Raw genomic sequence first — 57671 nt, forward strand, 5'->3', positions numbered from 1 at the left:
GGAGTGAGGGATGGGGGTGGTGGGCCCTGTCATGTGTCGTTCTCCGGTTGTCATGGGGTCCTGCCGTGTTTCGAGGCCCGGCTCTCTCAGCCGATCAGGTCGAGGGCGGCGTGCCGCGGGCGTACGTCACCGGTGGCCGTCGGGACCACGGCGGAGTGCCTTCCCGGGTCGGTCACGATCAGAACCGTCATCGGGTCGTAGCCCGCCTCGGTGATCACCTTCAGATCGACGTCGGTGAGCAGGTCGCCGGCTTCGACGCGCTGCCCCTGCGTGACCGCGGGGGAGAAGCCCCTGCCCTTGAGCTCGACGGTGTTCAGACCGATGTGCACGAGCACTTCCACACCGCTGTCGCTGCGGATGCCGAACGCGTGCGGCATGACACTCACGAGGGTGCCGCCGATGGGGGCGTAGACCTTGCCCTCGGAGGGGATCACGGCGATACCGGACCCCATCGCTCCGGAGGCGAACACCTTGTCGGGGACCTCGGAGAGCGGTACGACCTTCCCTGCGACCGGTGCCGTGAGCGTGGCCACCGTGTCGTCCCCGTCCCCGTCGCCGTTCCCATCGCCTTCGCCGGAGCCACTGTCCACGGCGGCCGCCTTCGGAGTCGCGGGCAGGTCCTTGAAGCCCAGGACGAAGGTCAGGGCGAATCCGATGGCCGTGGCGACGCCGCAGCCGACGAGTTGGAGGGCGAAGTTGCCGACCCCCAGCGTCGCGGCGATAGTGAGCGCACCGGGCAGGACGAAGCCGTCTGCTCCGGAGCCGCCGGCCGCCGCGATCGCGCCGCCCACAGCGCCGCCGATGGACGCGTAGACGAAGGGGCGCTTGAGCCGCAGGGTGACACCGTAGATCGCCGGCTCGGTGATGCCCGCGACGAAGGCGGAGAGGCTGGCCGGACCGGCCACTGCCTTGAGATCCTGGTTGCGCGTCTTCAGGAAGACCGCGAAGGTGGCGGCACCCTGGGCGAGGATCGCGGGGAACAGCGCGCCGATCAGCAGCGAGTGACCGTTCGTCGCCAGTTCCTGCGCCAGGATCGGCACGAAGGCCCAGTGCAGACCGAAGATCACGAGGATCTGCCACACACCGCCGAAGACGCCGCCCGCCGCCCAGGGGGCAAGGCCCCAAAGGTTCTCTATCCCGGACGCGAGGGTGTCGCCGACCACACTCGAAGCCGGCCCGATGGCCAGGAAGACCACAGGTACGACGATCGTGAGGGTGAACAGGGGAACCGCGAAGTTGCGCACCACGGTCGGCATCACCCGCTCCAGCAGGCGCTCGACGTGCGACTGGAAGTACACCGCCAGGATGGTCGGGATGACGGCGGACAGATAGTTCGCCATGACCACCGGGATGCCCAGGAAGGTCAGATGCCCGCCCGCCTGGTCGAACGCCTGAAGTGTCAGGGACGTGCCGTCCTTGCCCGGGATGACGGCGATGGTGGCGGAGTAGATGAGTGCGCCGGCGATCGCGACCGCGGTGAACTGGTTCGCCTTGAACCGCTTGGCGGCGGTCATGGCCAGCAGCACGGGCAGGAACTGGAACACGGCGTCGGCCGCCGCGAACCAGATGGCGTACGTCGACGAGGAGCGGAAGCCGGGGCTGATCTCCACCGCCACCGCGAGGAACGCCTTGAGCAGACCCACGGCCGCCAGGGTCCACAGGAACGGGGTGAAGATGCTGGTGACCAGGTCCATCGCACGAGGGAGGAAGCCTCCGGCGGAGCCGCCGCCGCTGTGTTCCTCGACGCCGTGTGCCACGACCGCCTTGTAGACCTCGCCGACGGTATTGCCGATGACGACCTGGAACTGGCCGCCCGCCTCGACCACGGCGATGACACCGCGCGTCGATTCGACGGCTTCCTTATCCACCTTAGATCGGTCATCGAGGACGAAACGCAGCCGCGTCGCACAGTGGGCGACGGATCTGACGTTCTCCTTGCCACCGATGCCCCGCAGGACTTCCTCGGCGGTCACTTCGTACTTGCTCTGTGTTGCCACGGCTCCTCCTCGAGCCCCGCTGTCACCGGACCGGGCGAGACGGTTCGTGAAAACAAAAAGACCCAAGCCGGGATCCTAATGCCGTTTCCGAGTGCGCCGGAAAAACCGACGGAACAGCGGAAACAGCGGATCTCAGCTTGGGTCTTGCCTGCGGCCCAGTAACAATCCCAGCTTTGGTAGGGCACCAGGGGGCGCCTTGGGGCAGGACAGTAGACGCCGGACTTTCCTTGTGTCCATAGGTCTGGCAAGACCATTTTGCGCCGGATCAGACGGCAGGCCATGCGGTGGTCGCACCTCGGTCCTCCCGTTGACGTCCCGCTCGTCCTGCCGTTACGGTGCGGTTCACGGATTGTTACCGGTGTGAGCCGGGCAAGACCTGGGACGAGCTGTCGTACGGCAGCCGCGCCCGGGTCTTTTTTTGTGCGCGGACACGCTTGAACGGCAGCGAGGAGTGGCGAATGCGAACGGTCGGAACGCGCTGGGGGATACTCGGCGCCGGCAAGATCGCACGTGTCTTCGCCGCCGATCTCACGGCTGCCGGACTACAGGTGTCAGGTGTCGCGGCACGCGACCCCGACCGTGCGGCGCGGTTCGCGGGGGAGACGGGGATACCCGCCTCCTACGGGTCCTACGAGGAACTCGTCCTGGCCCCGGACGTGGACGCCGTGTATGTCGCCACGCCGCAGCCCTTCCACGCCGACCAGGCGATTCTCGCGATCGAGGCGGGCAGGGCGGTGCTGGTCGAGAAGTCGTTCGCGGACGACGCGCTCTCGGCGCAGCGGATCGTGGACGCCGCCCGCCACCACTCGGTGTTCGCGATGGAAGCGATGTGGACCCGTTTCCTTCCCACGTTCGCCGCACTCCGCGACGAGCTGGCCCGCGGGGCGGTCGGGGAACTCAGGGGCGTGGTCACCCACCACTTCCAGAAGCTGGACGACTCTCCGGCCGGTCGGCACTACGACCCTGCGCTCGGCGGCGGCGCGGTCGCGGACCTCGGGGTGTACGGGGTCTCGCTCGCCTTCCATCTCCTGGGCGCGCCCCACGAGATCGTCGCCGAGGGCCGTGCGACACCGTCCGGCGTCGACACGAGTGCGTCGGTCCTGATGCGGCACGGCCACGGCCGTACCTCCACCACCCTCACGGCCATGGACACCCCCGGCCCGAACGGCGCCGCCGTCATCGGCACCGACGGCTGGATCGAGATCGACCCCTACTGGTTCGGTTCCACCGGGTTCACGGTGTACGACGCGGGCCGCCCCGGCAGTCCCGTACGGCGCTTCGAGCCGCCGGTCATGACCGGACGGGGCATGCACTTCCAGGCCCTGGAAGTCGAACGCTGCCTGCGGGAAGGCGAGTTGGAGAGTCCCCTCATGCCACTGTCCGAGAGCGTCTCGGTGATTAAGGCCCTGGACGAGATACGCCGACAGGTGGGCACCACCAAGGTGTCCCGCCCCGAGCCGGTGGGACGGCGGTCATGAGACTCCACCTCGTACGGCACGCCCGTACCGAGTACAACGCCGCCGGCCGCCTTCAGGGCTGGTGCGACTCACCACTGACCGACGACGGCCTGCCGCAACTGCGGGCGACCGCGGCCCACTTGGCCGACGTCGAACTGACGGCAGCCTGGGCGAGCCCTTCCGGACGGACGATGGCCACCGCGCGGGAGATCCTGCGCCACCACGAGGCCGTGCGCCTGCGGGCGGACGACGCACTGCGGGAGTACTCGTTCGGCGAGTGGGAGGCGCGGCCCGAGCCGGAACTGTACGGCCAGGTCGAGCCCCGCCTTCTCTTTGCTGATGTGATCGCCGGAAAGCATCCCGGTCTGGCCGGTGGGGAAGCGGCCGACGCCTACCTCGCACGTGTTGGCGACGCGTTCGCGCGGATCGGGCGCGCACACCCGGAAGGCGACGTCCTCGTCGTGAGCCACGGCGTCACCCTGTTCGTCTACCTGGCACTCATCGGCTATTCCGGTGGAACTCCGCTTGGCAATTGCAGTGTGACGACCGTCGAGATCATCGAGAACCGAGCCACGGCCGTCCAGGTGGGATTCCTGCCGAAGATTTCCGTTCCCTATGCGGACGCTGTGAGCTGAAAGCTCTTTTCGGCACTTGGCACCCATGGATTTTCCCCAATGGCGTCACCACCTCATGTGGCGCCTGTGAAACGCGAGACAAAAGGAGTCAGGAATGCCGGAGCGACACGCCACCGTCATGTGTTCCCAGGGGCTGCACGCCCGGCCCGCGGCCACCTTCGCCCGAGCCGCCGCGGCCGCCGACCACGCCGTCACCATCCGGAAGACGGACGGGAACCCGGTGTCGGCGAAGAGCACCCTCATGCTCATGAGCCTGGGACTAAAGGAGGGCGAAGCCGTCATCCTCGCCTCCGACGACGAGACGGCCGGGCCCTCGCTCGACCACCTCGCCGCCCTGCTGGCCACCGAGCTTGACGAGCGGTGAGACGAGCGTTGAGACGAGCGGACATGAGCATCGTGACCATCCCTCCGACCGTGTCCGGCGTCGGCGTGGGCCGTTCCGCCGCCATCGCCCCGCTCGCGCTGGTCCGTCCCGCGCCTGTCATCCCGTCGGGAGCGCGCAGACTGACCGCAGCGTCGGACATCGCTCAACGGTCGGACACCGCTCAGGCGATCGCTGCCGCGGAGAAGGCGCTGGCCGAGGTGGCCGGTGAGTTCGCCGAGCGGGCCGCCGCCGCACCGGGGGCGCTCGGCGAGGTGCTGCTCGCGACGGCCGGCATGGCGGCCGACCCCGAACTCGCCGACCTGGCTCGCGCCCGCATCGAGAACGGTCAGGGCCCGGCCGCGGCCGTGGACGACGCCGTCGCCGAGGTCATGGCGATGCTCACCGCGGCCGGCGGTCTGTTCGCCGAGCGGTCGACCGACCTGCGAAGCGTGCGCGACCACGCGGTCGCCCGCATCCTCGGACTTCCCGCCCCGGGACTGCCCGAACTCCGGGAAAGGTCCGTGGTCTGCGCCGTAGACCTCTCACCCGCCGACACCGCCGCACTCGACCTGGAGAAAGTGGCCGCCCTCGTCACCGAGTCGGGTGGCCCCACCGGACATACGGCGATCATCGCGCGGCAGCTCGGCATCCCCTGCGTCGTCCGCGCCACCGGGGCCACCGGGATCCCCGAGGGAACCCTCGTCGCCGTCGACGCCGCGAACGGAACCATCACCGCGCACCCGGACCGAGCCCTGGTCGAGACGGTCCGCCACAGAGCGCAGACCGAACGACTCCTCGCCGAGGACACCGCACCGGGCGCGACAGCGGACGGCCACCCCGTGCCCCTGCTCGCCAACGTCGGCACCCCACACGAGATCGAGCAACTCGACCCCGCCACGGTCGAGGGCATCGGCCTGTTCCGCACCGAGGTCCTCTTCCTGGACTCCGCGACCGCACCCTCGCGCGACCGGCAGGCCCCGCAGTACGCCCGCGCCCTGGCGGCGACGAACGGCTCCAAGACGGTGATACGCACCCTCGACGCAGGCGCCGACAAACCCCTCGCGTTCGCCGCGCAGGACGACGAGGACAACCCGGCGCTCGGTGTACGCGGCTACCGGCTGGTCCGTACGCAACCCCAGCTGCTGGAGGAACAACTCGCCGCTCTCGGCGCGACCGTACGGGCACTGGAGCCGGAGCGCCGGCCCGACGTCTGGGTGATGGCGCCGATGATCTCCACACCCGCCGAAGCCCGCACGTTCGCCAGACTGGCCCGAGCCCACGGCATCCGGACCGTCGGGGTGATGATCGAGGTCCCGGCCGCCGCTCTCCAGGCGGCGGCGATCCTCGACGAGGTCGACTTCGTCTCCATCGGCACCAACGACCTCGCCCAGTACACGATGGCCACCGACCGCCTCCGCGGCGAACTCACGGACCTCCTCGACCCCTGGCAGCCCGCGGTGCTCGCCCTGGTCGCGGCGACCGCCCGCGCCGCGACGGCCGTACGCAAGCCGGTCGGAGTGTGCGGCGAGTCGGCGTCGGATCCGCTGATGGCGCTGGCCCTGACCGGCATGGGCGTGACCAGCCTCTCGATGTCCGCCCCGGCACTACCTGCCGTACGCCACGCGTTGCGCCACCACAGCCTCGCGCGATGCGTGTCCATCGCCGAAGCGGTACTCACCGCCCAGAGCGCCGACGAGGCCCGAAACGCCGCCCGCGCCCTCGCGGACGGGGAAGTGGTGGAACGGCTCGGTCTCTGACGTTCCGTGTGAGCGACGTCGTGCAGTCCCGCCGCCCTCACCCCAGAGTGCGGTACAGCGACAGATGCCGGCGTGCCGCCGAGTCCCAGGTGTGCCGGGCGGCGAGGCCACGCCCGGCGGCCCGGCGAGCGGGATCCTCCGTGGCCACGGCGTGGCCGAGCTGCCCGGCCAGCGTCCGCGGGGTGTCGGCGAAAAGCGCGGCGGAGCCGAACACCTCCCGCAGCACGGGCAGATCCCGGACGACCAGCGGTACGCCCGCAGCCAGCGCCTCCATGGCGGCGAGGCCGAAACCCTCCTTCAGGGAGGGAAAGGCGAACACGGCGGCGGCCCCCACCAGGGCCGGGAGCTCGTCGTCGGCCACCGGGCCGAGGACGACCGGTTCGACGCCGAGTTCGGCGGCGCGACGCTCCCAGCGGGTGCGGTAGTCGCGGTAGTCGAACAGGGTCTCGCCGCCCGCGATGACCAGATGCACGTCGTCCGCGTCGAGGAGCGCGTACGCCTCCAGCAGGTCCAGGGAACCCTTGCGGGGCTCGATCCCGCCGACGCTGAGGACGTACCGGCCGAGCCGCGAGCGCCACTTCTCCCGTGCCGCCGGATCGAGGGTCGCGAACCGCTCGTACGCCACTCCGTTGGGGATGACGTCCGCCGTCAGTCCCCAGCCCTCCCTCAGCTCCTCCGCCACCGAGCGCGAGACACAGACGTGCGCGTACGGCTCGACGATCGCCTTCTCGTGGCAGGCCGCGAGCTCGGGGGTGGTGAAGTGGTCGAGGTGGTGGACGGTGCGCACACAGCGGCCGACCGCGTTGGCGCTGATGCAGTCCTGGGCGTGCACGATGTCGTAAGGCGCCGGGTCGAAGGCCTCGTGCAGGGTGGCGATGGAGCGCAGGATGCGCTCGCCGACGCTCTCGCCGGGCGGTCCGTCGGGGAACGGCACGATCCGCAGGCGCACGGCCGGGTCGACGGGGCGGTAGAAGCCCTCGTCGCCGCCCCGGCCCAGGGTCCAGACGGTGACGTCCTCGCCCAGTGCCGCGAGGGCCTCGGCGAGGGCGAGGGTGTGGACGACTCCGCCGCGCGGCTTGGTGGAGTAGCTGAGCAGGGCGATCTTCACGAGGGTCCTTCCCGGTACGCGTGCGGCCGCCGCTCGTCGAGATGGCGCAGGACCCGGCGGGCCCGGTCGATCTCCTCGGCGACGTCGACCTCGGCCACCGCCAGGCCCGCCTTGGCCCAGGTGCGCGCGAGGATGTCGCCGCCCGGGCCGACGACCTTGGCCTGGCCCAGGAAGCGCATCCCGCCCATCGCGCCGGTCTGGTTGGAGGAGGCCAGGACGACCTGGTTCTCGGCCGCCCGCGCCTGGTCGTACAGGTCGAAGAGCTTGGCCTGCCGGTCCTGGGCCATCCGCGGGGCACGGTTGGTGATGCTGGTCGGCCAGGCGGACAGACAGGCCAGGATCTCGGCGCCGTCCAGGGCGAGGGAGCGGGCGGACTCCGGGAACGTCTTGTCGTAGTCGATGAGCATGCCGAGCCGCCCGACCGGGGTGTCGAAGGCGTCGAACCGGTCGCCCGGACGATAGGCGGCCGTCTCCCCGGCCGGCAGATGGACCTTGCGATGGCGGCCGAGCACGCCGTCGCCGCTGACGCAGACGGCGGCGTTGTAGCGGTCGGTGCCCCCGTCCTCGCAGTAGCCGACGCACACCACCATCTCGGCGGCCAGCCGGGCCACCTGGAGGATCAGCGGGTCGTCGGGCTTGAGGGCCGGGGGCAGCGCCTCGGGGTCGGGGTGGCGCAGATCGGCGAGATAGCCGCCGAGGGCGGCGTCGGGCAGCACGAGCAGTCCGGCGCCGGAGGCGCGGGCGTCGTCGATCACCTTGGCGATCCTCGCCAGGTCGAACTCCAGGTCGCGGCCGAAGTGGGCGGCCGCGGCCGCGATCCGGATCGTGCTCATACGCTGGCTGCTCCTGCGGGTGTGTAGGTGTCCGGACGCCGGTCGCGCAGGTGCCCCATCGACCGGCGCGCGGTCTCCAGAGCCTGTACGACGTCGAGTTCGGCGATCGCCAGTCCGGCACCGACGCCCGTGTCGGCGATGATCTCGCCCCCGGGGTCGACGACCTTGGCGCTGCCGACGAAGCGTAGCGACCCGAACGTGCCCGCCTGGTTGGCGGACACCCACACGATCTGGTTCTCCAGCGCCCGGGCCCGGTCGAAGAGGTCGAAGCGGCGCTTCCACCGGTCCTTGGCGAGATCGGTGGCGGCCTGGGTGCGGGCGCCCGGCCAGGCGGAGACGCATACGCCGATCTCGGCGCCGTCCAGTGCCAGGGCGCGTGCCGATTCCGGGAACGCCTTGTCGTAGCAGATCATCATCCCGAGCCGGCCGACCGGTGTGTCGAAGGCGTGGAAGCGGTCGCCGGAGGAGTAGCTGGCGTCCTCGCTCAACGGCTGGTGGACCTTGCGGTGGTTGCCCAGGACGCCGTCGCCGGTGACACAGACGACGCTGTTGTAGCGCGCGTCCCCGGCGGCCTCGCAGTATCCGGCGACGACCGTCATCTCGCCCGCGAGGGCGCCCAGTCGACGGATCTCGGGCCCGTCGAGCGTGAGCGCGGGCGGGCCCTCGTCCAGGGCCGCGTCGTCGTCGAGGCTGAGGAGGTAGCCGCCCAGACAGGCCTCCGGCAGTGCCAGCAGCCCTACGTCCGCCTCCCGCGCCTCCTTGATCAGCCGTTCGACGACGGCGAAGTCCTCTTCGAGGTCCCGGCCGAACTCGGCGGCGACGGCGGCCATGCGTAGCGTGCTCATGCGGGTCCCATCCCGGTCACCGTGGATGTGACCGCTTCCGTGATCTCTCCGTCGGGCCAGCGCAGCCCGACGCCTTCTCCCGTGGTCAGTTCGCCGCAGACGGCGCCTGTGGCCGGTCCGGCCGGCAACGGCGGTGCGCTCGCGGCGTCGGCGGTGAGCATCGCGAAGCCGGGGAAGCACGTCAGCCAGTCGCCGACGGTCGCCTCGGACGGCCGGGGCACGGCGGCCACGTCGAGCACCGCCCGACAGCCGCTCGCCTCGGCGAGCATGCCGAGCGTTCCGGCGATCCCCGCCATCGATACGTCCTTGGCGGCGGCGGGCCGGCCGACGGCCACCGCCCCTGTCATCGCGCGCAGTTCGGCCGTACGGCGGTGGCTCGTCGAATCCCACTGCCGCCCCCGGTATCCGGGCCGCCACTCGCCGCCCAGGTCGGCCGTCAGCCGTACCGCGTGCCCGGGGCGGCCCCCGCCACCCGGCACGGGATGCGAGGTGCGGCCGAGCGCGGTCACCGACAGGGCGGCGGGGACGCCGAGTTGGGTGTGGCCGCCGAGCACCGGAACGTCGTACGCCCGGGCGGCGCGCCCCAGCCCGGCCAGTACCCGCGCGGCGAGCGCGGCGTCCTTCGCGCCGAGCGCGTCCAGCAGCCCGAGCGGTGAAGCGCCCATCGCCGCAAGGTCGTTGATGTTCACCAGGACCGCGCACCAGCCCGCCCACTCGGGGTCGCGCTCGACCATCGACGGCAGGATCGCGTCGCACGCGGCGATCATGTCGGTGGTCGGGACGGGTGCGCCGTCGTCGCCCACATAGCCGAGTCCGCCGAGTCCGTTGAGTCCGTCGAGTCCGTCGAGTCCGTCGAGTTCGTCGAGGACGGTCCGCGCCGTCGGCCGGGCCCCGCCGACCGGGTCCTGCCGTGCGGCGCGGACCGCCCGTTCATGGAGGCCCGCCAGGAGCGGGCCGAGGGCGGCCTTGGTGGCGGTGACCAGGGCCGCGATCCTGCCGATCGGCCACCGCATCAGGGTGTGCGGGGCCCCGGCCACGGTGACCGAGCGTACCGACTGCCAGCCCAGCCGCCGGAACAGCACCTCGTTGCGCTGCTGCACGGTCGCGTCGAAGCGCAGCGCGCCTTCGGCCTCTGCCCGAGCGCAGGCGGCCCGAACCAGTGCCGCGCCCATGCCCTGCGGCCCGCGCGCTTCCGGCGCGACGACCAGCCGGCCGCCCGCCCACCAGCCGACGTCCGGGCCGTCGGCGACCGGCCCGAGCCGCACCCCGCCGACGACGCTTCCGTCCCGGTCCTTGGCCACCAGCACGACCGTGCGGGGATCGGCGTCACGGTCGTCCAGGTCATGACCGGTGAACAACCGCTGCTCCTGGACGAACGCATCCCGGCGCAGCCGCCGGTAGACAGCCAACTCACCAGTCCCGTCAGCCTGTTGGATGTGGAAGGCCGGGCGGCGGGCAAGCGTGTTGCGATCGCCGAGCAACTCCAGGATGTCGAAGCCGTACGGCCCTTCCTGCGCCGACGTAGTGGACCCGTCGAGGAGCACGCGATCACCCGCCCGCGGTCTTCAGCACACTGCACGCCCCGCAGGCCGCGCAGCCCGCCTTCTGGTCCGCGCCGCTCATCCCGGCGGCACGCAGCTTCTCGGCGACCCGCTCGGTGACGTACCGCAGCAGCTCGGCACTCGGAGCCGGGACCCCGTCCCGCGCGGCGAGGGTGCCGCTCATCGGCCGGAAGGGGACGACGAACGGGTACACGCCCCGGTCGATCAACTCCCCGGCACCGTCGATGAGTTCGTCGGGATCCTCACCGAGGCCGACGAGCAGGTACGTGGACACCCGGTTCGGACCGAAGACGCGTACCGCCTCGTCCCAGGCGGCTTCGTACTCCGCCATCGGGACGGACGACTTCCCGGGCATCCAGCGCCTGCGCACCTCGTCGTCGAGGGACTCGACATGGATGCCGATGGCGGTGGCCCCCGCGTCGTGCAGGGCGCGGATCCAGGACAGGTCGCCGGGGGGTTCGCACTGCACCTGGATCGGCAGGCCGGGGACCGCGTCGAGGACGGCCCGCACCGAGCGGACCAGGTTGCGGGCACCCCGGTCGGGGCCGGTGGTGGTGCCCGTGGTCATCACCATCTGCTTGACGCCGTCGAGCCGTACGGCCGCCTCGGCGACCTCGGCCAGCTGCGCCGGCGTCTTGGCGGCGACCGTGGCACCGGAGCGCAGGGACTCCTCGATCGTGCAGAAGCGGCAGCGATCGGACTCGGCGTAGCGGATACAGGTCTGGACGACCGTGGTGGCGAGCACATCGGCGCCGTGCAGGCGGGCGATGTGCTCGTACGGGGTGCCGTCGGCGGTGGTGAGGTCGTAGAACTTCGGGCGGTGTACGGCGGTCAGGGTGAGGCCGGTGTCCTCGTCTCCCAGCCACACCTTGCCGTCGCGTACCGAGTAGGGACTGTCGGGGTTGCGGGGGAGCGCGGCACCGGCACCGTCGACGAGGACGTGCCCGTCGTCGCTGGGCCCCGCGCCGTCCGGGCGTCGCACGGCGGCGTCCAACGCCACGCCCCGCAAGGCGAGTTCGGCGCGGGTCATGATCCGCACATCCACCGTCGTTCCGGTGCCGGTGCTCATGGCGGGCTCCCTACAGCTGGTAGGTGGAGTTGATGATGGCGCCCTTGCGGGCGTAGTGGATCAGCGCGTCCTGGACGTCCAGGGGGTGGGTGGGGATGACGCCCTCGATGAGGTCCTCCTCGCGGGCGCCGTGCAGGGAGAGGCCGAAACGGCAGCAGTAGACCTTGCCGCCCTCGGCGATGAACGTCTTGAGCTGGTTGTTGATGTTGTGCTCGCCGGGGAAGGCGGAGTTGCCGACGGTCGGGAAGCCGCGCGTGGCAAGGCAGTTGAGGGAGCCGGGGCCGTAGAAGTAGATGGCGGTCTCGAAGCCCTTGCGCAGGGCGCGGGTGGCCTGGAGGACGGCGACGAAGGACACCGAGGACTCGTGGGCGATGCCGTGGACGAGGGTGAAGTAGGTCTCGCCGTCCTCGGCCTGGTAGTCGGGGAAGACCTTGGTGGAGCCGTAGATGCTGGAGCCCTCGGGGAGGGAGGGGTGCGGGATCTCGGTGAGGGACTTCTGCTCGACGTCACTGAGTTCGACGGGGGACGCGGACATGGGTGTCTCCTTGTGTGGTGCGGGATGGGGGTGGACGTCAGTCGTAGAGCGCGGCGAAGGTGTCCCGGAAGACGAGGTCGCCGAGTTCGCCACCGCCGGTCGCGGCGGTCATACGGGCGTACTCGCCGGTGAAGTCGCCCCACGGCTGGTCGCTGGCGAAGAGCACCCGGTCGTGGCCGAGGCCGCGGTGCTCGATCTCCCGGGCCAGCCAGTGCGGCAGGAATCCGATGGCCCAGGAGAGGTCGGTGTAGACGCGCTTGCCGGCGGCGATCCAGTCGAAGAACCGGGAGCCGGCGAGCTTGATGTGGCCGCTCATGCCGCCACCGAAGTGCACGAGGTGGACGGCGACCTGGTCGGCGTACCAGTCCACGAGGTGGCCGACCTCGTCGATGTCGGAGGCGGCGCCGGGCGAGGTGTGGACGTGGACGACCAGGCCGTGCCGGGCCGCCGTGGCGAAGATCCGGTCCAGTTGCGGGCGGCAGGCGGGGTCGGTGGGGCGGCCGCCGAGGAGGAAGCTGAGCTTGAGCGCCTTCACTCCGTGCTCGCCGGCCAACTGCAGGGCCCGCTCGGTCCGTTCCGCGTCCTCGGGGCGTGGGGAGACCCACAGTCCGGCACGGATCCGGTCGTCGCTCTGGGCCGCCTCGATGGCCAACTCGTTGAAGGAGAAGGCGATTGCGGGGTCGGGGACGCCGTAGTTCGGGATGACCAGGGCGCGTTCGGTGCCCTCCGCGTCCAGGTCGGCGATCAGCTGCTTGACGGTGGCACGGGCGGTGGTGTCGGGGTTGACGGGCGGGCCGCCGTAGAAGGGGAAGGCGGGCAGGACACCGATGTGACGGTGTGCGTCGTAGACCATGGCTTCGAGAGGTCCTTCAGCCGATCGGGAGCGCGGCGGCGAGTGCGCTGGGCGCGCCGGTGAGGGCGCCGCACACATCGGCGAGGCGGCGGGAGGCGTCGATGTGGTCCGCGAGGAACTCCGCGTCCCGGCCCACGGCCTCGAAGCGGCCCGAGCCCCACGAGTACTGCCAGGGCAGTCCCAGGAAGTACAGGCCGGGGACGTTGGTGGCGCCGCGCCAGTGCATCGGGTAGCCGCGCCCGTCGAAGACCGGGGTCTCGATCCAGCGGTGGTCGCGGCGGAATCCGGTCGACCAGACGACGCAGGTGATGCCCGCCTCGGCGAGGTCCAGTGCGCGCGGTTGCTCGTCCGGTGCCCACACCGGTACGTACCGTGGCTCGCTCGGGGCGTCGATGCCCCGTGCGGTGATGTGGGCGTCGATGGCGTCCTTGATGCCCTCGGCCACGGAGTCCGCGCGGTCCAGGTTCACCTTCAGGTCGTCGGCGAACTCCAGCTGTTCGTCGCTGATCGCGGTGAGCCGCCCGTACAGGCGCATGCCGTCCCCGGCGAAGGCGCGCAGGTCGATGTCGCGGCCGCCGTCCCGCCCGGTGACGTAGTGGTTGACGCGCATGCGCACCGCGCCGGCGTCGTCGAACTCGTCGATGGCCTTCGCGTAGTGGCCCATGTCGTCCAGCCACGCCACACAGTCCCGGCCGCGGTAGAACCGGGCCACACGCGGAGCGCTGCCCACGGCCAGGTGCACCTGCCGGCCGGCCAGATGCAGGTCCTCGGCTATCTGACACCCGGACTGGCCGGTGCCCACCACGAGAACCGCGCCGTCGGGCAGTTGATCCGGGCTGCGATAGCCGGAGGAGTGGAACTGCTCGATGCCCTCGGGCAGGCGCTGGGCCATCGCGGGCACGGACGGTGTGTGGTAGGGGCCGGTGGCGACCACGACCTGATCGGCCGTGAAGTCTCCTGCTGTCGTGGCGAGTTCGTACGTCCCCTGCGGTGCCCGGCGCAGCCGGGTGACCGACACGCCCTCCACCAGGGGAGGTTGGAAGAAGGCGACGTAGTCCTCCAGGTAACGCACGATCTCGTCGCGGACCATGAACCCGTCGGGGTCGTCCCCCTGATAGGGGAAGCCGGGCAACCGGCACTGCCAGTTGGGGGTGACCAGGCAGAAGGAGTCCCAGCGGCGCTCGCGCCACTCGTGGCCGACCCGATGCGCCTCGATCACGGCGTGCTCGACGCCGCGCTGTCGGAGGGCGTGGCTGACGGAGAGACCGGCCTGACCGCCGCCGATCACGGCCACGGGGTAATGCCTTCCGGACAGGCGGGGGTTGGCGTTCACCTTGCGCTCCCGTCCGCGCCGGTCAGGGACTCGACGGTGACCTTGGCCCCGGTGACGGAGGTGTATGTGGCGGCGATCTGCTCGATCTGTGCGAGCTGGTCCGACGCGCCGGTGCAGTAGAAGCCGAACTTCTCCTTGACCCGCTCCCCGGCGATACCCAGGGCCGTGCGGCTGCGCTCCACGAACTCCGAGAGCTCGTATTCACCGCCGGCCGTGAAATAGTCCTCGACCACCGTGGAAGGGGAATAGCAGCGCTGGGTCACACCGTCGGGCCAGCGCACATGGAAATACGTCTCAGGCATGAGATCCTCCAAGGGAGGCACCGAGGCAGGAACTTCTCGTCGCTGCCTTGTGGAACACCACTTCAGCCCTGGCGGATTACCGAGTGAAGTCATCCGGAATAAGGCGGAGTTACCAAGAACTCACCGAAATCCGGGGCCCGGTGAACTGACGCGACAGGCGGAGAGAGTGGTGATTCTCAAGCCTGGTGGGAATTACCGATTACCCCTTTCCCGCTGTTGGACGGTGGGCGGATCGGTGGGCGGATCTGCGAGCGGGGGCCTGTCGATTTCGCTGACGACGTGGCGGAGCCAGGTGTGGGCCGGATCGTCGGCCACAGTGGTGTGCCAGATCGCGCTGACGGTGTACCGGGGCATGGGCAGGGGCGGCTCGACGGCCGTCAGACCCAGGGCATCGGCGTAGACGGTGGCCGCGTGAGTGGGGAGGGTGGCCAGGACCGGGAGTGCGGTGAGCTGGAGGGCGCCACCGGCGAAGTGGGTTGGTCGGTACACGGTGCATCGTGGCAAGGAACGACAGGTCGTGGGGATGACCGTGCCAGGACGGTGACCAGGGGAACGGCCCGGTCCGCGGGGATCCAGGAGGCGGCCTGCTCGTGGCCCTGGCGTGCGCGCACCGTGGTGAGCACGCCGCCGTCCGCTACCTGGGTTCGGCCAGGAACGCCAGCTGTTCGCCGCGCTGGTGGATGCCGCCGCCTTCGTGACCGTTCCACGGCCACACGGTGATCCGCTTCTCGCCTTGCCAGCGGTTGTAGGCCGCGAACACGGTCGAGGGCGGGCAGTCCACGTGCATCAGGCCCACCGAGTACAGGGCCGGGACCGTGGCGCGGGCGGCGAAGTGGACTCCGTCGAAGTAGTCGAGGGTCTCGAAGACCCGTTCCTCGCGCAGGCGTTGGCCCGCGAGGAACTCGACGAACTCCCTGTACACGGGTGCGTCGGTGATGGTCACCGCGCGGCGGATGTGCGACAGGAACGGCACGTCGACCATCGCGCCCGCCAGGTCGTCGCGCAGGCCGGCGACGGCCTGGGTCATCGCGCCCCCCTGGCTGCCGCCCGCGATGACCATGCGGTCGGGGTCGATCCCCTCGATGTTCTTGACGACATCGACCGCTCGGTAGGCGTCGGTGAACACCCGCCGGTAGTAGTAGTGCTCGGGGGCGTCCAGGTCCTGCGTCGCCCAGCCCTTGGCGGTGGGGCCGGTCGTCCCGTACGGGTCGCCGGTGTCGCCCGGGTTCCAGTTGCCGTAGCCCTGCCCGCGGGTGTCCATGACGAAGTGCGCCCGGCCGGCGGCCGGATAGGTGGTGTGCGCCTACGGACAGGACCGCCCGCCGGAGTAACCGATGTACTCGACCACGCACGGCAGCGCCCCGTTGACGCCCTTGGGCTTGATGAGCCACGCCTTGATCGGGTGGCCGCCGAACCCGGCGAAGACGACGTCGTGGGCGGTGGCGTCGTGGGCGGTGGCGTCGTCGAGGGTGGACTTCCAGAACTCGTCGAAGTCGGCCGGTTCCGGCACCTCGGGTCGGTAGTCGCGGAGCTGTTCCAGGGGGAGATCAAAATGAGCCATGGGTGTCTGCATGTCGAATCCGTGCCGGCCCTGAGCGCCGGAGCGCTTCGGCGATGATCTGCACGAGATGGCGGCTGTCGAGGTCGGCGAGGTCGCGGACCTGGGTGCGGCAGGAGAAGCCGTCGGCGAGGATGCGCCGGTCGGGGTGGGCGGAGGCCTTGGCGAGGATGCCGTCCCGGGCGATCTTCGCGGAGACTTCGTAATGGCCCTTCTCCATACCGAAGTTGCCGGCGAGGCCGCAGCATCCGGCGGAGGTCTCGACGTCGCAGCCCATGGTTTCCAGGAGTGCCTGATCGGCGTCGTAGCCCATGACCGCGTAGTGGTGGCAGTGGGGCTGGACCAGGAGTTTGTCGGCCGCTCGCGGTGGCGTCCAGTCGATGGAGGTGAGGAACTCGGCCACGGTCCTGACCGAGCGGGCGAGTTCGGCTGCGCGAGGGTCGTCGGGGAGCAGCTCGACCAGGTCCGAGCGGAGCGTGGCGATGCAGCTGGGTTCGATGCCGACGACCGTCCTGCCGTCCCTGACGTGGGGGAGCAGGAGGTCGAGGGTCCTGCGGAGCTTGGCTTTGGCGGCGGTGAGCTGGCCGGTGGAGATGAGGGTCAGGCCACAGCAGGCCCCGGGGGCGGCGATCTCGACGTCGCAGCCGGCGGCGGAGAGGACGTCCAGGGCGTCCTGGGGGATGTCCGGGCTGATGGCGTCGGAGAAGGAGTCGACCCAGAGCAGGACCTTGGGCCCGCCTGTCCTCACTCCAGCGGTCCCTGACGGCTTGCGTCGGCGGAAGGGCCTTCGGGGCAGCGTCGGCAGCGAACGGCGGTGGTCGGCCCCGATCATCGTCGTCATGGCTCTGCGGAGCAGAGGGACGCGGCCGACGAGGTTGAGGAGCGGGGCCAGCGGCGCGGCCAGCCTGAGCCACTGCGGGAGCCGGCCGAGCGTGTAGTGGCTCAGCGGACGCAGCCGGCCCTTGTACGTCCGGTGCAGGGCCTCGGACTTGAACGTGGCCATGTCGATGCCGGTGGGGCAGTCGTTCGCGCACGCCTTGCAGCTCAGGCACAGGTCGAGGGCGTCGTGGACCTCCGGGGAGCTCCAACCGCCGGTGACGACACCGCCGTTGAGCATCTCCTGGAGGGTACGGGCGCGGCCTCGGGTGGAGTCCTTCTCGTCGCGGGTGGCGGTGTACGAGGGGCACATGAAGCCGCCCTGGCCTCGCAGGTCGGCCCGGCACTTGCCCACGCCGACGCACCGGTGGACGGCATCGGTGATGTTGCCGCCGTCGTGCGCGAAGGCGAAGCCGTCGGTGGCGAGGAGCCGGAGGGCCTGGGGACGGCGGAGGTCGGCGTCCAGTGGCGCCGGTTGGACGACCACCCCGGGGTTCATGAGGTCCTCGGGGTCCAGGAGGGCCTTGAAAGCCTCCATCGCGCGCAGGGCCTCGGGGCTGTACATGGTCGGCAGCAGCTCGGAGCGGGCGCGCCCGTCGCCGTGCTCGCCGGAGAGGGAACCGCCGTGTGCGGCGGCCAGGGCCGCGGCGCGTTCGAGGAACCGGCGCATGAGCGTGCCGTCGGCGTCGAGCGGGAAATCGATGCGGACATGGACGCAGCCGTCACCGAAGTGGCCGTAGGCGAGGCCGGAGACGTTCTCCTCGGCCATGAGGGCTTCGAGTCCGCGCAGATAGTCCCCGAGCTTCTCCGGGGGTACGGCGGAGTCCTCCCAGCCGGGCCACGCCTGCTTGCCGTCGGCGGTGCGCCCGGCCAGGCCGGCGCCGTCGGCGCGGATCTGCCAGAGCCGGGTCGCCTCGGGGCCCGCCGGCAGGACGACGGTGTCGGTGGAGGTGGCGGCCGCGACGAGTTTCCGTGCCGTTCGGACGGCCTCTTCCGAGTCGGCGCCGCCGACCTCCGCGATCAGCCAGCCCCCGCCCGCGGGCAGTTCGGGAACACTGGCGCTGCCGTGCGCCCGCCGTACGACGTCGACGAGCTGTGCGTCCAGGCCTTCCAGGGCGAGCGGGTGGAAGGGCAGCAGGTTCGGTACGTCGTCCGCGGCGGCGGCCATGTCGCGGTAGCCGAGGACGGCCAGCGCGGGCGCCGACGCCCGGGGGACGAGCCTGACCGTGGCTTCGAGGAGGATTCCGCAGCTGCCCTCGGTGCCGGTCAGTGCGGCGGCGAGGTTCCGTCCGTTCTCCGGGAGCAGGTGCTCCAGGGAGTAGCCGGAGATCTGGCGTCCGAAGCGTCCGAACTCGGTACGCAGTACGGCCAGGTTCTCCCCGACGAAGGATTCCAGGCCGGGCACCACCGAGAGCGCGCTGTCCCCCGAACCGACGGTGATGACGTCACCGCCGCCCGTCAGCCAGGTCATGGACACCACGTTGTCGGCCGTGCGTCCGTAGGAGAGGCCGTGCGGACCGCACGCGTTGTTGCCGATCATCCCGCCGATCGTGCACCGGGTCGCGGTGGAGGGATCGGGGCCGAACCGCAGTCCGTGGGGCAGGGCCGCGTCCTGGAGTGTGCTCAGGACCGTCCCGGGCTCGACCACCGCCGAGGACGCGTCGGGGTCGATCGACAGGACGCGGTTCATGAAGCGGGAGAAGTCGATCACGAGGCCGGGTCCCACGGCGTTGCCGGCGCAGGAGGTGCCGCCTCCCCGCACGGTGACGGGAACTCCGTGGGCGCGGGCGATGCCGACAGCGGCGATCACGTCGTCCTTCGATCCAGGTGTGAGTACGGCCTGGGGAACGACCCGGTAGTTCGAGGCGTCGGTCGAATACAGCGCCCTGGTCAGCGAGGACGCGTCGACGAGGTCGCCGAAGCGCCCGCGCAGGGCGTCGAGGAACGCCTCGGGGGAGGTCTTCGGGTCGGCTGCCGTGATCGCGTCCATATCGTGCTGCTCCTGGGGGCCGTCGGGTGGGAGGGCCGTCACGGGAGGACGAGCTCCCTGGGGGTGTCGCCGGCGGCGTCGCGCAGCCGTCCGGGGTCCAGTCCTTCGGCGGTGAGCGCCTGGATGAGCTGTTCAAGGGCCGCCGGCGGCTCCGGGCTGTTCGGCTGTCCGGCGTCGGAGGCGAGGACGAGACGTGGCCCCGCCGCCTCGGCGACGGCGGCCAGGCGGGCGGCCGTCATCCCGGGCTGGTGGAAGAGCTGGTAGGCGGTGATCTCGACGTGGGCGCCCCGCTCGGCGAGCTCGGCGATCTCCCGTACCTCCATGCCGGGGACGGTGTACGAGGGGTGCGTGAGCAGGAACCTGCCGATGCCCCGGGCCAGGGCCTGCTCCAGGAGCCACCTGCACTCGTCGCCGCTGACGTGCCCTGTGCACAGCACGGCGTCGTGCTCGGCGATCAGGTCGAGCACGAAGGCGACGTCCTTGACCGCCGGGTCGTCCTCCGCCAGGACCGGCGGGACGGCCAGCACCGAGCGGTCGAGACGGTCGTCCAGGTCGCCCAGCCGGGGCAGCCGGGCGCTCTCCTGGGTATGGGAGTCCGCCGTGGGGAACCACACGACCCGGCCGCCCGAGGACAACGCCGACAGGACGGCCGCCGGGTTGATCCCGCCGACGGCACGGTTGAGGGCGACTCCGCCGACGACGTCCAGTCCGGACGACCGGCTGAGGGCGCTGGCCCGGCCCACCGTGGACTCGTGGTGGGCCTTCAGGACGAAGCCGCCGTAGCCGGCCGCGGCGTAACTGGCGCCGATCTGGTCGTCGTAGCCGATCCGGTCGAGTACGTCGGGAGCGGCATGGACATGCACGTCAAACATCGAGCTGCTCACTTTCCGGGCGACGGTCCGACGGCAGGGCCCCGGCAAGGAGGTCGGTCCGGGAGTCCGCGAGCCGGGGGACCTCCGCGCGGAGGCGGCGCAGGGCTGTCAGGTCGAGTTCGGCGACCACGGCATCCTGCTTGTCGCCCAGTTGTGCGAGGACGCTGCCGTCCGGGCCGAGGACGCGTGAACCGCCCCAGAACCGGGCGCCCTCGTCCGTACCGCAACGATTGACGAAGACGACGTAGCACTGCAGCAGCACAGCGGCGTGCTCCAGGATCACCTCCCATGTGCGACGGATCCTGGCCGGGTCGGAGCCCTCCAGGCTGGCGACGGGCACCACCAGGACTTCGGCGCCGCCCTGGGCCGCCAGCCACGGGATCATGGGGTACCACATGTCGTTGCAGATGGGCGTGGCGATCCTGGCCCCGCCGAAGTCGGCGGTCCGCAGCTCTTCGCCGGGCTGGAACAACAAGTGCTCGTTCCACGGAGCGTAGGCAACGGGCTGGAGCTTGCGCTGGAGATGCCGGGTCCCGGTCACCTGGTCGGCCAGGAGGTAGGAGTTCCAGGGCAGCCCGGAGGCGCTCTTCTCGGCGAAGCCCACTCCGACACCCGCGGACGCGAGGGCGACGAGCCGCGGATCGTCGGCGGCGAAGAGGTCCTTCTCCGGGTACGGGGTGAATCCGAAACCGTTGACCGACTGCTCCGGGGTGATGGCGAGGTCGACCGGGCCGAGTCCGTTGTGCAGTTCGGCGATGCGGGTGAGGTTCTCCTCCACCGCGCCGAAGACGGGTGCGGTCTGGAGGAGGCCCACACGAAGCGTGCGGGCTTCCTCCGGGCCCGCCGTCAGTCCAGCTTGTTGGTGCTGAGCCACTGGCTTGCGACCTCCTCCGGCCTCTTGCCGTCCACGTCGATCTGCGCGTTGAGCTTCTGGAGTTCGGCGGTGGTCAGCAGTTCGCTCACCGGATCCATCACCGTCTCGATCTTCGGGTACCTCTTCAGGATGGCCCCTCGGACGTTCAGCGAGAGGTTGTAGGGCGGGAAGAACTTCTTGTCGTCCTTCAGGACGGTCAGCCCGAGGGCGGCGATCCGGCCGTCGGTGGCGAAGACCTCGCCGAAGGCGCACGGGTCGCCCTTGGAGACGGCGTTGTAGATCGGGCCTTCGGCCAGCTCCGCCACATCGTCCTTCGGGAGGCTGAAGCCGTACGCCTTCTGCAGCCCCGACCAGCCGTCGTCGCGGCCGAAGAACTCCGAGGCACCGCAGAAGCCGGCGCTGCCCGCGTCCTTCTCGGCGAGCGCGGCGTACTGGGAGAGGGTGGTGACGCCCAGCTTCTTCGCCGTCGCCGTCTTCACCGCGACGGCGTACGTGTTGTTCGCCGCCGCCGGCGGAAGCCACACCACGTTGTTCTCGGCCTTGTCCAGGGCGCTGACCTTGTCGTACATGGCCTGTGAGTCGGTGACGGTCCCCGACTGCTGGAGCGCCAGCCAGCCGGTGCCGGTGTACTCCCAGTACATGTCGACGGAGCCGCTGGTCAGCGCGGCGCGGACGGCGTTGGACCCGCTCATGCCACAGGTGCGCTTGACCTTCGCGCCCTGCGATTCAAGCCGCTCGGCGGTGATCTCACACAGCAGCAGCTGCTCGGTGAAGTTCTTGGAGGCGACGGTCACGGTGGCCCCCTTGAGGGGCCCGCTGTCCGCGGGACCGCTGCCTTCGTCGGCGCCGCTGCTGCCGAGTGCACAGCCGCTGGTGAGCGCGAGGCTGAGCAGACCTGCCGCAGCCAACATGTTTCTGCGCATGCTGAAGCCCTTTCGTGGTGCCTGAAGTGGTGGTTCGGGTTTCGGGGAGGGAAGCGGTCTCAGATGCCGCGCGGGCGCAGGACCCGTTCCGCCAGCCCTGCCAGCCAGTCGACGGTCAGGGCCAAGGCCATCGTGAGGGCGCTGCCTACGACGAGCACCGGCGTCCGGTCGAGGGAGATACCGGAGGAGATGATGGAGCCCAAGCCGCCGGCGTTGGTGAACGCGGCGAGGGTGGCCACGCCGACGTTCAGGATCAGTGCCACGCGGATGCCCGCCAGCATCACCGGGACCGCCAGGGGCAGTTCGATGGTGAGGAGCACCTCTCGGGGGCTCATCCCGATGCCCCGCCCCGCGTCGATCAGCGCGGGATCGACCTGCCGGATCCCGACCATCGTGTTGCGCAGCACGGGAAGCAGGGCGTACAGCACCAGCGCGACCACGGCCATCCAGAAGCCGACGCCGAAGACCATGGCGAGGATCACCAGCACGCCGATGGACGGCACCGCCTGGCTGGCGTTGGCCACCGCGAGCACGATCACCCCCAGCCTGCTGATGCCGGGCCTGGTCAGCAGGACACCGAGGGGGACACCGATGGCGATGGTCAGCAGTGTCGACACGACGACGAGCTGGATGTGCTCCCAGAGCGCGGTCAGGACGACGTCGGAGGCCAGGCTGCGGGTTTCGATGGAGTCCAGGTCGAGGGAGCCGACGTAGGCCCAGAGGACTCCCAGCATGGTGAGGACGACCAGCGGCAGGACCCATGTCCGGGAACGGCGGGTGACCGATCGGGTGCTGACCGCCTGGACCGCCGCGGTGCTCATGAGAGGACCTTCGCCGGCTGGGCGGCCGCGGTGAGCAGGGTCTGGAGGTCGAGGTAGCGGCTGCCCTCGCCGGGGACGCCGACCGTGATGCCCTCCGCCCTGGACGCCAGGGCCAGTTCGAGCGCCCGGTGGATGCTCTCACCGGCGTCGACCGCGATGGCGTTCGCACCGCCGAGCGCGTCGGACGGGGCGGCGGCGAGGACGTCCGCGACCTTCAGGAGCGTCAGCCGCCGGACCGGGGCGCCGGATCCGACGAAGTCGCGTACGAAGTCGTCGGCGGGGTTGGTGAGGATCTCCAGGGGGGTGTCGAACTGGGCCAGCCGGGAGCCGGGGCCGAAGATGGCGATCCGGTCGCCCAGCCGCAGCGCCTCGTCGATGTCGTGGGTGACCATCACGATCGTCTTGCGGATGCGTTCCTGGAGCCGCAGGAACTCCGTCTGGAGCTTCTCCCGCGCGATGGGGTCCACGGCGCCGAACGGCTCGTCCATCAGCATCACCGGCGGATCCGCGGCGAGGGCTCGGGCGACGCCGACCCTCTGCTGCTGGCCGCCGGAGAGCTGCCTGGGGTATCTGCCGGCGTAGACGGCCGGATCGAGCCCGACCATCTCCAGCAGCTCCATCGCCCGTTGACGGCGCTCCGACTTCTTCGCCCCGAGCATCTTGGGCACGAGCGCGATGTTGTCCGCGATCGTCAAGTGGGGCAGCAGACCTATCTGTTGGATGACGTAGCCGATGCCGCGCCGCAGGTTGTCCACGTCGGCGTGGGTGACGTCCTCGCCGTCGATGAAGATCCGCCCGTGGGTGGGCTCGACGAGGCGGTTGATCATCCGCAGCGTGGTGGTCTTCCCGCAGCCGGACGGGCCGACCAGGACGACGAACTCGCCTCGCTCGATCTCTAGCGAGAGCTCGGAGACGGCCGCTGCCTCCTGGCCCGGGTACTGCTTGGAGACCTCGTCCAGAAAGATCATGGTGTCGGGGCTCGGGGTGGGTTTGTCAGACATTGAGTCCTCGCAGGGCGGTGATCTTGGCTATCACGATGAACAGCAGGTCGAGGACGAGAGCGACGAGCACCACTCCGACCACCCCCGAGAGGGCTTCCTCCAGCGCGTTCGCTCCTCCGATGCGCTCCAGGCCACGGAAGATCAGCTGCCCCAGACCGGGACCGCGGACGACGGCTCCGATGGCCGCCGTCGCGACCAGCATGATCGTCGCCGTGCGGATCCCGTTGAGGATCACCGGCCAGGCCAGCGGCAGAACGACGGTGCGCATCCGTTGCCCCGCTCCCATGCCGAGACCGCGTGCCGCCTCCACGACGGCAGGGTCGACCTCTTCGATGCCGGTGACCGTGTTCCGCAGGATCGGGAAGACCCCGTAGACGGTGAGGGCGGCGACCGTCGGAGCCACGCCGAGGCCCAGGAACGGGATCATGAGGGCGAACAGCGCGAACGACGGAATGGTCAGCAGGGACCCCGTGAGCGACAGCAGGGCGTGCCGCAGGCCGGGCGTGGACTGGGTGAGCAGGGCGAGCCCGATGCCGATGACGGAGGAGAACGCGACGCTGACCAGGACGAGTTCGATGTGCTGCTCGGCCAGGAACAGCAGGTGGTCGGCGTTGTCGGCCATGTAGGAGACGAGGTTCATGGAGTGGCCGGCCTTGCGTCGGCACAGCTCACGACCACGTGGACGCACGTGTGCCGGATGCCGGCGGGTCCGGGCAGGGCAGGGCGATGAGCGAGATGTCGCATGGTTTTCTCCGATACCGCGATTCCGCGGGGCGCGAACGGATGGTTGTCGGTGGCCTCAGGTGGCCGTCAGAGATCGCCCGGATCGGCACCGGGGCGCACGTCGGAGCAGAGGGACGCCTGGAGGGCCCGCACGGAGGCGAGCAGGTGCCCGCCGAATGCCTGGATGTGGGGTTCGATCCTGAACGCGGGACCCGAGATGTTCACCGCGGCCTTGATCTGACCGGTGAAGTCCCGGACCGGGGCCCCGATGCCCATCAGCTCCGGGTCGAAGATCCGGTTCGCCACCGTGTATCCGCGTCGGCGGGCCTCGCGTACCTGGTCGAGGAACTCGCGTGCCTCACGGTCCGAGACCCTGTCCCCACCGCGCCGGACCATGTCGAGGATGTGCTCGTCCTCGTAGTCCATCACCAGGGCCATGCCACTCGAACTCCGGTGCACCGGGATCGTCCGGCCCACCCAGTTCACGGCCTCGATCGACCGTCGGGATCCTTCCGACAGAACGGTGAGCACCTCGCCGTCGCTGAGAACGCTGAGGTAGGTGCGTTCTCTGACGGTCTCGGTGAGCCTGAGCAGAAGCGGGGCCGCGACCTTGGTCAGACGCTGGTCCCCCGCCCGGACCGCCAGTGCGAAGAGCCGCCAGCTCAGCTCGTACCGCCCCGAATCACGCCGGGCGACCATGCCTGTCTCCAGCAGGCTCTTGAGCTGCCGGGAGACGACCGACTTCTCCCGCCCCAGCAACCTGGAGACATCGGCCACGCTCAGCCCGTCCGGGAACACGGCGGGATCCGCCGACGCGAGCGCGTCCAGGATCGCCATCACTCGCGAAGCGCCGCTTCGCGCTGCGGGAGTCTGCTTCTGCTCAAGAGCCATACCGAGTCCTTGGTAGCGGTATGAATAGCTAGATGGGGGGCGGGGGCGCACGCAACACGGCGTTGCGTTTTCTGCACCTACGGCCCTCAGTTCGCCGTCAGGCCGAGACGGCCCGGGCGGGAGCGGCGGAGATGTCGAACGCCTCGTCGAAGAACTCCTGCAAGCGGTCGCACAGCAACAGGAACTCCGGGTGGTCGCCGTACATGAAGTCGTTGTGCCGCCCGTGGATCGTGTAGAGCGTCTTGGGCGATACCGCGGACGCGTACAGGGACCGGGCCTCGTCGAAGGGGTGCAGCGAGTTCTGCTCTCCGTGGGCGATGAACAGCGGGGTCGGCGCCAGGTTCGCCACCACGTTCTCCACCTTCAGGTCGAGGACGGACTCGGTGAACTGCAACCGCGTCGGGTGCCCGAAGCCGTAGACCTGCGACAGCTCCTTCTCCACGTAGTCGCCGGTCGCCGGGTCGAGCGGGTAGTGGGCGAAGGTGTCCGCCAGCCTGGACTCGCCCTTGACGACGCGGTTGACGCGGTCCTCCGCCACCTCGCCGACGATCTTGACGAACTCGTCGTAGGTGTGGATGGACTTGAGCCAGCGCTCCCCGTCGTAGAACCCGTTCAGTGCGGCGACACCCGCGACGTCACCGGCCTTCTCGGCGGCGAGGACGACGTTCGCGGCGCCCATGCCCCAGCCGATGAGGCCGACACGGCGCGGGTCGACGTCGTTCTGCGAGCGGATGAACGTGACGGCGTTGCGCACGTCCTGGGCCTGCTCCTCGATCAGGACCCGGCCCTTCTCACCCTCACTGTCGGCCATGCCGCGGTAGTCGAAGCCCAGGCAGACGAACCCCCGCTCGGTCATCCGCTCGGCGAACAGCTTCGGGTAGAACTCGTTGAACCCCTGATAACCGGAGTTGATCACCAACGCCGGCCGTCCGCCCCCGTCCGAGAGGTTGTCGGGGTAGTAGATCGTGGCCTTGAGGCGGCTGCCCTCGCTGTAGAACGCGGTTTCCTTCTCGATCACGATGATTCCTTGAGTTGGTTCGACCAGGCCGTCAGAGGGGAGTCCTGCACCTTTGGTCCAGTGGTGTTGCAGGTCCTGGGCGGCCACTCTCAAGGTGCGGTGTGATGAACGCAACCAGGCCGTGCATATTTTGCAACCGTGCTTCGGCGAGGCCTGTCACCGGCGCGCCACGGCTGCCGTCCGGGTGACCCGGATTCGGTTCATGGGGCAGTGCGGGCGTGCCAGGGAGGGCGGCCGAGCATTGCGCGGAGATCGGGTGAAAACGTACCTTGGGCGGCGACTCTCTTGAAGCGTTTCAAAGGCAGGCTCGTACATCAGGAAGGCACCACCCGTGGGACGACGCGAGAAGCCGGTCGACCCCGGTGCCGGACCCGTCCAGCGGCTCGCGTACGAGCTGCGCGAACTCCGGGAGAAGGCGGGGAAACCGCCGTACCGGGAGATGGCCGGGCGGGCGGGATACTCCATCACCGCGATGTCCCAGGCCGCCGCCGGCGACCAGCTGCCGTCCCTGGCCGTGGTGCGGGCGTACGCCGAGGCGCTGGACGCCGACCCGGACGAATGGGAGCGGCGCTGGCGGGAGACGGACGCCGAGCTGCGGGAGCCCGCGCCGGACGAGCGGCCGCCGTACCGGGGCCTTGCCCGCTTCGAGGCGGACGACAGCGACCTGTTCTTCGGCCGGGAGGCGCTCGTCTCGGAACTGGCGGAGCTGGTGCACGGGCATCGGTTCGCGGCGGTGTTCGGAGCGTCCGGCAGCGGCAAGTCGTCGCTGCTGCGGGCGGGACTGATTCCACGACTGCGGCAGGCGCGGGCCGACCGGAGGCCGGCTGTGATCCGCGTACTGACCCCGGGGGAGCGCCCGGCACACACCCACGAGAAGGCGCTCGTCCCTCGCGACGGCGACCTGGACACCTGGGTGATCGTCGACCAGTTCGAGGAACTGTTCACCCTCTGCACGGACCGCGAGGAACGCGACCGGTTCCTCGACCTGCTGCTCGCCGCCCGCGCGCAGGAGAGCCGGCTGAGGGTCGTGATCGCGGTCCGGGGCGACTTCTACGGCCACTGCGCCGACCACCGCGAGCTGGCCGAAGCCGTCTGCCGGGCCAGTCTGCTGGTCGGGCCGATGAACCGGGACGAGCTGCGCGAGGCGATCACCGGACCGGCCGCCGCGGTCGGCCTGAACGTGGAACGCGCGCTCACCGCCCGCGTCATCGACGAGGTCGTCGACCGGCCCGGCGCGCTGCCGACGCTCTCGCACGCCCTGCTGGAGACCTGGCGCCGCCGCCGTGCCCGACTGCTGACCCTGGCTGCGTACGAGGAGACGGGCGGCGTACGCGGCGCGATCGCCGCCACCGCCGAGACGACGTACGGCGATCTGCCGCCCGACCGGAGCCGTACCGCGCGCAACATCCTGCTACGGCTGATCTCCCCGGGCGACGGAACGGCCGACACCCGTCGCCCCGCCTCCCGGGCCGAACTCGGCGACGGTGCGCAAGAGGTGCTGGAGCACCTCGCCGCCGCCCGTCTGGTCACCCTGGACGGCGACACCGTGGAGCTCGCGCACGAGGCGCTGATCACCGGCTGGCCGCGGCTGAGCGGCTGGATCGAGGAGAGCCGGGACCGGTTGCGCGCCCACCGCGGCCTCGGCGAGGCGGCGCGAGGCTGGGAGGAACTGGAACGCGACCCCGGCGCGCTGTACCGGGGCGCGCGGCTGGACCGGGCCGAGGGACTCTTCGCCCGGCAGCAGGACGACCTCACCCCCGCCGAACAGGCCTTTCTCACCGCCTCCCTCGCGGCCCGGGAGACCGAGCGGCAGGCCGAGAACCGAACCCTGCGGCGGACGCGTTCCCTGGTCGTCGGCCTGTCCGCGGTCCTCGTCCTGGCACTGGTCGCCGGTCTGGTCGCCTGGGAGCGGAACCGGGTGAGCCAGGAGGAGGCCGCCAAGGCCGCCGCCCGCAGACTGGCGACGGTGGCAGACGGACTGCGCTCCACCGACCCCCGCACCGCCGCCCTGCTCGGGGTCGCGGCCTGGCGGATCGCCCCGCTCACCGAGTCCCGCTCGGCGCTGCTCGCCGCCGTGGCCCAGCCGGAACGCGACACGTTCACCGACACCCGCTCCGACCGGGACATCCGGCGCTTCCTGACCGACGGCGGCCGGACCCTCCTCAGCATCGACGGCGGCACGGTGACCCTGTGGAACGTGGCCGACCACAGGCGCACGGCCACTTACCGCCTGCCGAGCGGTACAGAAGTGCTCGACGCCGGTCCGGGCTCCCGCCACCTCGACGTCATCGGACCGGACGGCGCCCAGAGACTGTGGAACCTGCCCCGGGCCGCGTCCGCGGCCGAGTTGGGCGGTACGGCGCTGGAGGGCAGCGCGCCCGACGGGAGCGCCTACCTCACCGGCCCCGCGAACGGGCCGGGAACGGTCCGCCTTTACCGGACGTCCGACGGCAAGGCCCTCTTCACCACCGACATCCCCCGCACCCTTGCCACCGCCGCGGTCGGTCCGGGCGGCCGACTGCTCGCCCTCTGCCCCGCCGACGGCCCACTCCAGCTGTGGGACACGGCACGCGGCAAGCGCCTCGCGGGGGCCTGGGAGAAGGCGGACAGGACGGTGTGCGGCACCGGCTCCGGCGCGGACAACGGCACCCGTCTGCTGCGGTTCAGCGCGGACGGCAGCAGGCTCGCCGCCGTCTACGGCACGACGGCGCGGGTCTGGGAAGTCCGCGGCGGCCGCACGCTCGACGATTTCACCAGTGGGAGCGACGCAGGCTTCATCGAGGCCGGTCTCTCTCCCGACGGGGAGTTCCTCGCCACCTCCGACGGCCACGATTTCGCCGTGTGGCGCCTGGCCACCGGCGGCACCCGGGTCTTCCACCAGTCGCTGTCCGGGGCCGAGACCGCCGGACTGACCTGGGACCCGGGGGAGCGGCATGTGCTGCGCTACCTCGACGGCGCCACCGTCCACACCCTCGACCTGACGGACTCGCTCGGCGCACGCTGGCACAGCTCCACGACCGACGCCGGTCTGCTCGGCCCGGACGGCACCACGCTGGCCACCCTCACCCGCTCCGGCAGCGGCTACCGGTTCGAACTGCTCTCCACCCGCACCGGCACGGTCCTCGCCCGCGCGAGCCTGGGCACCCTGCCGGGCATGTCCGTCGGGGACGTCCCCCTGCTGGCCTTCAGCCCGGACGGCCGCGCGCTGGCCGTCGCCGACACCGTCTCCGCACACGGCTCGCTGCGACTGCGCCTCACCGTATGGGACGTACGGACCCACAAGGCCCGTACGGTCCTCCGGACCTCCGGCGCGGTCGACCGCCCCGCGACCGCGCTCGCCCTGGGGCCCGGCGGACGGACGCTGCTGGTCGCCCGCGCCGCCGCCGACGACGACCGTACGACCGAGGTGTGGGACGTCCGCGGCCACCGGCGGACCGGCACCCTGCGAGGACTCACCGGTGCGGCACTCGCCGTCCGCCCGGACGGAGACCTGGCCGTGGGCTCCGACGACCAGTACGGCGACCCCGGGTCCGGAAAGGTCACGGGGCGCGCGCTCGCCGACGGGCGCGAGGTGACCGCCCTGTCGTTCAGCCCCGACGGCACCCGGCTGGCCGTCGGCGACAGCTCCGGGCACGTCACCCTGTGGGACGGTGACCTGCGCAGCCGTACCGGCGTCCTCACCGGAACCGCCGACACCGTCTCCCAGGGCGACCCGGAAGCGGTGGCGGCCCTCGCCTTCTCCGCCGACGGCGGCACACTCGCCGTGGGCGGCACCGACGGAACCCTGCGGCTCTGGGACACCGCAGGAGGACAGCTCCTCGGAACCGACCTGCCCACACCCGGCGACGAGATCCGTACCCTCGCCTTCACGACGGACGGCGACACGCTCTACGCCGGCGGCCCCCACGTCCCGCTGTGGCATTTCTCCATCGCCCCGGACCACGCCGTCCGCACCATCTGCGCCCGGACGGGCGGCGGGCTGAGCGCGGCGCAGTGGCGGACCTACGTCCCCGACGCGCCGTACCAGGAGCTGTGCCGAGGCGACGGCTGAATTGTTCACAGGGGCTCGGAGGGTCGCTGAAAAACATCTCCGACCTGCACAGTCCATGACCAGAACGACCGCGGCGTCCCGTCGGCGGTGTCGCCCCTCCTCACTCAGGTTCTGGTCTCATGCGCACTCACACTGTCTTCCCGTCGCTCCTGCTGCTCGGCGCGCTCTCCCTCACGGCGGCCTGCTCGTCCGGACCCTCCGGCACCGCGGACACGACGCCCAGCGGGGCGAAGCCCACCTCCGCCTCCGCCACCTCCACCGCCTCTCCCGCCCACAGCGTCGATCCGTCGAAGATCAAAGGCCTGCGGATCGTCAGCGACAGCAGCGAGCAGAAGTCCTGCGCGTTCGCGACGAGCTATCCGGATGTGCCGGGCGCCGAGGCGATGACGGCCGTGATGAAGAAGTACGTGGAGCAGCGCCTGGCCACGTTCCGGTCGGACGGTTGCTCGGCCGCCGGCACGGAGGACTCCGAGTTCAACATCAGCCACCATTTCCTGGTCGCCTCGGGGGACGTCCTCGGCGTACGGCTCACCACGCACGACTCCAGCGCGGCCGGCTCCGGTCTGTCGAGCGCGACGTACTGGTACGACGGCAAGGCGGGCGCGTACCGCACGGTGCTGGAGCTCGTCGCCGACGGCTCCCGGGACGCGTTCCTGACCGCGGTGAAGGGCCGGCTCCAAGGGCGCGAGGGCGTGGACGCCGCCGCCCTCGACAGCGCCTTCGCCGACCCGGCGTCCGCTTCCGCCCTGCTGGACGACATGGAGTTCACCGCGGCCGGGGGACTGCGGGTGACCTTCGACCGCGGCGACGTGGGCGTCCCGGCCGCCGGGGCCTATACGGTGACCTTGTCCGCCAAGACGGTCACGCCGTGGCTGTCCGCGTTCGGCGAGCGCGCCCAGCGGCAGACCGTGACGCCGAGCGGCTCGCTCGACCTGGGCGCCACGCACACCCCTACACCGGCCGTGCCCACCCACACCGCCTCCGGCGATGACGACACCGACTGCAAGAAGGTCAAATGCATCGCGCTGACCTTCGACGACGGTCCCGCGGTACCGGAGACCGGGACCCTGCTGACCTACCTCGCGCAGTACAAGGCACGCGCCACCTTCTTCACCGTCGGCCAGAACGTCGCCGCCCACCCCGACCTGGTGCGCGCCGAGGCCCGCGCCGGACACGAGGTCGGCAACCACTCCTGGAACCACCCCGACCTCACCAAGCTCACCGCCGAGCAGGTCGCCTACCAGCTGAACCGCACCAGCGCCGCCATCAAGGCCGCCACCGGCAAGGAACCCACGCTCTTCCGCCCGCCCTACGGCGCTGTCAACTCCACGGTCCGGTCCGCGACCACCCTCTCGCCCGTCCTGTGGGACGTGGACACCGAGGACTGGAAGTACCGCGACGCCACGAAGGTCGCCCGGACCGTCATCGACACGACGCAGCGCAACGACGTCGTCCTCATGCACGACATCCACCCCACCTCCGTCGCCGCGGTCCCCGAGATCCTCCGCACCCTCACGGCCCGCGGCTACCACTTCGTCACGGTCAGCCACCTGCGGGCGACCCTCTGAACGCGGGTGCGTCGGTATCGCCCTCGTCGACGGCGCAGGCGAGGCGGTCACGCCGGACCCCGGGCGGGCCACGGGTCGGGAGGGGCCGACGGTGACGCTGAAGCCCGGAGCCGGCCTTCACCAACCCGCAGGCCTCCGGCGTGACCACCGTGACCCGGTGGCAGTCCTCGTCACCTCACCCGACGAGACCGAGTCGTCCAAGGCGGCGCGGAAAGGCGGCAAGGTCTCCAATACGGGCAGGGCGTCGGCCCCGCAGACGAGCCCCTTCAGGGCCTCTTCAAGCCGGGCGGCGGCCGAGTTCCCCTGAGTCGCCGTCGGCCGCGGCCGCGACCCCGCCCCGCCCGGCCGTCGGCGCGAGCCGCACGGCCGCGCCCTCCACCAGTCCCAGGTCGGCCTTGGTGTGGCCGATGGCCGCGTCGAGGAGGAGGGACACCAGCGGGTCGCCGGTGTGGGTGCGGCGCAGCCGGGTCAGGCCGGCGAGTTCGGAGAGGTAGGTCTGGCGCTGCGCCGCGACGAACTCCTCCAGCGCTTCGGCGCCGAGCGCGCTGGCGCCGAACAGCTTCAGGAAGAGCTCGTCGCGGAACCCGCCCGTGCGCACCCAGGCGCTGGTGGCCCAGTCCCGTACCTCCTGCCGCCCGGCCGGGGTGAGCTGGTAGAGGGTCTTGTCGGGCCGGTCCGGCTGGGCCACCTGGGACCGGGTGACGAAGCCGTCGCGGACCAGCCGGTCGAGGATCTGGTACAGGTGGCCGATGTTGAGGCCGCCCCACTGCGGGCCGATGGTCTCCTCGAAGCGGCCCTTGAGCTCGTACCCATGACTGTCCCCCTCGGTCAGCAGGGCGAGCACGGCGTGGTGCAGCGGCAATTTACACACCTCCTGGATTGTGACAATGTACCGCTGCATTGTCACAATGTAGGAGGACTGGCAGTGGGCGTGAGGTTGAGGGGCGTGACCCGCCGGTATCCGGGGCTGGTCGCCCTGGACGGCGTCGATCTGGAGATCGGCGACGGCGAGGCGGTCGCGGTCACCGGCCCGTCGGGTTCGGGGAAGTCCACCGTGCTGCACCTGGTCGGCGGGATGGACCGGCCGGACGAGGGTGCGATCGAGATCGACGGCAAGGAACTGACGGCTCGTCAACTCGACGCGCACCGCCGCCGGATCGGGTTCGTCTTCCAGCGTTTCCACCTGCTGCCCGCGCTCACCGTGCTGGACAACGTCCTCGCGCCCGTGCTGCCCCGCAGGGTGGACTTCGACCGGCGGGCCCGTGCCATGGAACTCCTCGGGGCCGTCGGCCTCGCCGCCCGCGCCGACGCCCTGCCGTCCGAACTCTCCGGCGGCCAGCAGCAACGGGTCGCGACAGCAAGGGCGTTGATCAACCGCCCGGGCCTGCTCCTCGCGGACGAGCCGACCGGCAACCTCGACAGCGCGACCGGCCGGGAGATCATCGATCTCCTGCTCTCCCTGCGCGAGCGCTACGGCATGACCCTGCTGCTCACCACCCATGACCCCGAGGTCGCCGTGAGCTGCGACCGGATCGTCCGGCTGCACGACGGCCGGATCGTCGCCGACGAGCAACTCGCCCCTGACGACGACGTGTTCGACCGGCTCGGAGGCCTGCGCCCGTGATCACCATGATCCTGTCCCAGTTACGGCGCCGCCGCTCCCGCGCCCTGGCACTCGCCTCGGGCATCCTGGTCGCCGCCACCAGCTTCACCCTGCTCACCGCGACGGTCACCACCAGCCAGGCCCGCACCACCGGCCTCGTCGAGGACAGCTCACGCTCCGCCTACGACATCCTGGTCCGACCGCCGGGCGCCGGCAACGACGTCGAGGAGGAACAGGGCCTGGTCGAGGCCAACTTCCTGTCCGGCATCTTCGGCGGCATCACCCTCGGCCAGTACGAACGCATCAAGTCCCTCGCCGGGATCGAGACCGCCGCGCCGGTCGCCAACATCGGCTACCTCATGGTGCAGAGCACGGTCCCGGTCGACGTCTCCGCCTTCCGCGACAGCGACGCGCCCGCCCAACTCCTGCGCCTCACACCGACGCTGAAGGCCGGACTGGGCAGTTACCCGATGGCCGACCAGTACGTCTACCTGACCCGCAACCCGATCGTCACGTACGAGAAGTGGAACGAGGCCGACAACACCTGGCCCGACCTCCAGCACGAGATCGCCGACGACAAGAAGTACGCGGTGTGCTGGTTCTACAACGAGGACAAGAAGGGGGACACGTTCGACATCCTGGGTGAGCGGCTGCCCCAGCCGCTGTTCGTGTGGAACCCCGTCCCCAAGACGGCCTTCACCCCCGACGCCCGCTCCCGGATGACCTGTGTACCGGGCGACGGCAAGGCCACGGCGCGGATCCCGGTCGCCTACCCGGTGCTCCTGTCGGCGATTGACCCGGCCGCCGAGGACCAACTGGTAGGTCTGGGCGGCGCGGTCACCTCGGGCCGGATGCTCACCGACAAGGACAAGCCCTTCTGGGGGCCCGACGCCTTCGACCTGAACCCGGTCGAGTCCGAACGGCAGCACGACTACCAGGTCCCCGTCATCCTCAGCAGCCGAACCCTCACCGCCGGCGCCCTGAAGGCCACCGTCCAGCGGCTCGACGTCGACGACCCCGCCGCCCTGCCCGCCGAACTGGCCAGCCCACGGGCCCACGACTACGTCAACGCCCTGCACGGCAGCGCCGCAGGCGAGGTCACCGCCGACCTCGACGCCGGCTTCCGCACCATCACCAGCGGCGACGACTTCGAGGTACCCCTGTACTGGACCGCCGGCCCCGTCGACTACCAGCGCACCGAGGACGGTCTCACCGCGCGGACCCGCGCCGCCCAGCCGCGCGACACGTGGCGCACCAACATCGAGGACGACCTGGTGCCGAACGTCCCGGAGGAGAACACCGGCACCCAGTTCCGCGAGGTCACCGCCCACGCGTCCACCGACTGCATGGCCTTCAAGACGTGCATAGGCAAGGACTCCGGGCGCGGTCCCATACCGGTCCTGAACATCGTCGGCCGCTACGACACCGACAGACTGCGCGGCTTCTCCGCCCTCTCCCAGGTCCCCCTGGAGACCTACCGGTCCCCGCAGGTCACCGGCGCCGACGCGGCCTCCCGGGCCGCCCTCGGCAACCAGCCGCTACGCCCCGACCGCAACCTCGGCGGCTACCTCAGCCCGCCGCCCACCCTGCTCACCACCCTCGACTCGCTCTCCGTCATCACCCACAGCCGCAGAAAGCCCACCGCGCAGGAGAAGGCCCCCGTCAGCGCCATCCGCATCCGGGTGGCCGGAGTGACCGGCGTGGACCCCGCCTCCCGCGCCCGCGTCAACTCCGTCGCCGGACAGATCCGCACCGCCTACCCCGAGCTCCAGGTGGACGTCACCGTCGGCAGCTCGCCCGCCCCGCAGACCGTCGCGCTGCGGGGAGGCGTCAAGGTCACCGAGTACTGGGTCGCCAAGGGCGTCGCCCTGAGGATCCTGCGTGCCGTGGACACCAAGAGCGCGGTGCTGTTCGGACTGGTCCTGGTGGTCTGCGGACTCTTCCTCGCCCAGGCCGCACTGGCCTCCGTACGCTCGCGCCGCACCGAGATCGGCACGCTGCGCTGCGTCGGCTGGAGCGCACCGGAGATCCTCCGGCTGATCCTCGGCGAACTCGCGGTGATCGGGCTCGCCGCGGGCACGCTCGGCGCCCTCCTCGCCTACGGCCTGGGCGCCCTGCTCTCCCTGCCCACCTCGGTGGCGAAGGCGGCCCTCGTGCTGCCCGTCGCCCTGCTCCTCGCGCTGACCGCGGGGGTGCTGCCCGCCTGGCGGGCGACCAGGGTGCAGCCTCTGGACGCCGTCACACCCCCGGTCACCGGCGTCCGACGGGCAGTCGCCGTCCGGTCGGTGACCGGCCTCGCACTGCGCAACCTCCTGCGCGCCCCCGGCCGGACCGTGCTCGGCGCGGCCGGTCTGGCGCTCGGCGTGGCCGCGTTCACCGTGCTGCTCTCCCTCACCCTCGCCTTCCGCGGCGAGGTCGCCGGCTCACTGCTGGGCAACGCCGTCGTCGCCCAGGCCCGTACCGCCGACTACCTCAGCGTCGCCCTGTCGCTGGTGCTCGGCGCGGCCGGGGCCGTGGACGTGCTGGTCCTCTCCCAGCGGGAGCGGGCCGCCGACCTCGCCATCCTGAGCGCCACCGGCTGGTCGAGGCGTGAACTCGGCCGCCTCGCCCTGTACGAGGGCGCCGGCCTCGCCCTCCTCGGCGGCCTCACCGGAGCCGTCGCGGGACTGGCCACAGTCCTGATGATCGGTCAGGGACTGTGGGAGGGACGGCTGTTGACGATGGGCGGTGCCGCCCTCCTGGCGGCCCTGGCCGGCGTCGGCCTGGTCTGCGGTGTGCTCTCCATCCCGATCCGGACCATGTCCCGCATCGCCCCGGCCCAGCTGCTGGCGAGGGAGTGAGAGGCGATCAGCAGGGGCGTGCGTCACATCCCCGGGCAGTGTGACGACCATGGAGAACTCCCCTGCACTGCCTGCACGCCCGAACTGGCGCTGTTCCTCTGTCTGGCCGCGGGGCCACCGCCTACAAGGTGCTACCTTTCCGGCCTGATCACGATCGTGCTCCACGGCTCCCAGATCATGCCGATGCCGCCGCGCATCGACCTCCGTCAGGCGGTGTTGCGTGGACCTCGGCTCGTCAGGTGCTTGAGCACCTCGGGCGACGACAGCCCCCGCAGCCGTTCCAGCAGCGCGCTGACGGCCTTGAGGTCGGCGCGCAGGTCGCTGCTGTCCGCTCCGCCCCGGGTATCGAGGTCACGGAGCAGGTCGAGGCCGAGGTCGACCTCACCGTCTCCGACCTGCTCCTTGGTGTCCGTCACGAGTTGCCCGGCCCGGGCCAGCAGCTTGCCGGCCTTGGCCGCCAGGCGCTCGTCGTCCAACAGGAGGGGAGCGATGGGGAGTTCGATTCGCTCGATGAGGGTGATCCACTCGCGGCCGGCCTCGGTCTTCGCCAGTGCCTCGTCGCGGACGGTACGCAGGGCGTCCACTTCGCTGGTGCGGCCGAGGAGTTTCAGGCCGATCAGGTCGAAGGCGCAGACGCTCTGCTGGGCGAGGGCGATGAGGCCCGCCTTGGCGTCGCGTTTGATGAGGGCCATGGTGCGCGCCGTCCACGACGCCGTACGGCAGGAGGCCGACGACCTGCTGCGAGCGGTCCTGGACGACCCCCGCCACGAGATGTTCCACGACCGCTCCCGCACGATCCGGCACTGGGCCGAGGTCTGCTACGCCGCCTACTTCACGGCCCACCGCTACTCCCTGCACGAGGCCGTCAGCGCGCCCCTCAAGTAGCGGAAGCCAGCCGCCTCATGCGCGGATGAGCAGCCACCGCCGCACTCATGCCCGCCCGCGATCGGCCTTCGTCGGCAGCGAGATCCGGACAGTGCGCCAGACCGCCGTCAGGCGAACTCCGGGGCCGTTTCGCGCGGTGTCAGAGCCACTTCTTGCGGCGGAAGACCAGGTAGACGACGGTGACGAGGGTGGCGGTCGAGGCGAGCATCAGGGGGTAGCCGAACAGCCGGCGCAGTTCCGGCATGTGGTCGAAGTTCATGCCGTACACGCCCGCGACGGCGACCGGGACGGCGATGAGGGCGGCCGCCGCGCTGATGCGGCGCATGTCGTGGTTCTGCCGGATGCTGGTCTGGGCGAGGGCCATGGTCAGGGCGTTGTCGACGAGTTCGGTCAAAGCGGTGACGCGGTCGGCGGCCTGGGCGAGATGGTCGGCGACGTCGCGGAAGTAGGCGGCCAGCTCCTTGTCCACACCGGGGACGCGGCGCTCGGCGAGATCGCGCAGGGGCACGGCCAAGGGGACGACGGTGCGGCGGAGTTCCACGAGCTCGCGCTTGAGCTGGTACATCCGGCCGATGTCCTGGCCGCCCCCAGGGGAGAAGGCGTCGTTCTCGACGTTGTCCGCTTCCGCCTCCAGCGAGGTCACGACGTCCAGGTAGCGGTCGACGACCGCGTCGGCGATGGCGTGCAGGACGGCGACCGGGCCGTGGGCGAGCCGCTCCGGGTCGGCCTCCAGACGGCTGCGGACGGGGCCGAGGTGCTCGGAGGGATCATGGCGTACGACGACGATGAAGTCCCGGCCCGCGAACGCCATGATCTCGCCGGTGCCGACGATGTCGGTGGTCGGCGTCGACTGGTCGTGTTCCAGGTGGACGGCCGTGCGCAGGACGAGGAAGAGGCTGTCGTCGTAGCGTTCGAGCTTGGGCCGCTGGTGGGCTTCGAGGGCGTCCTCGACGGCGAGGGGATGCAGGCCGAACGCGCGGGCGACGACCTGGAGTTGATCGGCGGTCGGGGAGTGCAGGCCGATCCAGACGAAGCCGCCGGGGGTGCGACGGGCGGCGTCCATCGCCTCGTCCAGTGGCAGCTGTCCGGGACGCCGGCGCCCGTACTCGTACAGCGCGCAGTCGACGACGGGAACGGGCTGCGGTGAAGTGTCGTGAGCCGTCATGGGTGTCCTTCCCTGGTGACGGGCACGGACCGGCGGGCGGGCCGCCGGTACCATAGTTGCATGGGTGCGCAAGAACAGGCGTGGGACGAGGAGGCCGCGGAGCGGGCGGTGGCCGTACTGAAGGCGGTGGCCGACGCCTCGCGGTACCGGCTGCTGTGGGCGCTGAGCAGCGGTCGGGAACTGCCGGTGAGCGAACTGGCCGGGATGCTGGGCGCGCATGTGGCGGCGACCTCGCAGCACCTGGCGAAGCTGCGGGCCGCCGGGCTGGTCACCACCCGGCGGGAAGGAACGCGGATCTACTACCGGGCCGCGAACGTGCGCGGGCTCCTGGAAGAGGCCCAACTCGCCGCGGGACCTGGTGACGACGGCGCCGGTCCCGGCGAGGGTGCGGTGGCGGAGCACGCGATGGCAGCCGTACGGGAGAGTGCCGCCGCGACGCGTCCGGCCCCCGCGCGAGGACCGGCGCTGGGCCGGGCCCAGTAGGAGCGCCGTCCGCGCACCTACCCCTCGTCCCGGTCGAGCCGGTACTCCTGCGGCTCGGCGTCGTACGAGTACAGCTCCGCGTACCGCCCCCAGTCGGTCGCCGTCTCCAACTGCGCGGTGACCTGCTCGCTGGTGAAGTGGTGGGCGAGGAGGTCGCGGAAGAACCCGGCGCGCAGGGTGCCGCCGGGGTTCTGGCTCAGGCTGCGGGTGATCAGCTGGACCAGCGGGGCCCGCAGGACCGCCTCGGCGAAGATCCTCTTCGACTCCTGGACGTCGGCGCCCGCGAAGGCCTTTCCGGTGTCGGTGAGCATCAGGTCGTCGCCGCCGAGGGTGGTGAAGCCGAGCAGTTCGAGGGCGTCGACCTGGGGGAGCAGGTCGTCGATCTCCAGGCCGAGGTCGTCGGCGAGGTCGGCCAGGTCGCAGCGCCCGCCGCGGTGCAGGACCATCTCCGCGAGGCCGGACAGGCCGTCCACGCTGGCCTGCGGGAGCGGGGTGTTGGCCGGCGTCCGCTTGTCCAGTTCGACGGCCTCGGTGCGGCCCGGAGTGCGGCCTTCCTTCTGCCTGCCGGTCATGGTGCGGTAGACGCGGTCGATGAGGTCCTCGAAGTCCGGCGAGTCGCGGTCGCGCGGGCGGTCCATGCCGACCTCGAAGACCTCGCGGATCGTGCCGTAGGGGCGGGAGCCGAGCACCACGATCCGGTCGGCCATCAGCACGGCCTCCTCGATGTTGTGAGTGACGAGGACGATGGCCCGGGTCGGGAACTGCCCCGACTCCCACAGCTCCATCAGCTCGCCGCGCAGGTTCTCGGCGGTCAGCACGTCCAGCGCGGAGAACGGCTCGTCCATCATCAGGACGTCCGGCTCGACGACCAACGCCCGCGCGAAGCCGACACGTTGGCGCATCCCGCCGGACAGCTCCTTCGGGTACGCCGACTCGAAGCCGTCCAGGCCGATGAGGTCGATGGCCTGGCGGGCGGCCTCCGCGCGCCCGGTGGCGCCGACGCCCTTGGCCTCCAGGCCGAGTTCGACGTTCTGCTGCACGGTGAGCCAGGGCAGCAGGGCGAAGGTCTGGAACACCATGGCCGTACCGGGGTTGGCGCCGGTGAGCGGGGTGTTCTTGTAGGTGACGGTGCCGGAACTGGTGGGGACGAGCCCGGCCAGGCAGCGCAGGAGGGTGGACTTGCCGGAGCCGGACTTGCCGAGAAGGGCGACGACCTCACCGGCGCGGATCTGGAGGTCGATGCCGGACAGGACAGGGAGGTCACCGTCGGCACCGGCGTAGGACTTGGTCAACCCGGCGGTCTCCAGCAGGAGTTCGCCGTTGGCGAGAGTGGTCATGGCGGTTCCTATGAGGTTCAGAGGGAGTAACGGGTCTCGGCCAGCCGGTACAGGCGGCGCCAGAAGAGGCGGTTGAGGGACACGACGTACAGGCTCATCACCGCGACGCCCGCGATGAGTTCGGGGTAGTTCCCGGACTCGGTGGCCTTGGCGATGTAGGCGCCCAGGCCGGTCGCGGTGAGGGTGGTGCCGCCGAAGGTGACGACCTCGGAGACGATCGAGGCGTTCCAGGCGCCGCCGGAGGCGGTGATGCCGCCGGTGACGTACGCGGGGAAGATCCCCGGGATGATCAGCCGTTTCCAGCGCTGCCAGCCGCGTACGCCCAGGTCGTCCATGGCCTCGCGCAGATCGGTCGGGATGGCCATGGCGCCCGCGATGGCGTTGAAGAGGATGTACCACTGGGCGCCCAGCGCCATCAGGAAGATGCCGCCGATGTCGATGGTCAGCCCGGTCCTGAGGAAGAACCAGACCGCCAGCGGGAAGAGGAAGTTGGCGGGGAAGGACGCCAGCACCTGGACGACCGGCTGGGCGATCCGGGTCAGCTTCGGCGAGAACCCGATCCGCACGCCGATCGGCACCCATACCAGGGTCGCCACCGCGACCAGGACGATCACGCGGGCGAGGGTGGCGAGGCCCAGCAGCAGCGGTTCGCCGAAGACGCCGAGGCCGGTGCGGTCGTAGAGGTAGCGGCCGAGGTCGAGGAGACCCCAGAGGATCAGTCCGCCCGCCACGACGGTGAACACCAGGTCGCCGGTGCGCTGACGGTTGCGGTCGACGCTGAGCGGGCGGTCGTCGACGCCGAGGAGACGGCCCGCCCGGTTCAGCGCGCGTCCGGCGGGACGCAGGGCGCGGCCGATGAGCTGGGGCCAGTGGGAACGCCGTAGGAAATCCAGGACGTACGACCGCTGCACCTCGCTCGCTTCCGACTGCTCGTTCTTGAAGCGCTCGGCCCAGGCCGTCAGCGGGCGCCAGAACAGGAAGTTCACGCCGATCACCATGACCGCCATGGTGAGGATGGCCCAGCCGACCTTGCCGAGGTCGCCGTCGGCGATGGCGGCGCCGGCATACGAACCCACGCCGGGCAGGGCGTAGTCGGTGTTGCCGAGGGTGACGGCCTCGGAGGCGACGAGGAAGAACCAGCCGCCGCCGAAGCTCATCATGCCGTTCCAGACCAGGCCGATCATGCCGGAGGGCAGTTCCACCTTCCAGAACCGCATCCAGCGGGTGAACCCGAACGACCGTGACAGCTCGTCGAGTTCGCGGGGGAGTGAGGTGAGGGAGTGGTAGAAGCTGAACGTCATGTTCCACGCCTGCGAGGTGAAGATCGCGAAGATCGACGCGCACTCCAGGCCCAGCATCGAGCCGGGGAACAGGGCGACGAACCCGGTCACGGCCACCGTCAGGAAGGCGAGGACGGGGACGGACTGGAGGATGTCGAGGGCCGGGACGAGGATGCGTTCCAGGCGCCGGGACTTCGCGGCCGTATAGGCGTAGACGAAGGTGAAGACGGTGGACAGGGCGAGCGCGACGAACATGCGCAGCAGGGATCGGGCCGCGTCGTAGGGGAGTTGCCCGACGCCGGTGTCCACGTGCGCGGACTGGCTGGTGGAGAAGGAGACCGTGGTTCCCTTCCCCACCCTGAGGGCGAGGTACAGCAGCACCAGTACGGCGGCGGCGACCACCACGTCCACCCAGGAGAAGCGGGACATGCGGCCCGCGAACCGAGCGGCGAAGGGCGACCGCGTGGCCGGCGGGGGCGTGCTCGTCCGGAACGACATCACAGGAACCTCCAACCACACGCGATGGCACGACCCGACGGAGCAGAGCAGGGCAGGGCAGCAGCATGCGCGCGGCGAGAAAGCGAATGGTGAGAGCGGAGAAAGAGGGAGGGCCGCGGACCGGGACGCCGACGGGCGTCCGCGGTGGCAGCGGGTCCGTCACGGCCGTATGAGCCCTAGGGGCGTGGCCGTCATGGACGGACGTGAATCAGTGACCGCCGGGGAGGCAGCGGCCAGGACTGGGAGGGTCGATGTCCATGGGTGCCTCCCTTCGGTCGCGTGGTTCCCGTGATGCACAGGTGGTGCCGACAGGAAGTGTGCCGCTTATTGCGTGGATGCGCAAATATGGGCTCGGGGGTCGGCGACGGAAACACCGGCGGGGGCGGGGACCCGGCGCGACGTGCTCCTGTGGCGTGTCGGCCCCTCGGACGTGCCGTCCGCCCTCGGCTTCGGTCGAGTGCGTACGCCGATCAGGGCGACGGCGATCACCGCCGCCGCCAGCGTGCCGATGCCGCCGGCGAGGGCGCAGGTGCGCGGGGCGTCGGTGAAGCTCGCGCCGTAGGCCGACAGGGCCCGGCCGTCCCGGGCGCAACTGCCACGCAAGCGCCCGGGATCGCAGACCGCGGCGAACGGCGCCGACCGCCCAGAGAGCCCGAGAGTCACGGACGACGCGGGGCCGGTGACGTGCTTCCGCGGTTACCCGCGGCGGGCGTTGGCGCGGCGTACCGGTACCCGCATCAGGTCCGCGCCCAGGAGCATGCGGCCGCCGTAACCGGATCTGCGTGCGCTGTCACGAAGCAGCCGACGCCAGGTCGCGTCGGAGACGGCGGCCGGGTTTCCGGGACTGAGGTGGGTGGCCACCAGAGCCCCGGCATCGGACTCGGCCGCGATCCGGCCGAGTTCGGCGACGTCGGTGTGACTCGCCAGGATGTGGTCGATGAGGGCTTGCGGCAGGCCCAGACCGGCCAGCCCGGCGGGATACAGTGCTTCGTGGACCAGGACGTCCGAACTTCGGGCGAGCGTGATGAGGTTGGGGGTCGTGGTGGTGTCGCCGGAGAAGACGACGCTGCCGTGGTCGGTGTCGAAGCGGTAGGCGTAGGAGGGGAACACCGCGCCGTGCGGGACCAGGACGGCCGTGACCTTGACGTCGTCGTTCTCCATGACGGTGAAGGGCCGCATGGCGGGTGCGGTGTTCGTCGCGGAGGCGGCGACCGAGGCCGGCGGCAGCACGTCGTGGACGTCCAGCAGCGTGGCCGGGTCGATGCCGATGTGCTCGGTCATGAAGAACGTGGGCGCGGCGGCGTACGCCTGCCCGGCCAGCCTGGTCATCTCGACGGTGCCCGGCAGGGGACCGGGGGCGCCGGGCACGGTGGACGGGATACCGGCCGGACCCGGGCCGTACACGGACACCGGAGTGCGGAACCCCTGGTCTCCGGCTGCCCCGGCGGACAGCAGGGGGAAGGCGTAGTAGTCGACGATGTGGTCGGCGTGCAGGTGGGTGAGGAAGATCCCGGCCAGCGACGGCATGGAGAGGCCCGCACGCAGGTACTGGGTCACCGCTCCGCGACCGCAGTCGACGACATACGTCCTCCCGTTCACCACGAGCGCCGACGAGATGCCGTACCGGCCCGCCAGCGGCGGCGGACCGCTGTTGGTGCCGAGCAGGACGAGGGACAGAGCGGTGTCGGTGTCCGTGCCGGAGGCGGGCGCGGCCGTGGCGGGCGCAGCGGTCAGCAGCGGCGGCCGAGGCCGCCATCGCGCCCAGGAGGGTTCTGCGGGACGTGTGCGGAACCTCGCCCTGCGGCGAGTCGGTCTGTACGTCGTGGGCTGGTGGGTGGTTCTGGCACATGGGGGCGGCTCCTCTGCGGTGCGCAGTGCGTGACGAGGCAGCCGGGCACGCGGCACGTCAGGACACGACCCGCTCGTCGTCCTGTCGCCGCGAACGTGCGACCGCGATCACTGGGCGGGATGCTGCCCGCCGTCGCGCATGAGGGGGAGGGCTCGGGCCGCAACCTAAGGTGGCGGGGCGGGTCCCCCTCGTCCATGTCCGGATTGCGGGGCCGGGGTTGCCCCTCCACGTGTCGGCAGGGCCACTGCTACGAGCTCACGCCACGCGGGAATCGGCAGGCCCGGTGCTGCGAGCTCACGCCACGCGGGAATCGGGAGGCCCGCCGCTACGAGCCCACACCGCGCAGGAAGATGCGGACCGCGCTGGCGATACCCTCCCGCACCTGGGCGTCGTCCGGCTTGTGCGGCGCGTTCGTCAGGAGCCGCATCTGGGCGTCGCCGAGCATCGCCTGGTACAGCTGGGCCGCCGCGCGCACCGGGTCGGCGACCTCGATCTCGCCCGCGTCCTGGGCCTGCCGCAGATACCCGGCCAGCACGCCCTGGCCGGCCTCGGGACCGTGCTCGAAGAAGGCGCGGCCCACGCCCGGCATGCGTTCCGCCTCCGCCGTGACCAGCCGGTGCAGGGCGATGGCCTGCGGGGTGAGGACCAGGGCGGCGAAATGGCCCCCCAGAGCGATGAGCGTCTCGCCGAGATCGTCGCCAGGGGGAGTGAAGGACCGCACCGGCTTCGACCACTCGTCACAGAGCGCCTCCACCGCGGCCTGGAACAGCTCGGCCTTGTCCGCGAAGTGCCGGTAGAGCGTCGCCTTGGAGCCGCCGACCGCGGCCAGCACCTCGTCCATGGAGACGCCGGAGTACCCCTTGGCGAGGAACAACTCGCCCGCCGCGCCGAGGATCTGCTTCCGGCGGTCCGCGCCCCTCATTCTCTGCACGGCCGACATCGTATAGGCGCTCTTCTGGGCGCTCTTTCGACCGTCCGGAGTGCTTGACAGTACTGAACCGTACAGTACACAGTCGGTGCGTCGGGGCGAGCTCGTACCGGTATCCGCGTGATGGTGCCGGGCCGTGGCCCGCCGCCCTGCCCTTTCGCCGATTCGGCATCCTTCCCACCCGCTGTCGCGGCACCCGCAGCCGCATCCGTACGACATGGAGGAAGCAATGGCACATCTCGAGGACCAGATACGCGAGGCCGGCGGCCCGCTGGCGCTGCTGCGCGGCGGTCGTTCGGGGGCGTATCCCTTCCCGATCCGGGCCGAGTTCACCAATTGGCGTGACGAGCAGGAGAGTTGGCGGACGACGGCCGCGCTGATGGACCTCTCCCATCACATGACCGACCTCACGGTGGAGGGCCCGGACTGCTATCGCCTGCTGTCCGAACTCGGTGCGAACAGCTTCGAGGGCTTCGGTCCGATGCAGGCCAAGCAGTTCATCGCGGTCAACCATGACGGCCACATGATCGGCGACTGCATCCTCTTCTGCCTCGCCGACGGCCTGGTCCGGATCGTCGGACGCCCGCCGGCCCTCAACTGGGTCCAGTTCCACGCCGAGACCGGCGGCTACGACGTCACCGTGCGCCGCGACGAGCGCACCGCACAGAACCCGAACGGCCGCGAGTTCTACCGCCTCCAGCTGCAAGGCCCGTACGCCGCCCGCATCTTCGAGCAGGTCAACGGCGGGCCCATGCCGGACATCCCGTTCTTCCACATGGGCCGTTTCCATGTCGGCAAGTACGAGGTCACCGCCCTCAACCACCGTATGTCCGGCTTCCCCGGCCTGGAGTTCTTCGGCCCCTACGCCGACCTCGACGGCGTCCGCGACACCCTCCTGGAGGCGGGAGAGCCGTACGGGATCCGTCAGATCGGCGGGCGTGCCTACGCCTCGGTGGCCACGGAGTCCGGCTGGATCGCCTCCACCGTGCCCGCGGTCTACTCGGGCGAGCACATGAAGCCGTACCGCGAGTGGCTGGGCGCCCGCTCCTTCGAGGCGAACCTCTCGACGGGCGGCAGCTTCGTCCCCGACCGGGTCGACGACTACTACGTCACGCCCTACGACCTCGGTTACGGCCACATCCTCAAGTTCGACCACGACTTCATCGGCCGCGAGTCCCTGGAACGCATGCGGGGCCGCAAGCACCGCAAGAAGGCGTGGCTCTCCTGGCACCGCGACGATGTCGCCCGTGTCTACGCGAGCATGTACGAGCAGGGCGAGCGGCGCTTCAAGTACATAGAGACCCCGGCCGCGTTCTACTCCGCCTCCCAGTTCGACCGCGTCCAGAGCGTCGACGGCCGGCTCATCGGGCTGTCCACGCTGTGCAGTTACTCGTCCAACGTCCGCGGCTGGATCTCCGTCTGCATGATCGACGCCGACGAGCTGGGCTACGGCCGGGAGGTCGACCTGGTCTGGGGTGAACCGGACGGCGGTTCCGCCAACCCGACCGTCGAGCGGCACGCGCAGACCACCATCCGTGCCACCATCTCCCGCCGTCCCTTCGCGAGCGACAAGCGCTGACAGCTCGGCCTCCGCAGTGCCGGGTGGCGCCACCCCGTTCGGCGCGCAACATCAGCTTTCGCGCGGTGAACGGGAAGTCGCCACCTCGTCACTAGAACGATTAAGTACTCGTCTGTAACATCACGGCCTAATCGATTTAGCAATCCTTCCCGCGACGGCGCGGGACCGAGGAGGTCTGCCGCCAATGTCCACCACGCACACCCGCTCCCTCGTCGGCGGTGCCGCATCGTCGTCGGAGGTGGACGGGCTGCCCGGCCCGGGCCGCTGCCTGGTCATGGGGATCCTCAACGTCACCCCCGACTCCTTCTCCGACGGTGGCCTGTACGCGGACAGCCGGCGTGCGGTCGACCGGGGCCTCGAACTCGCCGCGCAGGGCGCCGACCTCGTGGACGTGGGCGGCGAGTCCACCCGGCCGGGCGCGCGCCCCGTGGCCCTGGAGGAGGAGCTGGCCCGGACCGTCCCGGTGGTGCGGGAACTCGCCCGGGCCGGGGTCTCCACGAGCATCGACACCATGCACGCGCCCGTCGCCCGGGCCGCCGTCGAGGCGGGTGCGCGCATGGTGAACGACGTCAGCGGCGGACTGGCCGATCCGGCCATGGCCCGGGCCGTCGCCGCCACCGGCGTCCCGTACGTGGCCACGCACTGGCGTGCGCCCAGTCGCGTGATGGACCGGCACGCGGACTACGAGGACGTCGTCGCCGAGGTGGCGGCCGAACTCACGCGCCGGATCTGCCAGTTGCTGGACCAGGGGGTCGACCCCGCCCGGCTCGTCTTCGATCCAGGGCTCGGCTTCGCCAAGCGGCCGGAGCACGACTGGACGCTGCTGGCGGGCCTGGGTGTGCTGCGGCAGCTGGGGTTCCCGCTGCTCGTCGGCGCCTCCAGGAAACGCTTCATCGGCGCGGCCCTCGCCGAGGGCGGCGCCGGGGAGGTCCCGCCCGGGGGCAGGGACGCGGCGACGGCCGCGGTATCGGCCCTCGCGGCACTGAACGGCGCGTTCTGTGTGCGCGTGCACGACGTCCGGGCCGGCCTCGACGCCGTGTGCATGGCATCCGCGTACCTCACCCATCTCGATGGCCATCACTAGATCGATTTAGCACCCCTGAACAGAACAGACAGCAACCAGAAGGAGCCGCTATGACAACCCCCTCCCTCCAGGACGGCATCGACAAGGCCGGCTCGCCGATCGACCTGCTCTGGCAGCCGAACGCCGAGCCGTGGACGCCGGAAGTCGTCGCGCCCGAGTACACCGGCTGGCGCCAGGAACAGGCCGCCTGGCACGAGGGCGTGGCCCTCCTGAACCTCTCGCACCACATGTACGACCTGTGGATCGAAGGCCCCGACGCCACCCGGCTGCTGGCCGACCACGGCGTCAACAACTTCGAGAAGTTCGCGATCGGACAGGCCAAGCAGTACGTGCCGGTCACCCGCCACGGCCACATCGTCACCGACGGCATCCTGCTGCGGCAGGCCGAGAACAAGTACCTGCTCAGCGGGATCCCGGCCGCGCAGCACTGGGTGCAGTACCACGCGGAGAAGGGCGGCTACGACGTCGGCTTCGTCACCGACGCGTCCTCCGCCTTCCGCCCGGGCGGCGGCGACCCGAAACTCTTCCGGTACCAGATCCAGGGCCCGCTGGCCGCGGAACTGGTGCAGCGGGCCTTCGGCGCGCCGCTCCCGGAGACCAAGTTCTTCCACTCCACCCCGGTCACCCTCGACGGGCGAGCCTTCTACGCGCTGCGGCACGGCATGGCCGGCCAGGCGGGCTTCGAGTTCATCGGCCCCTGGGAGCACGCCGCATACGTGCACGAGGCGTTCCTGAAGGCGGGCGAGCCGCTCGGCCTCGTCCAGGTCGGAGCCCTCGCCTACACCACACCGAGCGTCGAGAGCGGCTGGATCCCCTCCCCGGTACCCGGCATCTACACCGACCCCGACCTGCTGGAATACCGGGAGTACCTGCCTCTGTTCGGTATCGAGGGCAAGCGCCCGCTGAACGGCAGCCACTTCTCGGAGGACATCGAGGACTACTACGTCTCCCCGTACGAGCTCGGATACGGGCGGCTGATCCACTTCGGCCACGACTTCGTGGGCCGCGACGCCCTGCTGAAGGCCAAGGAAGGGCCACTGCGCACCAAGGTCACCCTCCTCCTCGACGCCGACGACGTGCGCACCGTCATCGGACAGGGCGAGGACCCCGGATTCGTCCTGTCCTACGCCCGGCACCGGGTGGAGAACACCTCCGGCACGGTCGGTACGACCATGCAGAGCGCGTCCATCGACCCGGTCGGCACGGTCCTCGCCCAGGCTCTGGTCGACTCCGAGCGGGCCGCGACGGGCACCGAGGTGACGGTCGTCTGGGGCGAGCACCCCGGCTCCGGCACGGACCCGGACGCCGACCTCGGCTTCCCCCGTATCCGCGCCACCGTCCATCCGGCCCCCTTCAACGAGCACGCCCGCACCCTCTACCGCCGCAACCGCTGACGCCGTACCCGGAAAGTGAGACGCACGACGATGAACCCCACGAGTACGGCACGCACAGCGGTCGGTACCTCGCTCCTGGAGGACTACTCCCTGGAGATGACCGGCAAGGACGTCCCCAAGCTGGTGGCGGCCCGCGACAGCATTCCCCAGGGCACCCGGATCAACATCACCTTCCTCGGCAACGAGGACCTGCCCATGCGGCTGGAGGCGGCTCGCGCGGTGAAACGGCTGGGGTTCGTGCCGGTGCCGCACATATCCGCCCGCCGACTCGGGTCGCGCGACGACTTCGAGCGGTTCCTGGCGGGACTGCGGGCCGACGGCACCTCCGACAACGTCTTCCTGGTCGGCGGCGACCCGGCCCACCCCGAGGGTCCCTACGAGGACGCGCTGTCCCTGATCCGGACGGGCCTTCTGCGGGAGTACGGCGTACGCGAGGTCGGTATCACCGGCTACCCGGAGGGCCACCCCGAGATCGGCGCCGAAGCGCTGTGGGCGGCGCTGGAGGACAAGCACTCCGCGCTCGCCGGTCAGCCCCTGGAGGCCGGGGTCATCACCCAGTTCGGGTTCGACGTCGAACCGGTGCTGGCGTGGGTGGAGAAGGTGCGGGCGCGCGGTATCGGGCTGCCGGTCAGGATCGGGGTGCCCGGCCCGGCCGGAGTGCGCCGGCTGATGTCGTACGCGGCCCGCTTCGGGGTCGGCACCAGCGCCTCCGTGGTCAAGAAGTACGGCTTCTCGCTGACCAACCTCATGGGCACCGCGGGCCCGGACCGTTTTCTGCGCGACCTCGCCGCGGCCCACGACCCTGCCCGGCACGGCGAGTTGAAGATCCACTTCTATACGTTCGGCGGGCTCGGGGCCACCTCCGACTGGGCCGCCCGCTTCCGGAAGGACACCCTGGCATGACCCTCACCCAGGACGCCCCGGCACGCACCGCGACCGGAAAGAGGACCGCGCAGCAGGCCTCGCTCATCGTGCAGGGCGCCGACGCCACCGGCATCGTCGCCGCCGTGACGTCGGTCCTGAGCGGCCACGGCGCGAACATCGTCTCCCTCGACCAGTACTCCGACGACCCGCAGGGCGGCGCCTTCTTCCAGCGCACCGTGTTCGGGCTCGACGGCCTCCAGGCCGCGCTGCCCGCCCTGCGGGCCGACCTGGACAAGGAGTTGGCGGACGGCTTCGGGCTGAGCTACACCCTGCGCGACCTGTCGACGCCCAAGCGGGTGGCGGTCTTCGCCTCGAAGTCCGACCACTGCCTCCTGGACCTGCTGTGGCGCCATCGGCAGGGCCAACTGCCCGTCACCGTCTCGATGGTGATCTCCAACCATCCCGATGTGGCCGAGGAGGTACGGGGCTTCGGCATCCCGTTCTTCCACGTCCCGTGCCAGGGGCCGGACAAGTCGGCGGCCGAGGCCGAACATCTGCGGCTGCTGAAGGGCAACGTCGACTTCATCGTCCTGGCCCGCTACATGCAGATCATCTCCGGAGACTTCATCGCGCAGGTCGGTGTCCCGATCATCAACATCCACCACTCCTTCCTGCCCGCCTTCATCGGCGCCGGCCCCTACGCCAAGGCCAAGGGCCGGGGCGTGAAGCTGGTGGGCGCCACCGCCCACTACGTCACCGAGGACCTCGACGAGGGGCCGATCATCGAGCAGGACGTCGTCCGCGTCACCCACGCCCACACGGCGGCCGACCTCGCCCGCCGCGGGGCCGACGTGGAACGCGCGGTGCTCTCCCGCGCGGTGCTGTGGCATGCCGAGGACCGGGTCATCCGCGACGGCAACCACACCATCGTCTTCGCCTGACAGGGGAGCGGTTCGCCACCATGACCACCACCATCGACGGCACCGGAATCGCCCGGCGGATCCGTGCCCAGGTAGCCGAGGAGGTCTCCGCCGCGGGCGCGGGGACCGTCCCCGGCCTCGCGACCGTCCTCGTCGGCGACGATCCGGCCAGCGCGGTGTACGTCGCCGCCAAACGCCGTGCCGTCAGGGAGGCCGGCATGCGCGACTTCCACCGCCATCTGCCCTCCCACGCCACCCGGGACGACGTGGCCGCCGTGATCGACGAACTGGCCGCCGACCCGCGGGTCTCCGGCGTCCTGCTCCAACTCCCGCTGCCCGGACACCTGGACGCGGCCACGCTGATCGACCGCATCCCCGTCACCAAGGACGTCGACGGCCTCACCACCGCCAGCCTCGGCCGGCTGGCCCGCGGCGAGCGAGGGCTGCGTCCCTGCACGCCGAGCGGCGTCGTCGAACTGCTCGACGCCGAGGGCATCGCCCTCAAGGGCGCCCACGTCGCCGTGGTCGGCTGGGGCGAGCTCGTCGGCAAGCCCCTCACCCAGCTTCTGCTGCGGAGGGGAGCGACCGTGTCCGTCGCGCACGAACACACCGCCGAGCTCGCGGCGGTGACCCGGCCCGCCGACATCGTCGTGGTCGCGACCGGCGTCCGCGGACTGGTGGGCCCGGAACACGTGCGTCCCGGCGCGGTCGTCATCGACGTCGGGATCCACCGCACCGGCTCGGGGCTGACCGGCGACGTCCGCTCGGCCGAACTCGACGGCATCGCCGACCGCATCACCCCCGTGCCGGGCGGGGTGGGTCCCATGACGATCGCCATGCTCCTCGTGAACACGCTGCGTGCCGCCCAGTGGGCTGCCGAGCGCCGGACCGTCGCGGTGTAGGAGGCTCGGCATGCGGGAGTTCCCCGCGCTGGCGCTGTTCGGCACACGCCTGGCCACCGGACTCGTGGACGTCACGAGCGACCCGTCGGCCCTGGACTCCGAGGGGTTCTGGGCCGTGGCGGCGGATTTCGAGGGCCGGCTGACGTGCGCGCGCTTCCGCGACGTACGCCGGATCACGGACGGCGGTCTGCCGACGTCGGCGTGGCGGGGACCGGACAGCCGCGCGTGGACCACCTCGCTCGACCGGAGCACGTACCGGAAAGGAGTGGAACGCATCCGCGAGCACATCGCGGCCGGTGAGGTCTATCAGGCGAACCTGTGCCGGGTGCTGTCGGCTCCCGTCCCCGCGGACGCCGACATGCTGGCCCTGGCCGCTCTCCTCGTCCGGCACAACCCGGCACCGTACGCCGGTGTCCTCCGCGTCCCGGGCCACGGTGTGGAGGTGGCCTGTGCCTCGCCGGAACTCTTCCTGCGCCGGGACGGCGGCGAGATCCTCTCGGGTCCCATCAAGGGAACCGCCCCCACCGGGGCGGAACTGCTGGAGAAGGACCACGCGGAGAACGTGATGATCGTCGACCTCGTCCGCAACGACCTGGGACGGGTCTGCGTCCCCGGCTCCGTGACCGTGCCCGACCTGTGCGCCCTGGAGCAGCACCCGGGGCTCGTCCACCTCGTGTCCACCGTGGGCGGTCGCCTGCGCGAGGGGACGGGGTGGCCCGAGCTCCTGGCCGCCACGTTCCCGCCGGGGTCGGTCACGGGCACGCCCAAGGAGCGCGCCCTCCAGATCCTCGACGCGCTGGAGACGGTCCCTCGCGGACCGTACTGCGGTGGCATCGGCTGGGTCGACGCCGACCGGGCGCGCGGCGAACTGGCGGTCGGTATCCGCACCTTCTGGATCGACCGGACCGTGCAAGCCCTCAGGTTCGGCACCGGAGCCGGCATCACCTGGGACTCCGATCCGGAGCGGGAGTGGCAGGAGACGGAGCTGAAGGCCCGTCGGCTGCTGGCCATAGCGTCGACCGGACATCCGGGCGGGGTGCCCTCCCGCACGGCCTACGGGAACGATCTGGTCACGTAGGCTGGTCCTCGTCGCTAAATCGTTCTAGACGTCGGACAGCACTCCTGGTGGCGCCGGTGGCGCCTCTCGCGGGCCGGGGTGGCCTCCGGCCGAGAGGGAGTGTGCCGGGATGGGCCGTTCGGGCCGGGTGACGCTGACCGACGTGGCCAACGCCTCCGGTGTGTCGCGGGCGACGGTGAGCTTCGTACTGAACGACGACCCACGGCAGACGATCTCGGCGGCGACCCGGGAGCGGGTCATGACGGCCGCCGCCGACCTGGGCTACGTCGCCCACGGCATCGCCCGCGCCCTGCGCGAGGGGTCCTCGCGCATCGTCGTGCTCAACGTGGACTGGGGCATCGAGGGGAACTTCTCCCGGAGCTACGTCCGGGGCCTGGACGAGGAGTTGGCCGAACACGACCACATCCTCCTGGTCCGCCACGGCCACGCCATCCCGGAGGCCACCCAGAAGGTCCTCGACACCATCGCGCCCCGGGCGGTACTGCGGCTCGGAGAGGCGTACATGCAGGGACACACACCCGAGGAGGACTGGGCGAGCGGGTTCGCCGCCAACGCCGCGCTCCAGATCGGCCATCTCGTCGACCGGGGGCACACCCGGATCGCGATGGCACTTCCCGACCACGAGTTCCCGCTGACGGAGGCCCGGCTCGGCTTCGCCCAGGAGGCGGCCCGGCGGCTGGGGATCGAGCCCTTGGAGCGCTTCGTGGTCCCACGGCCCCGCGAGGCCGGCGCGGCAGCCGTCCAGGCGTTTCGCGTGGCGCACGCGGACGTGAGCGCGCTGGCCGCCTTCGACGACGACATCGCCCTGCGCAGCCTCACGGCCCTGCGCGACCTCGGTGTGCGGGTGCCCGAAGACATGGCCGTTATCGGCTTCGACGAGACCGAGTACGGCTCCCTCTCCACGCCCGCGCTCACCACCGTCCACATCGACGCCGAGATCCTCGGCCGGATCGCCGCCCGCAACGCCCTGGGCATCGACAGCGGCGGCCTGGCACCGGTGCCGGGCCGGATCGTGGTCCGCGCGTCGGTGTGACGGCGCTGCCCGGTCGTTGGATTCCGTGCGATTAGGTTGCGGAATCGGTCCCGTCACGCACGTCGCCGCCGTCCGTCACGCTTGTTACGGTCGAGCGGAATCGCTCTAGCTAAATCGATCTAGTTGATGTCGATCATGTGGTTCACGTAGTTGATCCAGTGGCTTCTTCATGGCGAGGTTCCCGTGGACATGACCCAGGCGCGGCGCAGCACCTACGAAACGGTTCTACGGCTGAGGGAGGCCCCCTTCGTCGTACAGCGGCCGCCGTACTTCAGCCCGGCCGCGGCGGCCCAGGACGAGGCCAACTCCCTCGGCGGCTACGGTCACTTCGCCCAGACCCTTCTGCCCCTCGAATACACCGGCTGGGCCGAGGAATGCGCCGCACACGTCACCTCCTGCTACGTCGGCGACTGGTCGTCCCTGCACAAGGTCGTCGTCCGCGGACGGGAGGCACTGGACTTCCTCGCCTGGCTGGGCATGAGGGACCTGTCCCGCTTCGAGCTCGGGCAGATCAAGCATCACGTCCAACTCGACGGGAACGGCTGGGTGGCGTCCGAGGGGATCCTGTGCCGCCTGGACGACGAGGAGTTCCTGTACACGGCCGGCAGTGGCGACTGGCTGATCTGGCAGCTGAGCCAGGGCAGTTGGGACGCGGAGGCCGAGGACGTCAGCCCCGACCGGTTCGTCTTCGGCGTCCAGGGTCCGGCCGCCCTGGACACGTTGGAGAAGCTGACGGGGGAGAGTCTGCGCGACATCGCCTTCAGTCGGAGCCGGATGTGCGGGATCGCCGGAGTCCCCGTACGGGTGCTGCGTACCGGCATCTCGGGCGAGCTCGGATACGAACTGCACGGCCCCGCCGGGCACGCCAACGAGGTCTGGTCGGCCACCGTCGAGTGCGGTGACGGGTTCGGCATCCGCCAACTGGGCCTGCGGTCGCAGCCGGTGCAGCACATCGAGGCGGGCATCGCCACGAACGGCCTCGACTACCTCCCCGCGTCCATCCTGACGCCCGGCGCACCCCGGCAGTTCAGGAGGGGAGCGCCGGGTGGCAGCTTCGTACCGGAGAACGGCATCACGGACTACTTCCGCAAGCCGTCCGAACTGGGCTGGGGGTTCCGCAAAGGAGTCCCCGACCGTGACTTCCTGGGCCGTGACGCGCTGGCTGTCGACGCGGCGGGCGGCGCGGGCGGCACCGCGCGGCGGACACTCGTGGGCCTGCGCTGGAACGCCGAGGACGTCGCCGGCATCCTCACCGCCGCCCTCCGCGAGGGCGAGCTGCCCGACCCCATGGAGGTCCCGCGCGGCCGTGGTCCGGTCTTCGACCAAGTCCTCGCCGGCGGAAGGCGTGTGGGCGTGTCCACCGGCCGGACCGTCAGTGTGAACCTGCGGTCGACCATCTCCCTCTGCGTGATCGACGAGAGCCACGCCCACCCCGGGAACGAGGTCACGGTGTTGTGGGGGCGACCGGGCACGGCACAGCGTGAGATCCGGGCGACGGTCGCCAAGTTGCCCTTCAAGCCGGACCGTCGGCGCACCGACGTGTCGGCGCTCTGAGCGGAGGTCGGGTCCGATCTTCCTCGGTCGGTGTGAACTCCATATACGGTTCACAGGCTTTTGCCACGTTGGCTTTAAGTGTCGACGAAATTGTCATCGACATGGTCAACTCAACGCACGGACACAAGCCGCGGACGCAGGCTGCCCACCGTTCCCGCCGCTGGTTCATGAACAAGACCCTCCTCGCCGGCGGCGTCTCCGCCGTCGCGATCATGGGCGGTTACGCCGCCAGCCAGGCCGGTGCGGAGGAGACGTCCACCGCCGACGCCACGGCGAGCGCCACCCCGTCGGGCCCGCCGTCCGGTGGCGGCTTCGGCCAGACCATCGCCTACGACGACTTCGTCGGCGTCACCACCGACGGAACCGTCGTCGACGACCTGTACGCGATCCACCGCACCGGCGTCTCCACCACCCCGGTGGTGCGTGCCGCGGCGGCCTTCGTGGACTCGCTGACCGACACCCAGAAGTCGGCCACGCTCTTCGACATCGACTCCGACCAGTGGCTCGACTGGACCAACATCGACTCCAACGACCGCGAGGGCCTCGCCCTGCGCGACATGACGGAGAAGCAGTACAAGCTCGCGATCAAGCTGCTCAAGTCCGCCCTGTCGGCCCGCGGCCTGGAGAACGCCACCCAGATCCGCAAGCTCAACCACTACCTCGGTGAGGCGAGCGGCGACACCACCAAGGCGCTCAACTTCGACGCCTACTGGTTCACGATCATGGGCACCCCGTCGGCGAAGGCCCCGTGGGGCTTCCAGTTCGAGGGGCACCACCTGATCGTCAACTACTTCGTCCTCGGCGACCAGGTCGTCGCGACCCCGACCTTCCGCGGCTCCGAGCCGACGAAGATCACCTACGACGGCGTGGACTACCACCTGTTCCGCGAGGAGACCGGCGCAGGTCTCAAGATGCTGCGCTCGCTCAACGCCACGCAGCTCGCCACCGCGGCGCCCGGCACCGAGGAGAAGACGGGCACCAACCTGACCGTCGGCGCAGGCAACGACAACGCCGTCCTGCCCTACAAGGGCCTCAAGGGCTCGGAGTTGAACCGCAAGCAGCAGAAACTGCTGCTCGACCTGGTCGAGGTCTACACCGGCACCATCGACGAGGGGCACTCGCGGGTGTGGCTGCGGGACATCGACAAGCACCTCGACGACACGTACTTCTACTGGATCGGCGAGTCCGAGGACGACTCGGCGTTCTACTACCGCGTGCACTCCCCGGTCGTCCTGATCGAGTACGACGCCGAGTCGCCGCTCGCCTACCACGAGGACGACGACTCCAGCTCGGCCTCCCCGACCGCTTCGGCGACGGCCTCCGCCTCGGCGTCAGCCGGCCCGGGCGATGGCACGGGCGGTCCGAACGGCACCCCCACCCAGCAGCACATCCACACCATCATCCGCACCCCCAACGGCAACGACTACGGCGTGGACCTCCTCAAGCTCCACCTGGCGACCGACCACTGACCACCGGTCCCATCCCGCGCCCCCGCGACGGCAACCATAGTTCGGGACGGGAAGCGATCACGACAATCGGCGTGGTCGCTCGGAGGACGTCGTGACGGTGGCCTCGATGGTGGCGAGGCCGGTGACGGTTCGCCGGTGCGGGCGACGTTGTCGCCGGTCGACGGCTGCACCAGCCAGCAGCCCTGGACGGCCACGTCGGTGCCGCCTACGCTCTCGCCTTCAGCCTCGTTTGGTAGACCCGGGCCACCCTCGATCACGGGTCTCTCTCGGTAGCGAAGACTCCTACCTCGCGGCGGAATTCGGTCGGCCTACGCGGAGGCCTGGCCGAATCCCCTCGCAGTGACGCTGTCTTGAGCTCGCGCGGCGCTGGGCCCGGCGGAGGAACGGGCGCTCCACGAGGTAGTACGACAGCAGGGCCATCGTCACGGTGAGTACCACCGTGGCCGACAGGCGCCCGTCCTGCACACCGAGGGAGGCCAGCAGCCGTACGACGGGGTAGTGCCACAGGTAGATGCCGTAGCTGAGGTTGCGGCCGATCCAGGCGAGCGGCTCCCATGACAGGAGGCGGGACAGCCATGTGTCGGGCCGCAGTTCGAGTCCCGCGACGAGGGTGGCGGAGGTCGCCGCCACCCCGAGGAACCCGACGGTGTACCAGAGGGCGGTCCACGTTCCGTTGTCCCCCGTGATCGGCACCTGCCAGGCCACGAGGGCGAGCAGTGAGAGGGCGGGCACTGCGAGCCGTCCGGCCCACGTGCGCAGGAGTTCCAGACGCGGGTCGTCCGCCTGGAGCCGGGCCAGGACCACGGCGACCAGGGCGCCGGCCAGCAGTTGGTCGGCGCGGGTGTCCGTGCCGTTGTAGATGCGGTGGGTCGCGTCCGGGTTCCACAGGACGCAGCGCCACAGGAAGGGCAGGACGCACAGCGTGGCGGTGCACAGCAGGACCTTCTGGGCGCGCAGGCGGCGTAGCAGGAGCAGCAGGAGGAGCGGCCAGAGGAAGTAGAACTGCTCTTCTACGCCGAGTGACCAGGTGTGTGCGAGGGGGCCGCCGGAGTACGGCCCGGACTCCATGGCCCTGAAGACATTGGTGACGAAGGCCGCCGCGAGGCCCAC

49 protein-coding genes and 1 pseudogene (1 of these 50 running past the window's edge) are annotated in these 57671 nt (G+C 70.7%); 21 read left to right on the forward strand and 29 right to left on the reverse strand.

All coding sequences use genetic code 11. The features are described from left to right. Window positions 1-86: 86 nt before the first annotated feature. Window positions 87-1997, reverse strand: coding sequence for a beta-glucoside-specific PTS transporter subunit IIABC (locus tag HLK59_RS13620; RefSeq protein ID WP_171141652.1), 1911 nt, complete (start codon window positions 1995-1997; stop codon window positions 87-89). 458 nt (window positions 1998-2455) lie between these two features. Between HLK59_RS13620 and HLK59_RS13625 the strand changes: the two genes are divergently transcribed. The 4 genes from HLK59_RS13625 to HLK59_RS13640 all read left to right on the forward strand — a co-directional run bounded on the left by HLK59_RS13625 (window position 2456) and on the right by HLK59_RS13640 (window position 6210). Continuing rightward, window positions 2456-3475, forward strand: a complete 1020-nt coding sequence (locus HLK59_RS13625; RefSeq protein WP_171141653.1) for a Gfo/Idh/MocA family oxidoreductase — start codon at window positions 2456-2458, stop codon at window positions 3473-3475. Next, on the forward strand, window positions 3472-4089 hold the full coding sequence (locus tag HLK59_RS13630; RefSeq protein ID WP_171141654.1) for a histidine phosphatase family protein: 618 nt from the start codon (window positions 3472-3474) through the stop codon (window positions 4087-4089). Before HLK59_RS13625 ends, HLK59_RS13630 begins: the two co-directional genes overlap by 4 nt. Window positions 4090-4183: 94 nt before the next feature. Next, on the forward strand, window positions 4184-4453 hold the full coding sequence (locus HLK59_RS13635) for an HPr family phosphocarrier protein (protein WP_171141655.1): 270 nt from the start codon (window positions 4184-4186) through the stop codon (window positions 4451-4453). Window positions 4454-4476: 23 nt separating this feature from the next. Next, entirely contained in the window at window positions 4477-6210 is a 1734-nt protein-coding gene (locus tag HLK59_RS13640; protein ID WP_171141656.1) for a putative PEP-binding protein, read from the forward strand. A 37-nt stretch (window positions 6211-6247) separates the two neighbouring features. Here HLK59_RS13640 and HLK59_RS13645 read toward each other — a convergent pair whose 3' ends face one another. From HLK59_RS13645 to HLK59_RS13740, 20 genes and pseudogenes are all read right to left on the reverse strand, one after another. Next, window positions 6248-7318: an MSMEG_0565 family glycosyltransferase gene (locus HLK59_RS13645; protein ID WP_171141657.1), complete on the reverse strand. Its 1071-nt coding sequence runs from the start codon at window positions 7316-7318 to the stop codon at window positions 6248-6250. Beyond that, window positions 7315-8151, reverse strand: coding sequence for a carbon-nitrogen hydrolase family protein (locus HLK59_RS13650; protein ID WP_171141658.1), 837 nt, complete (start codon window positions 8149-8151; stop codon window positions 7315-7317). The genes HLK59_RS13645 and HLK59_RS13650 overlap by 4 nt, the downstream gene beginning before the upstream one ends. Beyond that, window positions 8148-8996 (reverse strand): carbon-nitrogen hydrolase family protein, encoded by an 849-nt coding sequence (locus tag HLK59_RS13655; protein WP_171141659.1) that lies wholly within the window; start codon window positions 8994-8996, stop codon window positions 8148-8150. The genes HLK59_RS13650 and HLK59_RS13655 overlap by 4 nt, the downstream gene beginning before the upstream one ends. Further along, window positions 8993-10540, reverse strand: a complete 1548-nt coding sequence (locus HLK59_RS13660) for an MSMEG_0567/sll0787 family protein (RefSeq protein ID WP_171141660.1) — start codon at window positions 10538-10540, stop codon at window positions 8993-8995. The genes HLK59_RS13655 and HLK59_RS13660 overlap by 4 nt, the downstream gene beginning before the upstream one ends. Window positions 10541-10544: 4 nt before the next feature. Further along, window positions 10545-11627, reverse strand: coding sequence for an MSMEG_0568 family radical SAM protein (locus tag HLK59_RS13665; protein WP_171141661.1), 1083 nt, complete (start codon window positions 11625-11627; stop codon window positions 10545-10547). Window positions 11628-11637: 10 nt separating this feature from the next. Further along, complete coding sequence (locus HLK59_RS13670; protein WP_171141662.1) at window positions 11638-12162, reverse strand: MSMEG_0572/Sll0783 family nitrogen starvation response protein; 525 nt, start codon at window positions 12160-12162, stop codon at window positions 11638-11640. Window positions 12163-12199: 37 nt separating this feature from the next. Then, window positions 12200-13015: an amidohydrolase family protein gene (locus HLK59_RS13675; RefSeq protein ID WP_171141663.1), complete on the reverse strand. Its 816-nt coding sequence runs from the start codon at window positions 13013-13015 to the stop codon at window positions 12200-12202. Between the two features lie 16 nt (window positions 13016-13031). Then, window positions 13032-14348, reverse strand: coding sequence for an MSMEG_0569 family flavin-dependent oxidoreductase (locus HLK59_RS13680; RefSeq protein ID WP_171141664.1), 1317 nt, complete (start codon window positions 14346-14348; stop codon window positions 13032-13034). After that, a complete protein-coding gene (locus HLK59_RS13685) occupies window positions 14345-14650 on the reverse strand; it encodes an MSMEG_0570 family nitrogen starvation response protein (protein ID WP_171141665.1) in 306 nt (101 codons plus the stop codon). Before HLK59_RS13685 ends, HLK59_RS13680 begins: the two co-directional genes overlap by 4 nt. A 192-nt stretch (window positions 14651-14842) precedes the next feature. Beyond that, window positions 14843-15139 carry a hypothetical protein gene (locus HLK59_RS13690; RefSeq protein WP_171141666.1) on the reverse strand — a complete coding sequence of 99 codons (297 nt, stop codon included), beginning with the start codon at window positions 15137-15139 and terminating at the stop codon, window positions 14843-14845. A 145-nt stretch (window positions 15140-15284) separates the two neighbouring features. After that, window positions 15285-16211 (reverse strand): annotated as a pseudogene (locus HLK59_RS13695) (acetylxylan esterase). Beyond that, window positions 16198-19074, reverse strand: coding sequence for an FAD-binding and (Fe-S)-binding domain-containing protein (locus HLK59_RS13700; protein WP_171141667.1), 2877 nt, complete (start codon window positions 19072-19074; stop codon window positions 16198-16200). The pseudogene HLK59_RS13695 and the gene HLK59_RS13700 overlap by 14 nt, the downstream one beginning before the upstream one ends. Before the next feature lie 38 nt (window positions 19075-19112). After that, window positions 19113-19946 (reverse strand): DUF6282 family protein, encoded by an 834-nt coding sequence (locus HLK59_RS13705; RefSeq protein WP_171141668.1) that lies wholly within the window; start codon window positions 19944-19946, stop codon window positions 19113-19115. Next, window positions 19939-20820: a nitrilase-related carbon-nitrogen hydrolase gene (locus HLK59_RS13710; RefSeq protein ID WP_171141669.1), complete on the reverse strand. Its 882-nt coding sequence runs from the start codon at window positions 20818-20820 to the stop codon at window positions 19939-19941. The genes HLK59_RS13705 and HLK59_RS13710 overlap by 8 nt, the downstream gene beginning before the upstream one ends. Next, entirely contained in the window at window positions 20793-21743 is a 951-nt protein-coding gene (locus HLK59_RS13715) for a glycine betaine ABC transporter substrate-binding protein (RefSeq protein ID WP_171141670.1), read from the reverse strand. The genes HLK59_RS13710 and HLK59_RS13715 overlap by 28 nt, the downstream gene beginning before the upstream one ends. A gap of 59 nt (window positions 21744-21802) precedes the next feature. Further along, window positions 21803-22564 (reverse strand): ABC transporter permease, encoded by a 762-nt coding sequence (locus HLK59_RS13720; protein WP_171141671.1) that lies wholly within the window; start codon window positions 22562-22564, stop codon window positions 21803-21805. Further along, the gene (locus HLK59_RS13725; protein WP_171141703.1) at window positions 22561-23532 is read right to left on the reverse strand and encodes a betaine/proline/choline family ABC transporter ATP-binding protein; all 972 of its coding nucleotides are present in this window, start codon (window positions 23530-23532) and stop codon (window positions 22561-22563) included. Before HLK59_RS13725 ends, HLK59_RS13720 begins: the two co-directional genes overlap by 4 nt. A 25-nt stretch (window positions 23533-23557) precedes the next feature. Beyond that, a complete protein-coding gene (locus HLK59_RS13730) occupies window positions 23558-24253 on the reverse strand; it encodes an ABC transporter permease (RefSeq protein ID WP_206327096.1) in 696 nt (231 codons plus the stop codon). A gap of 122 nt (window positions 24254-24375) precedes the next feature. After that, window positions 24376-25179 carry an IclR family transcriptional regulator gene (locus tag HLK59_RS13735; protein WP_171141672.1) on the reverse strand — a complete coding sequence of 268 codons (804 nt, stop codon included), beginning with the start codon at window positions 25177-25179 and terminating at the stop codon, window positions 24376-24378. 97 nt (window positions 25180-25276) lie between these two features. Further along, a complete protein-coding gene (locus HLK59_RS13740) occupies window positions 25277-26197 on the reverse strand; it encodes an alpha/beta fold hydrolase (RefSeq protein ID WP_171141673.1) in 921 nt (306 codons plus the stop codon). A 331-nt stretch (window positions 26198-26528) separates the two neighbouring features. Between HLK59_RS13740 and HLK59_RS13745 the strand changes: the two genes are divergently transcribed. Both HLK59_RS13745 and HLK59_RS13750 read left to right on the forward strand, forming a co-directional pair. Further along, entirely contained in the window at window positions 26529-30248 is a 3720-nt protein-coding gene (locus HLK59_RS13745) for a hypothetical protein (protein ID WP_171141674.1), read from the forward strand. Window positions 30249-30367: 119 nt separating this feature from the next. Further along, window positions 30368-31816 (forward strand): polysaccharide deacetylase family protein, encoded by a 1449-nt coding sequence (locus HLK59_RS13750; RefSeq protein WP_171141675.1) that lies wholly within the window; start codon window positions 30368-30370, stop codon window positions 31814-31816. A 277-nt stretch (window positions 31817-32093) separates the two neighbouring features. Here HLK59_RS13750 and HLK59_RS13755 read toward each other — a convergent pair whose 3' ends face one another. Then, entirely contained in the window at window positions 32094-32678 is a 585-nt protein-coding gene (locus HLK59_RS13755) for a PadR family transcriptional regulator (RefSeq protein ID WP_171141676.1), read from the reverse strand. A gap of 84 nt (window positions 32679-32762) precedes the next feature. Between HLK59_RS13755 and HLK59_RS13760 the strand changes: the two genes are divergently transcribed. Further along, entirely contained in the window at window positions 32763-33440 is a 678-nt protein-coding gene (locus HLK59_RS13760; protein ID WP_346779726.1) for an ABC transporter ATP-binding protein, read from the forward strand. 5 nt (window positions 33441-33445) lie between these two features. Continuing rightward, window positions 33446-36259 carry an ABC transporter permease gene (locus HLK59_RS13765; RefSeq protein WP_171141705.1) on the forward strand — a complete coding sequence of 938 codons (2814 nt, stop codon included), beginning with the start codon at window positions 33446-33448 and terminating at the stop codon, window positions 36257-36259. Window positions 36260-36465: 206 nt separating this feature from the next. Here HLK59_RS13765 and HLK59_RS13770 read toward each other — a convergent pair whose 3' ends face one another. Next, a complete protein-coding gene (locus HLK59_RS13770) occupies window positions 36466-36951 on the reverse strand; it encodes a hypothetical protein (protein WP_171141678.1) in 486 nt (161 codons plus the stop codon). On the opposite strand from HLK59_RS13770, the gene HLK59_RS13775 reads away from it, so the two are divergent. Continuing rightward, window positions 36950-37144, forward strand: a complete 195-nt coding sequence (locus HLK59_RS13775) for a hypothetical protein (RefSeq protein WP_171141679.1) — start codon at window positions 36950-36952, stop codon at window positions 37142-37144. The two genes, HLK59_RS13770 and HLK59_RS13775, sit on opposite strands and share 2 nt — an antisense overlap. 139 nt (window positions 37145-37283) lie before the next feature. On the opposite strand, the gene HLK59_RS13780 is transcribed toward HLK59_RS13775, so the two are convergent. Then, window positions 37284-38309 (reverse strand): magnesium and cobalt transport protein CorA, encoded by a 1026-nt coding sequence (locus tag HLK59_RS13780; protein WP_171141680.1) that lies wholly within the window; start codon window positions 38307-38309, stop codon window positions 37284-37286. A gap of 60 nt (window positions 38310-38369) precedes the next feature. On the opposite strand from HLK59_RS13780, the gene HLK59_RS13785 reads away from it, so the two are divergent. Next, the gene (locus HLK59_RS13785; protein ID WP_171141681.1) at window positions 38370-38792 is read left to right on the forward strand and encodes a metalloregulator ArsR/SmtB family transcription factor; all 423 of its coding nucleotides are present in this window, start codon (window positions 38370-38372) and stop codon (window positions 38790-38792) included. A gap of 17 nt (window positions 38793-38809) precedes the next feature. Here HLK59_RS13785 and HLK59_RS13790 read toward each other — a convergent pair whose 3' ends face one another. Together HLK59_RS13790 and HLK59_RS13795 are read right to left on the reverse strand one after the other, a co-directional pair. Further along, entirely contained in the window at window positions 38810-40129 is a 1320-nt protein-coding gene (locus HLK59_RS13790; RefSeq protein WP_171141682.1) for a nitrate/sulfonate/bicarbonate ABC transporter ATP-binding protein, read from the reverse strand. A gap of 17 nt (window positions 40130-40146) precedes the next feature. Next, the gene (locus HLK59_RS13795; protein WP_171141683.1) at window positions 40147-41907 is read right to left on the reverse strand and encodes an ABC transporter permease subunit; all 1761 of its coding nucleotides are present in this window, start codon (window positions 41905-41907) and stop codon (window positions 40147-40149) included. 400 nt (window positions 41908-42307) lie between these two features. Between HLK59_RS13795 and HLK59_RS13800 the strand changes: the two genes are divergently transcribed. Continuing rightward, on the forward strand, window positions 42308-42469 hold the full coding sequence (locus HLK59_RS13800) for a hypothetical protein (protein WP_171141684.1): 162 nt from the start codon (window positions 42308-42310) through the stop codon (window positions 42467-42469). 134 nt (window positions 42470-42603) lie between these two features. On the opposite strand, the gene HLK59_RS13805 is transcribed toward HLK59_RS13800, so the two are convergent. Both HLK59_RS13805 and HLK59_RS13810 read right to left on the reverse strand, forming a co-directional pair. Further along, on the reverse strand, window positions 42604-43812 hold the full coding sequence (locus tag HLK59_RS13805; RefSeq protein WP_346779727.1) for an MBL fold metallo-hydrolase: 1209 nt from the start codon (window positions 43810-43812) through the stop codon (window positions 42604-42606). Between the two features lie 269 nt (window positions 43813-44081). Continuing rightward, window positions 44082-44678 (reverse strand): TetR/AcrR family transcriptional regulator, encoded by a 597-nt coding sequence (locus HLK59_RS13810; RefSeq protein WP_240982400.1) that lies wholly within the window; start codon window positions 44676-44678, stop codon window positions 44082-44084. Between the two features lie 235 nt (window positions 44679-44913). Between HLK59_RS13810 and HLK59_RS13815 the strand changes: the two genes are divergently transcribed. From HLK59_RS13815 to HLK59_RS13860, 10 genes are all read left to right on the forward strand, one after another. Then, window positions 44914-46263: an aminomethyl transferase family protein gene (locus tag HLK59_RS13815; protein ID WP_171141686.1), complete on the forward strand. Its 1350-nt coding sequence runs from the start codon at window positions 44914-44916 to the stop codon at window positions 46261-46263. Between the two features lie 184 nt (window positions 46264-46447). Then, entirely contained in the window at window positions 46448-47347 is a 900-nt protein-coding gene (gene folP / locus HLK59_RS13820; RefSeq protein WP_240982392.1) for a dihydropteroate synthase, read from the forward strand. 50 nt (window positions 47348-47397) lie between these two features. Continuing rightward, window positions 47398-48741 (forward strand): aminomethyl transferase family protein, encoded by a 1344-nt coding sequence (locus HLK59_RS13825; protein WP_171141687.1) that lies wholly within the window; start codon window positions 47398-47400, stop codon window positions 48739-48741. Between the two features lie 30 nt (window positions 48742-48771). Then, window positions 48772-49644 (forward strand): methylenetetrahydrofolate reductase, encoded by an 873-nt coding sequence (locus HLK59_RS13830; RefSeq protein ID WP_171141688.1) that lies wholly within the window; start codon window positions 48772-48774, stop codon window positions 49642-49644. Beyond that, complete coding sequence (purU, locus tag HLK59_RS13835; protein ID WP_171141689.1) at window positions 49641-50546, forward strand: formyltetrahydrofolate deformylase; 906 nt, start codon at window positions 49641-49643, stop codon at window positions 50544-50546. The genes HLK59_RS13830 and purU overlap by 4 nt, the downstream gene beginning before the upstream one ends. Before the next feature lie 20 nt (window positions 50547-50566). Continuing rightward, window positions 50567-51427 carry a bifunctional 5,10-methylenetetrahydrofolate dehydrogenase/5,10-methenyltetrahydrofolate cyclohydrolase gene (locus tag HLK59_RS13840; protein WP_171141690.1) on the forward strand — a complete coding sequence of 287 codons (861 nt, stop codon included), beginning with the start codon at window positions 50567-50569 and terminating at the stop codon, window positions 51425-51427. 10 nt (window positions 51428-51437) lie between these two features. Further along, window positions 51438-52505 (forward strand): chorismate-binding protein, encoded by a 1068-nt coding sequence (locus HLK59_RS13845; RefSeq protein WP_171141691.1) that lies wholly within the window; start codon window positions 51438-51440, stop codon window positions 52503-52505. 109 nt (window positions 52506-52614) lie between these two features. Further along, window positions 52615-53538 carry a LacI family DNA-binding transcriptional regulator gene (locus HLK59_RS13850; protein WP_171141692.1) on the forward strand — a complete coding sequence of 308 codons (924 nt, stop codon included), beginning with the start codon at window positions 52615-52617 and terminating at the stop codon, window positions 53536-53538. Between the two features lie 189 nt (window positions 53539-53727). Next, window positions 53728-55092: an aminomethyl transferase family protein gene (locus HLK59_RS13855; RefSeq protein ID WP_171141693.1), complete on the forward strand. Its 1365-nt coding sequence runs from the start codon at window positions 53728-53730 to the stop codon at window positions 55090-55092. Window positions 55093-55259: 167 nt separating this feature from the next. Next, complete coding sequence (locus tag HLK59_RS13860; protein WP_171141694.1) at window positions 55260-56561, forward strand: DUF3500 domain-containing protein; 1302 nt, start codon at window positions 55260-55262, stop codon at window positions 56559-56561. Window positions 56562-56843: 282 nt separating this feature from the next. On the opposite strand, the gene HLK59_RS13865 is transcribed toward HLK59_RS13860, so the two are convergent. Next, window positions 56844-57671: the 3' portion of an acyltransferase gene (locus HLK59_RS13865; RefSeq protein ID WP_171141695.1), read on the reverse strand. The gene runs 432 nt beyond the window's last position; the window shows 828 of its 1260 coding nt (coding positions 433-1260); the start codon falls outside the window, past its right edge — the gene reads right to left on this strand; it ends in the stop codon at window positions 56844-56846.

The sequence above is a fragment of the Streptomyces sp. S3(2020) genome, from assembly GCF_013044505.1.
Classification (GTDB): domain Bacteria; phylum Actinomycetota; class Actinomycetes; order Streptomycetales; family Streptomycetaceae; genus Streptomyces.

What these genes read in the sequence shown, in the direction of transcription:
- HLK59_RS13855 (WP_171141693.1), top strand. Translation starts at nt 53,728, where the DNA reads ATGACCCAGGCGCGGCGCAGCACCTACGAAACGGTTCTACGGCTGAGG.
- HLK59_RS13665 (WP_171141661.1), bottom strand. Translation starts at nt 11,627, where the DNA reads ATGAGCACCGGCACCGGAACGACGGTGGATGTGCGGATCATGACCCGC.
- HLK59_RS13775 (WP_171141679.1), top strand. Translation starts at nt 36,950, where the DNA reads ATGGTGCGCGCCGTCCACGACGCCGTACGGCAGGAGGCCGACGACCTG.
- folP (WP_240982392.1), top strand. Translation starts at nt 46,448, where the DNA reads ATGTCCACCACGCACACCCGCTCCCTCGTCGGCGGTGCCGCATCGTCG.
- HLK59_RS13830 (WP_171141688.1), top strand. Translation starts at nt 48,772, where the DNA reads ATGAACCCCACGAGTACGGCACGCACAGCGGTCGGTACCTCGCTCCTG.
- HLK59_RS13625 (WP_171141653.1), top strand. Translation starts at nt 2,456, where the DNA reads ATGCGAACGGTCGGAACGCGCTGGGGGATACTCGGCGCCGGCAAGATC.
- HLK59_RS13795 (WP_171141683.1), bottom strand. Translation starts at nt 41,907, where the DNA reads ATGTCGTTCCGGACGAGCACGCCCCCGCCGGCCACGCGGTCGCCCTTC.
- HLK59_RS13850 (WP_171141692.1), top strand. Translation starts at nt 52,615, where the DNA reads ATGGGCCGTTCGGGCCGGGTGACGCTGACCGACGTGGCCAACGCCTCC.
- HLK59_RS13715 (WP_171141670.1), bottom strand. Translation starts at nt 21,743, where the DNA reads ATGCGCAGAAACATGTTGGCTGCGGCAGGTCTGCTCAGCCTCGCGCTC.
- HLK59_RS13860 (WP_171141694.1), top strand. Translation starts at nt 55,260, where the DNA reads ATGAACAAGACCCTCCTCGCCGGCGGCGTCTCCGCCGTCGCGATCATG.
- HLK59_RS13720 (WP_171141671.1), bottom strand. Translation starts at nt 22,564, where the DNA reads ATGAGCACCGCGGCGGTCCAGGCGGTCAGCACCCGATCGGTCACCCGC.
- HLK59_RS13635 (WP_171141655.1), top strand. Translation starts at nt 4,184, where the DNA reads ATGCCGGAGCGACACGCCACCGTCATGTGTTCCCAGGGGCTGCACGCC.
- HLK59_RS13840 (WP_171141690.1), top strand. Translation starts at nt 50,567, where the DNA reads ATGACCACCACCATCGACGGCACCGGAATCGCCCGGCGGATCCGTGCC.
- HLK59_RS13845 (WP_171141691.1), top strand. Translation starts at nt 51,438, where the DNA reads ATGCGGGAGTTCCCCGCGCTGGCGCTGTTCGGCACACGCCTGGCCACC.
- purU (WP_171141689.1), top strand. Translation starts at nt 49,641, where the DNA reads ATGACCCTCACCCAGGACGCCCCGGCACGCACCGCGACCGGAAAGAGG.
- HLK59_RS13790 (WP_171141682.1), bottom strand. Translation starts at nt 40,129, where the DNA reads ATGACCACTCTCGCCAACGGCGAACTCCTGCTGGAGACCGCCGGGTTG.
- HLK59_RS13750 (WP_171141675.1), top strand. Translation starts at nt 30,368, where the DNA reads ATGCGCACTCACACTGTCTTCCCGTCGCTCCTGCTGCTCGGCGCGCTC.
- HLK59_RS13670 (WP_171141662.1), bottom strand. Translation starts at nt 12,162, where the DNA reads ATGTCCGCGTCCCCCGTCGAACTCAGTGACGTCGAGCAGAAGTCCCTC.
- HLK59_RS13780 (WP_171141680.1), bottom strand. Translation starts at nt 38,309, where the DNA reads ATGACGGCTCACGACACTTCACCGCAGCCCGTTCCCGTCGTCGACTGC.
- HLK59_RS13640 (WP_171141656.1), top strand. Translation starts at nt 4,477, where the DNA reads ATGAGCATCGTGACCATCCCTCCGACCGTGTCCGGCGTCGGCGTGGGC.
- HLK59_RS13810 (WP_240982400.1), bottom strand. Translation starts at nt 44,678, where the DNA reads ATGAGGGGCGCGGACCGCCGGAAGCAGATCCTCGGCGCGGCGGGCGAG.
- HLK59_RS13770 (WP_171141678.1), bottom strand. Translation starts at nt 36,951, where the DNA reads ATGGCCCTCATCAAACGCGACGCCAAGGCGGGCCTCATCGCCCTCGCC.
- HLK59_RS13735 (WP_171141672.1), bottom strand. Translation starts at nt 25,179, where the DNA reads ATGGCTCTTGAGCAGAAGCAGACTCCCGCAGCGCGAAGCGGCGCTTCG.
- HLK59_RS13675 (WP_171141663.1), bottom strand. Translation starts at nt 13,015, where the DNA reads ATGGTCTACGACGCACACCGTCACATCGGTGTCCTGCCCGCCTTCCCC.
- HLK59_RS13765 (WP_171141705.1), top strand. Translation starts at nt 33,446, where the DNA reads ATGATCCTGTCCCAGTTACGGCGCCGCCGCTCCCGCGCCCTGGCACTC.
- HLK59_RS13650 (WP_171141658.1), bottom strand. Translation starts at nt 8,151, where the DNA reads ATGAGCACGATCCGGATCGCGGCCGCGGCCGCCCACTTCGGCCGCGAC.
- HLK59_RS13705 (WP_171141668.1), bottom strand. Translation starts at nt 19,946, where the DNA reads ATGTTTGACGTGCATGTCCATGCCGCTCCCGACGTACTCGACCGGATC.
- HLK59_RS13825 (WP_171141687.1), top strand. Translation starts at nt 47,398, where the DNA reads ATGACAACCCCCTCCCTCCAGGACGGCATCGACAAGGCCGGCTCGCCG.
- HLK59_RS13655 (WP_171141659.1), bottom strand. Translation starts at nt 8,996, where the DNA reads ATGAGCACGCTACGCATGGCCGCCGTCGCCGCCGAGTTCGGCCGGGAC.
- HLK59_RS13630 (WP_171141654.1), top strand. Translation starts at nt 3,472, where the DNA reads ATGAGACTCCACCTCGTACGGCACGCCCGTACCGAGTACAACGCCGCC.
- HLK59_RS13815 (WP_171141686.1), top strand. Translation starts at nt 44,914, where the DNA reads ATGGCACATCTCGAGGACCAGATACGCGAGGCCGGCGGCCCGCTGGCG.
- HLK59_RS13785 (WP_171141681.1), top strand. Translation starts at nt 38,370, where the DNA reads ATGGGTGCGCAAGAACAGGCGTGGGACGAGGAGGCCGCGGAGCGGGCG.
- HLK59_RS13725 (WP_171141703.1), bottom strand. Translation starts at nt 23,532, where the DNA reads ATGATCTTTCTGGACGAGGTCTCCAAGCAGTACCCGGGCCAGGAGGCA.
- HLK59_RS13700 (WP_171141667.1), bottom strand. Translation starts at nt 19,074, where the DNA reads ATGGACGCGATCACGGCAGCCGACCCGAAGACCTCCCCCGAGGCGTTC.
- HLK59_RS13685 (WP_171141665.1), bottom strand. Translation starts at nt 14,650, where the DNA reads ATGCCTGAGACGTATTTCCATGTGCGCTGGCCCGACGGTGTGACCCAG.